We start from the raw sequence: 56637 nt of genomic DNA on the forward strand, positions 1-56637 counted from the left end.
TCGATGATCGACATCACCGAGAGGAAATCCGGCGTCCGCCAGCTGGAGATGGCCCGCGACTACGCCGAGGCCATCGTCGACACGGTCAACGATTCCCTCCTCATCCTGAACCGGAACCTGAAGGTCGTGCGCGCGAGCCGCTCCTATTACAGCCTGTTCTCCGCCACGCCCGCCGAGGTCGAGGGACGATCCGTCTACGAGCTGGGCCGGGGCCAGTGGAACCTGCCGGCGCTGCGCAAGAACCTCTCCGCGCTGGCCTCCGCCCGGACGCCCTTCTCGAACCTCGAGTTGGAATGCGTGGTCCCGAAGCTGCGTACGCGCATGCTCGCGATCAGCGGCCGCGTCGTCCCGTACGAGAGCGACAGCGGCATCAACATCGTGCTCGTCATCGAGGACGTGAGCCTGCGCAAGGAGGCCGCGGAGGCGGCGGCCCTGCGCAAGAGCGAGGCCCGCCAGCGGGACTTCGTCGCCAACGTGTCCCACGAGCTCCTCACGCCCATCACGGCGATCAAGGGCTACGCGGAATCCCTCGTCTCCGGCGCGCTCGACATCCCGCATCAGCGCGTCAAGTTCACGCAGATCATCGAGAAGCACGCCGACCGCCTGTCTCAGCTCGTCGAGGACCTGCTCCAGCTCTCCTCGCACGACGCGGGACGGGTGCGCACCGCGGCGGACACCGTGAACCTGCGCGCGAGCGTCGACCGGATGGTGCGCAGCCTGACCCCCGTGCGCCGCAAGCGCTCCGTGTCCATCATCGTGCGCGTGTCGAAGAACCTCCGCGTCGTCATGAACCGCGCCGAGCTGTCCCAGGTGATACAGAACCTGTGCGAGAACGCGATCAAGTACAACCGCAAGAACGGCCGCGTCTTCATCCAGGCCCGGGTGGTCGGCCGGAGGGCGGTCGTCTCGGTGCGCGACACCGGCATCGGCATACCGCGGGAGGACCTGCCGCGGATCTTCGACCGCTTCCACCGCGCGGAGAACGCGCGGCGCAACACCGAGAGGGGCACCGGCCTCGGGCTCTCCATCGTCCGGTCCATCCTCACCAACCGCGGCTGCCGGGTGTGGGCGGAGAGCGACCTGGGACGCGGCTCGATCATCTTCTTCACTTTGCCCCTCGCCGAGAAGCCGCGCCGCCGCGCCGCGCGGGGCCGTCACCGCAAGGCCGCAAATAAGTGACCGCCCGGCAGTAGGCTTGCCCCGCCCGCGCGCCCTATAATCATCCTCGACGGAGGGGGGCGCATGAACACCAAGATCCTGCTGATGCCGGCGGTCGCCGCGGCGCTGTGGTCCTGCGCCTCCTTGGGCGGAGGCCGTTCCCTGAGCCGCGGCCCCGAGCTGGCGGCGGCCGAGGGCGAGGTCAGCTTCACCCGGGTGCCGGGCAGCGGCACGGCCGTCGACCTCCGCGTCAAGCACCTGCGCGAGCCGGAGCGGCTGGAGCCGCCGGCCTACGCCTACGTCGCGTGGGCGCAGGCCCGGGGCGACGAGCCTCCGGTGAACCTCGGCCTCCTGAACGTGGCCCCGGACCTCAGCGGCGAGCTTCGCGTGCTCACGGCGACGGCCTGCGCCGGGCTGTTCGTCACCGCCGAGGCGTCCGGCGACGCGGAACGGCCGACCGGGCGGCGCCTGCTCTGGGCCGCGTGCGATTGACCGGGTCGAGAGGATGACGCAGAAGATACTGATCGTCGACGACGACGCGGACACCCGGCGCATCCTGCGCTACGTGCTCTCCCCGGTGGCCGCGGTGCTCGAGGCGGACGGCGGCGCGGAGGCGCTGCGGCTGATCGGCGCCGAGCGGCCGGCCCTGGTGCTCCTCGACCTGGTGATGCCGGGGGTCGGGGGCCTCGAGGTCCTGGAGGGGGGGCTGAAGCTGGTCCCGAGCATGGTCGTCGTGATGCTGACCGGCCAATCCGACATCGCGGTCGCGAAGTCCGCCCTGGACAAGGGCGCGCGGGCCTTCATCACCAAGCCCATCGACCCGCAGCGGCTGCGCGAGGTGGTCGAGGACATCCTGGGAACGGGCGCGCCGTCGGGCGGCAGCGACCGCACGAAGCCCTGGCGCGTGGTGGGCTGACGGCGTCAGCGGAGCGCGTGGCGGCGGCGCCGCGGGCCCGCGGGCCTCACGCGGCTGCCCTGCCTGATGATGCAGCGGTCGAAGTCGATCTTGAAGAACCGGACGACCACGGACCCCGTGTCGGGGCGCTCGAGCGTCTCGACCGCGGCGGGCGCGGGGGCTTCGGTCTTCGGGGCGCTCATGACGGACCTAGGCCGCCGCCCCGGCGAACGCCGGGACCGGAGCGGCGGGGAGCCCGCGGCCGAGCCTCCCCATCAGCTCCCGGATGCGGGCCGGCCGCCCGAGGTCGCTCCATTCGACGCCCGACATGGGGACGACCATGACCCGCTCCGGCACGCGCTCGACGATCTGGCTCGAGAAGTTGAAGCGGCCCAGGCGCCGGTAGGCCTCGTCGAGAGCCGCGGCTTCCCTCGCGGTTCCCAGAGCCGGGAGAAGCTCGTCGAAGTGCGTCATCATCTCCGGAAGGCAGGTCCGCCCCAGCTCCCACAAGGTCTCGATCTTGACGGCCATGACCATCGTGTTCCACAGGCAGCCCTGCTCGTACATCTCCGCCGCCTCGCGCGCGCCGGGCTTCTCCCGGAAGCGCGCCACCTGCATGGCGCCCGCGGGCCTCGGCCAGGAGCGGTCCGGCTCGATCCAGCCGTAGTCCTGCTCCGGCCCGTCCGGGATCGCGCCCAGGAGCACGATCTTGTCCGGGCGGCGCTCGGCCAGGGCGGCGGCCCGCTCGACGCACGCGCCGAAGGCCGGGCCGGAGGAGATGAAGTGGTCCGAGGGGAAGATCAGCGCCGTCGCCGACGGGTCGGCGCGCAGGATGTGGGCCGCCGGAAGGAATATCCCCGGCGCGGTCTCGCGGCCGGACGGCTGGGCGATGAGGAGGCCGGCGCGCGCGGCGCAGCCGTTCATGAACTTCGCGTGCTCTCGGCCGATGATCGTGACGAGGCGCTCCCGCGGGACCAGCGGCGCGACGCGGTCCAGGGTCTCCTCGAGCAAGGTCTTGTCGCTCGTCAGGGTGCAGAACTGCTTGGGCCTCTCGTGCCCCAGCCATTGCCGGATCAGCGGCTTGAGACGCTCGCCCTCCCCGCCCGCCAAGACGATCCCCCAACGCCCCGGCGTCCCGCCCTCGCTCTCATGCCTCATCTCGTGCCTCGTCCCTTTTAAAATCACGCGTGGACCAATATACGACGCGGGCGGAACCGATTCCTATTGAGGGCGCGTGACAGTATTGGTTCCTGATTGTGACGCCTCCGGCGCGTCATATCCTCGTTCCAACATCTCGACAAATCGTCCATCGCGCGGACGCGGGAATTCTTCTACGTTGATGACGGATGACGACGGGATCGAGGACGGAGGCCAGGACGACCGGGCCGGTCGCGGCGATCTGCCGCGACTGCCGGGAGGCGGCCGGCGCGGCGGCGGAGCTGCGCCGCGCCGGCGTCGACCTGCGCCGCATCGCGATCGTCGCCAACGAGCTCCCGACGGCCGAGGCCGCGGCCGCGATCGCGGACTGGCGCGCCCTCGCCCCCGTCTGGGTGACGGTCGGCTGCTTGAACGCGATCGGCGCCGGGCTCGAGAGCCTCGGCCTCTCCAAGGCGCTCATCGTCCGGTGCCGGCGCGCCCTGAGCGACGGCGGGATCATCGTCCTCGTCCTGGGCGCGGCGGAGGAGCGGACATGAACGGCGAGCGCGACGCCGCGGAGCTGGGCGCCCTCCTGGCCCGGGCGGGCGTCACCGTCGGCGGGAGCCGCCCCTGGGACATCCGGGTCCTCGCGCCCGGATTCTTCGCGCGCGTGCGCGCCGGCGGGAGCCTGGCGGCGGGCGAGGCTTACGCCGACGGCTGGTGGGAGTCGGACCGACTCGACGAGTTCTTCCACCGGGTCTTCAAGGCCGGCCTCGACGAAAGGCTCTCGCCCGCTCCCTGGTCCGGAGCGCGCAGGCTTCTGGGGCGTCTCCTCGGCCTCGGCTCGCGGGGCGCCGCCGGCCCGGACGGCTCCGCGGACGGGGCGGTCGGCGGCGACGTCTACCGCGCGATGCTGGGGCAAAGGATGTCCTTCACCAGCGGCTACTGGAAGGACGCGCGCGGCCTCGACGAGGCGGTGGACGGGGCCATGGAGCTCGCCTGCCGCAAGCTCGAGCTGAAGCCGGGCATGAGCGTCCTCGACCTCGGCTGCGGCTGGGGCGCCTTCGCGCGCCACGCGGCGCGGACGCGGGGCGTCAGCGTCGTCGGGGTCGACATCGCCTGCGAGCGGGTGGACGCCGGGCGGGAGCTCTGCAAGGGCCTGCCCGTCGCGCTCCGGGTCCAGGATTACGGCGAGGTCCGCGGCCGGTTCGACCGGGTGGTCTCCTTCGGTCTTCTGGAGCAGCTCGGCCCGGAGGGCTGCGGATCCGTCATGGCGGCCGCCTCCCGCTGCCTGAAGGCCGACGGCGTCGCCCTGATCCAGACCGCGGCGCGCAACGCGCCCGCCGCGCGCCGCGACCCGTGGCTCGAGCGGTGGAGCGTCGCCGGCGGCGCGGCGCCTTCCCTGTCGAGCCTGGTCCAGGCGATGGAAGGCCGCTTCGTCGTGGAGGACGCGCACAACCTCGGGCCGCATTACGACGCGACCTTGATGGCGTGGCACGACAACCTCTCGCGCCGGTGGCCCGGGGCCAGGGATGCGCGCGGGGAAAGGCTGTACCGGGCGCTGAAGTTCTCCTTGCTCTCGGCCGCGGGCGCCTTCCGGGCGCGCCGCGCCCAGCTGTTCCAGCTCGTGATGAGCCGGCCCGGGCGCGCCCAGCCGCGCTGCCGCCCGGAGCTCGCCGGGGAGAGCCGGATGACCGGCGGCGTCCGGCCGTGAGCCCGCCGGCCCGGCTGCGGTCGCTCGACGTCTTCCGCGGCTTGACCGTCGCGGCGATGATCGCCGTCAATTCTCCCGGCGGCGACGAGGTCTTCGCCCCGCTGCGGCACGCCGACTGGCACGGCTGCACGCCCGCCGACCTCATCTTCCCCGCGTTCCTCGTCATCATGGGCGTCTCCGCCGTGTTCGGCGACGCCGCCCGGCGCGAGCGGGGGGAGACGCCCGCGGAGACCGCGCGCCGCGTCCTGCGGCGCGCCGCCGTCCTGCTGGCGCTGGGCCTGCTCGTCAACTTCTTCCTTTATCACGGCCGGGACGGCCTGAGGCTGCCCGGCGTGCTTCAGCGCATCGCGCTGTGCGGGCTCGCCGTCGAGGCCTTCCTCCGTCTCGACCGTCCCGCCGCCGAGCCCGCCGCGGCCGCGGCCCTGCTGATCGGCTATCAGCTGCTGCTGGGCGAGGACCTGACGCCGGAGGGGAACCTCGCGTACCGGCTGGACGTCCGGCTCTTCGGCGGCCGCCTGCTCGACGACCCGTGGGGGGACCCCGAGGGCCTGACGAGCACCTTGGGCGCCCTGGCCACGTCGCTCCTCGGCCTCATGGCGGGGCGCCGCCTCGTGCGCGAGGGCCCGGCCGCCGCCGGAGCCCTCGGCGCGGCGGGCCTGGCGCTGGCCGCGCTCGGCGCCGCCTGGAGCGCGCGGCTGCCGCTCAACAAGCACCTCTGGACCAGCTCCTACGCCCTGTTCGCCGGCGGCCTGTCGCTGGCCGGGCTCGCCTTCTGCCTGCGCCTCGTCGAGGCTCGCCCCGCCCGCTGGGCCCGTCCGTTCGAGGCGCTCGGCCGGCGCGCGCTCGCCGCCTACGTCCTCGCGGGGCTGGCCTACGGGATACAGGAGTTCGTTCGGACGCCGCTCCCGGACGGCTCGCCGGGAAACCTGAAGCTCCTCGTCACCGTCTCCCTGTTCGGCTCATGGCTGCGCCCGAAGGCCGCCTCCCTCGCCTACGCCTTGGTCTTCACGGGCGCGGCGGCGGCGGCGGCGGCCGTCGCGGCGCGGCGCGAGCCGCGGGCCGCGGTGAGCCGCCTCTGACCTTCGCGCGAAAGGGCAGGACGGAGGCTGCGATCCGTCCTGCCTTCCGCACGGAGCGTCGCGCGGCGCCGATGCGGTCGGGGCCCTCGACGCTCCGGCCCTGTTCGGGCCCGCTCTCGCCGTGGGGCCCGTGCGGAGCCGCACGGCATAAACGCAGCCTCCTCGCGGCTCCATCCTCCACGTCGCAACCAACCGGCCAAGACGCGCTGGCCGGTTGGTTGCGACCTCCGAGGGCGGGCGTCAAGGAGGCACCATGATGCAGGCTCCCTTACAGATCGTCGCGCGAGGCTTCACGCTCAACAGCTGGTGGCGGGACAAGATGCTGCGAAGGTCGGAGAAGCTGCTGGAGTTCTGCGGCTGGATCACCCATTGCCGCGTCGTCGCCGAGTCGCGGCACAAGCATTCCCACAAGGACCGGGAGTACGCCGTCCGCATCGACATCTCGATCCCGCGGCGCGTGCTGGTGATCAATCGCGAGGCCGAGCCCACCCTCAACGCGGCCATCGACATGGCCTTCGACGCGGCCGAGCGGCGCCTCGAGGAGTCCGTGCGCCTGTCGCGGCATCACGTGAAGACCCACGCGCCGCCCGCCGAGGCGCGCGTCGTCGAGAAGTATCCGGACGCGGGCTACGGCTTCCTCGAGACCCCGGACGAGCGCCGGATCTATTTCCACCAGAACAGCGTGCTCAAGGGCCTGTTCCGGCGCCTGACGCCCGGCAGCCGCGTGCATTTCGTCGAGGAGCAGGGCGACAAGGGGCCCCAGGCTCGGACCGTCTCCGCCGTCAGGCTCGCGCCGCCGCCGGAGCGGCGCAAGCGGCGCCTCAAGGCGCGGAGCCGGGAGGCGCTTTCCCGTTGAACAGGGACAGGAAGCGGTCCTCGTACTGGCGGAACACGCCCTGCCGGTCGAGCTCCGTCTTCAGGGCGAAGGCCTTGGAGCGGTCCTTGGCCGCCTCGGCGAAGAGCGCCTCGATGCGGCCGACGTCCTTCGCCGCCGGGGCCTCGGCCGGCTCCGAGGGGCCTTCGTCCTCCTTCTCGCCCGCCTCGCCCTCGCCTTCGGCGAGGGACTTCAACGCCTGACGGTAGGCCGCGGTCAGCTGTTCCTGCGTCTGCCGGCCGTAGCTCTCGAGCTCTTCCAGGTCGAGCTTCATCCCGGCCATCGCGGTGAAGGTGCGCAGCACCGCGGCCGAGGCCGACGGATAGGGGAGCTGGTACGCCAGTCCGGGCATCTCTCCCAGGAGACCGACGCCCGGAAGGCCCTGCTCGGCCGCGGCGGCCAGCAGCACGCCGTTGAGCCCCGTGATGCGGCCGTTGTTCACCACCGCGACCCCTTGGCGGCGAAGGTCGCGCAGGCCCGCCTCGTCGGTCGAGACGCCGTGCACGAGAGAGGTCTGCTTCGGCTCCATGTCGGACACCCACCCGGCGAAGCAGAAGACCCGGGTGACGCCGAGGTCGCGGGCCGCGGCGAGCAGGCGCCGGGACAGCGCGAACTTCCCGGTCGGAGGCTGTGCCTCTCCGAGGAAGACGACGATGTCCAGGCCCGGCGCGGCGTCCTCGGCCAGGAACAGCCGGCTGCGCGGGAGACGGGCGGGATGGAGCAGGCCGCCTTCCACCTCCGCTTCCTCCACCTCGAAGAGCTCGTGCGCGTCGAACTCTCCGATCTGCCGCATCTTGAGCTTCGACAGGAGATAGACGACCGCCGTGACGGCCACGGTGCCCATGCCGGGCCACGCCGTCACCAGCCAGCGGTCCTTGCCCACGAGCTTCTTCCCGTTAGTCGCGCGCTCCATGACCTTCGCGGAGCAACGATAAGGCCGTTCGATCCTCTCCGGCCGACGCGTTGCGTCCTCTCGGGACATGGGCGTACACCTGCTGTACTTCCGCTACGCCGGGGCCGAGCGCTTCGGCTTGATCCACGGAGGGAAGGTCGCGCGCTTCGCGCTCGCGGACGTGGCGCGCCGCTTCGCCGCGGCGGCGCGCTCGCTGCTGCGCCAGCACGCGGTCCTGTCTCCGCTGGAGTCGCCTCGGCCGGGGGTCTGGGCGATCGCCTTCGAGTTGAAGCCCCTCGAGATCGAGGCGGACGAGCGGGAACAGCTGGAGTCGATCGCCGCCGCCGGCCGGGTGCTCGCGGTCGAGGCGCTGGCCGACGAGCTGGGCTCGGCCGTCGCGCTTCACGCCGGGCTCGAGGTCGGGACCGTCCCCGTCGAGAAGGAAGACTCCCGGGACCGGCGGACCGCGAAGCTGCTGGCCCGCCTTCGCCGCGCGGGGCCCGCGCGGGCCGGCGCCTCGACGGGGGAGCGCGCGCTCGTGCTCGGGATCGTGCGCGGTCCTCTGACGATCTACCGGCAGAGGATCGTCTCGCTCGCCAGCGGCGAGACCGCGGCGTACGAGGCGCTCCTTCGGGGGCCGCCCGGCGGGTCGCTGCGCCGTCCCGAGCTGCTGCTCGCGGAGGCCGCCCGCTTCGGACGACTCGAGGAGCTGGAGCTCGCCGCCCTCGACGCGGCGCTCGCGGCGGCGCGGCGCCTGCCGTTCCCGCTGCGGCTCGCGGTGAACCTGTCCCCGGGCCTGTTCGGGGGGCCCGCGCTGCGGCGGATCGCGGACGAGCCGGACCTGCCTGGGCGCCTCATCTTCGAGATCACGGAGCATCTCCCGATACCGTCTCCCGGGCGGCTGAACCGGGCCTTGAGGCTTCTCCGCGGGCGCGGGGCGCAGATCGCCCTCGACGACGCCGGCTGCGGCTACCTGAACATGGAGCTCGTTCGGGCGCTCCGGCCGGACATCGTCAAGCTGTGCATCACCCTCACGCGCCGGCTCGGGAAGGCCCCCGGCACCGTCCCCCTGGTGCGGCGGACCGTCGCCGCGCTCGGGGCGGCCGGGGCCCTGGCCCTCGCCGAGGGCGTCGAGACCGCCGAGCAGGCCCGTCTGGCGCTCGAGTGCGGCTGCGACCTGGCTCAGGGGTGGTATTTCGGCCGGCCCCGGCCGGCCTTCACGGCGCCGAGAAGATAATGTCACCCCGCCTCCGTGGCGCCGCGCCCGCGCGTTTTCTACAGTGCGCGTAGTAAAAACGATCAGCGGGAGGAACGACGACATGGCCGACAAGCACGTGACGGTGATGGAGAAGGAGGCGGGGCGAGAGCTCGAGAGGTACGATCCGTTCCAGGCGCTGGACCCGTTCCGGGAATTCCGCCTGCGGCCGTTCGGGGGGCTTTTCGAGGACGTGTTCGCGCCGCTGCGCGCCGACGTCCCCTCCATCCCCGCGGCCTGGATGCCTCGCGCGGACGTCCGCGAGACGGAGAAGGAGTACGTCATCGACCTCTCCTTGCCGGGGATCCGCAAGGAGGACGTGAAGGTCGAGGTCAAGGACGACGTCCTGACCGTGAGCGGCGAGCGCAGGACCGAGAAGGAGGAGAAGGGCAAGAGCTGGCTCCGCCGCGAATCCTCCTACGGCTCCTTCCTGCGCAGCTTCACCTTGCCCGAGGGACTGCACAGCGAGGACATCAAGGCGAACTACAAGGACGGCGTGCTGACCTTGTCGATGCGCAAGCCCGCGCAGGTCAAGAGCCGCGGCGTCAGCATCAAGGTCGACTGAGGCCGGGCCGGGGGGACGCCGGGCCGGAGGTGGGATCTTGGAGAACGGGACTGTCCGCCTGGAGCGGGCGGAGGCGGCGCGCATCCGCCGGGTCGCGCGCGAGCGCCTCCCGGAGGGCCTGCCGCTTCTGCTCCTCCGTCAGGCGTGGGCGGAGCTCGTCGTCACGATCGGAGGCCGCCTCCGGTTCCGCGAAGGCGTGAACACGCGCGCCGTCCGGGCGTACTGCGCCATGACCGTGGCGGAGTTCGAGGGGGTCAACGCGCGCCAGAGATGGGCGAACTGGAGGGTCATCCCGCGCAACCTTCACGGCCGCCTCCCCGGCCGCTCGTGCCGCGCCGTGGACCTGTGCGCGGGCGTCGGCGATTCGGCCGAGGTCCTGGCCTATTGGCTGCCCGAGGGCTCGGAGATCCTGGGGCTCGAGTACAACCCCGAGTTCGTCCGCCGAGCCCGGAGCCGGGTCTACCGCGACGCCGCGGGCCGCCCCGTCAAGACCGCCTTCCGCGCCCAGTCGGTCCTCGAGACCTTCCGCGACGCCGCGGGGGCGCGCGTCCCGGGGGGGAGCGTGGACCTGGTCAACTGCTGCGGGGCCCTCGCGCTGAACTTCAACGAGAGCGAGATCGACGCGCTCGCGGCGGAGATCGCCCGCGTGCTGCGCCCGGACGGCCTCGCCGCGATCGACGCGCCCGCCTCCGGCGAGGGCAAGGAGCGGATGATCCGCCTCTTCGCCCGGAGCCGTTTCGAGGCGCTGGGCAGCGTCCAAAGCTGCCTCTTCGACCGCTTCGCGCAGATATGCTTCCGCCGGGGAGGCCGGCCATGACGGGGGATCCTCCTCCCCGGCGCTTCCCCGCGGCCTACCTCGTGCTGGCCGTCTTCTCGGCGCTGGCCCTGCACGACGTCTGGAGGCAGGTGCGCGGCGTGCAGGTGCTGCCCTACAGCGAGTTCGAGAAGCTGCTTGACGCCAAGCGCATCAAGGAGGTCGTCGTCTCGCCGGACGCGATCTCGGGCCGCTTCAACGACCCGGCGCCCGGGGGCAAGCCCCTGTTCACGACCGTGCGCGTGGACCTGGACCTCGCGCGGCGATTGGAGCAGGCGGGCGTCGCGTACTCGAGCCGCCTCCCGAGCACCTTGCTGACCGCTCTCCTGTCCTGGGTCCTGCCCGCGGCGCTGTTCCTGGTGTTCTGGCTTTGGGTCATGAAGAGGATGGGGGCGAAGATGGACCCCGGCGGGCTCATGGGCATAGGCAAGAGCAAGGCCAAGGTCTACGTCGAGACCGACACGAAGACGACCTTCCGCGACGTCGCGGGGGTCGACGAGGCCGTCGACGAGCTCAAGGAGATCGTGGACTTCCTGAAGGACCCCAAGGCCTACGGACGCCTGGGCGGGCGGATGCCCAAGGGCGTCCTGCTCGTCGGCCCGCCCGGGACCGGGAAGACCCTCCTGGCCAAGGCCGTCGCCGGCGAGGCGGGCGTGCCGTTCTTCTCCATCAACGGCTCCGAGTTCGTGGAGATGTTCGTCGGCGTCGGCGCGGCCCGCGTGCGCGACCTGTTCGAGCAGGCGCGCAAGACCGCGCCGTGCATCCTCTTCATCGACGAGCTCGACGCCCTGGGCCGCGCCCGCGGCGCCTACCCGATGCTGGGAGGCCACGACGAGAAGGAGCAGACGCTCAACCAGCTCCTCGTCGAGCTCGACGGCTTCGACTCGAGCGCCGGCATCGTCATCCTGTCCGCCACCAACCGCCCGGAGATACTCGATCCCGCGCTCCTGCGCGCGGGGCGCTTCGACCGCCAGGTCCTCGTGGACCGCCCCGACAAGAACGGGCGGGCGGCGATCCTCGGCCTCTATCTCAAGAAGGTCTCCCTGCACCACGGCGTCGACCCGGAGAAGATCGCCGGGCTGACCCCGGGGTTCACGGGCGCCGACCTGGCCAACCTGGCCAACGAGGCCGCGCTCGTCGCCACCCGCCGCAAGGCGGCGCGCATCGCGATGGAGGACTTCACCGCCGCGGTCGAGCGCATCGTGGCCGGTCTCGAGAAGAAGAACCGCCTGCTCAACCCCAAGGAGCGCGAGATCGTCGCGCATCACGAGATGGGCCACGCCCTCGTCGCGGCCGCGCTGCCGGGGTCCGACCCGGTCCACAAGGTCTCCATCATCCCGCGCGGCGTCGCGGCGCTGGGCTACACGATCCAGCGGCCGACCGAGGACCGCTTCCTGATGACCATGGAGGAACTGGAGAACAAGATGGCGGTCCTGCTGGGGGGGCGCGCCGCCGAGCAGATCGTCTTCGGCCATCTCTCCACCGGGGCGCACGACGACCTGGGCAAGGTCACGCAGATCGCTCGGCACATGGCGGCCCGCTACGGGATGATCCCCGACCTCGGCCACGTGACCTACGACCGCGAGCCCTCGGCCTATCTCGGCGTCGCCGGCCCGGAGTTCCGCCAGTACAGCGAGGCGACGGCCGCCCGCATCGACGCGGCCGTCCAGGGCGTCGTCGACGCGGCCTATCGCTCGGCGGTCGCCGTCCTCGAGGAGAACAAGAAGGTCCTGCTCCAGTCGGCGGGCGCCTTGCTGGCCAAGGAGACGCTCTCCGAGGCGGAGCTCGCGCCGATCTTCAAGGCGGTCCGCTCGCCGAAGCTGGCTCCGGCGCCGCAGGCCTTGGGGCTGGCGTGAGCGCCCGCTATTTCTTCACGGCGCGGCGCAGGCGGAGGACGTCGATCGCCTCCTTGCCCTTGACCGAGTACTCGTAAGCGAGGGAGACCTCGTCGCCGATGCTGAGGTCGGCCAGGGCGATGGTCTTTCCCTCGATGGAATCGATCCGCGCCCTCTTCGCCGCGAAGGCGCGCACCTTCCCGTCGACGCACTTGACACGCAGCCTGCCCCTCGACGCGTCCACCGCCACGACGGTCCCGCTGTCGTACCAGGACGCGCTCGCGAGCTTCACCTGGGTCTTCTGCTGAGAAGGCCGCGCCGTCTGCGCCCATGCCGCGCCGCCCGCCAGGACGATCGACAACGCCAATGCCGCTGGAATGATCATGGGACCTCCGAAGACGCCGACCAGCTTCACCCGCAGTGTAGCGCCTTTGCGGGGACGAGCCCATGGAGCGGCGGTCACTCTATTTCGACGAAGAGGCGACGTCCTCTCCAAAAAAATGAACCACCAAGGCACGAAGACACAAAGAACGACGAGTAGAAGGTCGTTTCATCCATTTTCTTCGTGTCTTGGTGTCTTTGTGGTTGAATATTTTCTTGCGAAATCTCTTAAAGTGACCGGCATTGGCGCTAGTCGCCGCCGCCGACGTCGACGAGCTCGGGAAGCGCCGCGTCACGCCCGGCCGCGAGCCGCGCCTGAAGCCAGTCGCACGCCGCGGCGACGACCGCCGGGCGGTCGTTCTCGAACTCGTGGCCCTCCCCGGGAAGCTCGAGGAGCTCCTTCGGCCGGCCGGCCAGCGCCCACAGACGCCGCGCGGACGCCGGCGGCACCATGCGGTCCTGCAGGCCCTGCATCACGAGCAGCGGGGTCGGCGCGATGTCGCGGAGATAGATGTCCGGGCGTTCGTGACGGGCGATGCCGGCGTACTCCCGCCAGACCTCGCCGAAGTCGGGGATGTTGAGCACCTTCCCGTTCCGGCGGAGATAGGCGGCGTCGGCGGGCTCGTCCAGCCGCGGCAGGGCCGGGGCCATCACGACCGCGGCCGCCAGCCTCGTCTCCGCCGCCAGCTTCAGCGCGACCCAGCCTCCGATGCTGACGCCGAGCACCGCGACGCGCCCGGCGTCCACGTGATGGTACCGCGACAGGAGCCTGAGGGACGCCCGGGCGTCGTCGAGGAGACCGCGGAGGCTGTAGCGGCCGCCGCTGCCCCAGCAGCCCCGGAAGTGCGGCGTGAAGGCGGTCATGCCGCGGCGGCACAGCTCGGCGGCGACGTCGTCGTTCTTCTGGAGGCCGGGGAAGCCGTGCAGGAGGAGCACGGCGGGCGACTTCTCGGCTCGCGGGGACAGACGCAGCCCGCCCACCCGCCACTCGTGTCCGACGCGGAACTTCACCGCTCGAATCTCCATAGTCGCTCCTCCCGGGCCGGACGCGGCTTCATGGACGCAACGCTTCGGCTACGGGAGCAAGGCCCGTTTGTTGCGTCCGAAGACGACGGCGGGGGCACGGAGGAACCATGTTCCACGATCGGCATGACGCGGCGGTCCGTCTGGCTCGCGAGCTCCGGCGCTTCAAGGGGCGCGCCGACGCGCTGGTCCTGGCCGTCCCCCGCGGGGGGCTGCCGATCGGAGCCGTCCTTTCCGCCGAGCTGGGCCTGCCGCTCGACGTGATCCTGACCAAGAAGATCGGCCACCCCTACAATCCGGAGTTCGCGATCGGGGCGGTGAGCCTGACCGGCGAGACCTACGACGAGGAGCTCGTCCGGCGCGAGGGGATCCGCGCGGAGTGGCTCGCCGGCGAGATCGCGCGCGTCCGCGGGACGCTGCGCGAGCGCTACCGCCTGTACCACGGGTCCGCCGAGCCCCTGAGCGTCGCGGGGAAGACCGTGATCCTGACCGACGACGGGGCCGCGACGGGTCGGACTTTGATCGTCGCCGTCGACCTGCTCCGGGGCGCGGGCGCCGCGAAGGTCGTCGTCGCGATCCCGGTCGCCCCGCCCGACGCCGTCGAGCTGCTGGAGGCCGCGGCCGACGAGGTGGTCTGCCTCGAGGAGCCGCCGGGCTTCATGGCGATCGGCGAGCACTACGCGGACTTCTCCCAGGTCTCGGACGAGCAGGCGGTCGCGTGCCTGAAGACGGCGGGGGCGGCGGGGACGCGGCCGTGATGACCGGCGCCGCGAAGTTCGCCATGGCCGCGTTCAGCGCGGCGTTCCTCGCCGAGGGCTACTGGCTCGGCGCGCGCAGCGCCCGCTGGACGCCCGTGCCGGCCGCGGCGGAGGTCCGCGCGGCCGCGGGCATCCGCTCCATGCTCACCGCCACGGACAGCGAGATCATCGTGGCCGTCAGCATCCCCGGCCTCCTGGGCGACTCGCTGAGCGTCGCGGTCGCGGGCTCCTTGGTGACGATCAGCTGCATCGCCGAGCGCCCGCACGAGACGCGCCGCTACGAGATGATCATGCCCCTTCCCGCGAACGCCGACGCCGCGCGGCACCGGCTCGTGCGCGAGGGCGAGGCGTTCAAGCTCATCTTCGAGAAGCTAGACCGCCGGCCGATGAATTTTTGACGGCCGTCCCGAGGGCACGGCGAGCACCGGTATGCGCGAGTGGCGCATGGTCCGCTCGACCGCCGAGCCGAGGACCGCGTCCGAGGAGAACGGGCGGCGGTGCGCGGAGAGCACGACGAGTCCGTAGCGGCCCGAGTCGGCTTCCCTGACGATGTGCGCGCGGGCGTCCCCGACCCTGACGCGCAGGCTCCAGCGGCCGCGGCGCGCCGGGCCGAGGAGGCTCTCGAGCCGCCGGCCCAGGCCGGGGGCCTCGGCCAGGACGGAGCTCCCCTTCGGCACGACCCTCAGGACGCGCAGCTCCGCGTCCAGGCCGCGCGCCAGCGCCGCGGCGTAGCGCAGGGCGCGCGTCGCGTGGGGAAGGCCGTTCCACGGGGCGAGCACGCGGGTCACCCGGAGCGGGGACTTGGAGGCGTGGACCGTGAGCACGGGGACGGACGAGGCCCGCACGACGGCCTCGGCGACCGAGCCGAGCAGGAACCGGTCGATCCCCGCGTAGCCGTGCGTGCCGAGGACGAGCAGGTCCGCCGCGGCCGCGGCCCTCTCGAGCGCCGCTCCGATCGGCCAGCCGTGCAGGGTGCGCACGGTCAGCCGCTCGGGGGGGAAGCCCGACGCCGCGTCGCGCAGGCGCCGCTCGAGGCGGCGCTCATCCTCGGCGCTCGGCTCGGGGAGAGGGACCGGCAGGGACCCGGGGCCGATCACGGCCGCGGCGAGAGCCGGCGCCTGCACGCGGACGAGCTTGAGCGCCGAGCCCCAGCGCCGGGCCAGGGCCTTGGCGGCGTCGAGCGCCGCCAGGGACGGAGCGGAGAGATCGACCGCGACGACGATGCGCTTGGGCGGGAAGCCTTTCATGGCGTTTCTCCTCGAGCCGCTCGCGCAGCTCGGCGTAGGTCAGGCAGTTCAGGACGTCGCCGGGCTCGAGCCACGCCCGCCGGGCGATGACGACGGCGTCGTCGATGAAGGCGAGCTGGGACGCGGAGTGGGCGTCGGAGCCGAGCGCCAGCGCCGCCCCCAGCTCCTTGGCGCGGCGGGCGCCGGCGTCGTCGGCGTCCTGGCGCTCGGGCTGGCCGTTGAGCTCGATCGCGGTCCCGGCCCCCGCCGCGGCGCGCATCACCGCCTCGGAGTCGAAGTCGTACGGCGGCCGCCGTCCGAGCAGGCGTCCCGACGGATGGGCGAGGATGTCGGTCCGCGGGTTCGAGACTGCCCGGGCCAGGCGCGCCGTCATCTCCGCGGCGGAAAGGGAGAAGCCCGAGTGGACCGCCGCCACCACGACGTCGAGCTCGTCGAGGACCTCGTCCGGGTAGTCGAGGCTCCCGTCCTTGAGGACGTCGACCTCCATCGAGCGCAGCAGCTCGATGCCCTTCACCGCGCCGCGGACGCGCTCGAGCTCGGCGAGCGTGGCCCTCAGCTCGGGGATGCTCAGGCCCCGGGCGACGCGCAGCGAGCGGGAGTGGTCGCCGAGGGCGACCCACTCCCAGCCCCGCTCGCGGGCGGCGCGCGCCATCGCCTCGAGGCTGTGGAGCCCGTCGGTGTGCAGGGAGTGGTTGTGGAAGTCGCCCCGGACGTCCGACGCGCGGATCAGGCGCGGAAGGCGCCCCTTCGCGGCGGCCTCCAGCTCGCCGCGGTTCTCCCGGAGCTCCGGCTCGATGTAGGCCATGCCGAGCGCGGCGTACACCTCCTCCTCCGTGCGCCCGGCCAGCGGACGGCGCCGGGCCGCGTCGGAGAGGCGGAACACCCCGTATTCGCTGACGGTCAGGCCCCGGCGGCGCGCGAGCGCGCGCAGCGCGATGTTGTGCTCCTTGGAGCCCGTGAAGTACTGGAGGGCGGCGCCGAAGCACGAGGCCGGCACCACGCGCAGGTCGCACTGGAGCCCGCCGGACAGGCGCACCGAGGCCTTCTCGGGACCGCTGGACAGGACCGCGGCGACGCCGGGGAGCTTGAGGAACGCCGCGACGACCGCGGCCCCGTCCTCGGCGGCGGCGAGCAGGTCGGCGTCGGCGGCGGTCTCCCGGCCGCGGCGCGCCGAGCCCGCGAGCTCCGCGCGGGAGACGCCCCTCATGCCCCGGAGCCGGGCGAGCAGCGGCTCGGCCGCGAGACGGACCTCGCGCCGCGGGAGGCGCGCGGGCGCCGCCGCGAGACTCAGGCCGGCGGCGAGCTTGCGCGCGAGCGTCGGGCCGAAGCCCGGCAGCCCGCGGAGCCTGCCTTCGTCGAGCGCCCGCCGCAGGTCCTCGGGGCCCGTCACCCCGGCCGACTCGAACAGGCGCCGCGCGCGCGCGGGGCCCAGGCCCGGAACCCGCAGCAGCGCGCGCAGGCCCGCGGGGACGCGGCGGCGCAGCGCCTCGAGCCCCGGGAAGGTCCCGGCGCGGCACGCCTCGCGGATGTGCGCCGACAGGCTCTTGCCGACGCCGGGGATCTCCCGCAGCTCTTCCTCGGAGAGTCCTTCGAGCGGCGCGCCCCACTCGCCCGCCGCGCGCGCCGCGCGCTGGTAGGCGCGCGCGCGGAAGGAGGCTCCTCCCGACAGCTCGAGGAGCACGGACATCTCCGCCAGCAGCGCCTCGATCTCCGCGTTGGTCATCGCCCCTCCCACGCCCTTTCGCCCGCAACATCGCGGCCGGATGGTCCGATCGTTGCGGCGGGCAGGAAGAAGGGCTCACCGCCGTCGTCGCCGCGGAGGAGGTTCGCCATGAGAGCCGATATCGCCGTGCCGGCACGCAGCTCGCGCCTGGTGCACGATCGCGTCGCCGATCCGTACAAGAGGACGGCGAAGCCGGTCCAGCCCGCCGCCTGTCCCCGGTGCGGCGCGGTCTTCCTGAAGGGCCGCTGGCAATGGGCGTCCCGGAAGCCGGCGCGCGCGGCCCGCGAGGTGTGCCAGGCCTGCCGCCGCGTCGAGGACGACTATCCCGCGGGGATCATGACCTTGCGGGGGAGCTACGCCCGCTCGCACCTTCCGGAGATACTGGCCCTCGCGCGCAACGCGGAGAAGGCGGAGAACTCCTTCCGTCCGATGCACCGGATCATGGGGATCGAGGAGCGGCGGGACCGGGTCGTCATCAAGACGACGGACATCCACCTGCCGGGCCGCATCGGCCGCGCGCTCGTCCGGTCGTTCAAGGGCGAGCTCGCCCTGAAGTACGACCGCGGGGCCTATTTCGTGCGCGCCGACTGGAGCCGGGAGAGCTAGGGCTAGTAGCCGATCTCCCGGTTCCAGGGCGTCTCCGTCGTCGGCCGGTAGGGCTCGAACTGCAGCCTGTCCAGCTTCGGAGACGACTTCCCGGCCGCCGCCAGCTTCGCCGTCCGGACGTACAGCTCCGACGCCTCCTTCGCGCCGCGCCTCGCGGAGGCGATCTCATCGGCCATGTTGAGCGCGAGGATGTTCAGCGCCTCGGAGTTGCTCACCGCGGTCAGCTCGTCGTTGAAGCGGTCGAAGGTCAGGCCGTGCCCGAACTCGCGCAGCGCCGGGACGGCGTCGCCGGGGATGAAATAGCCCACCGTCTGCTCCAGGTAGTCGAAGTGCTCCCCGCCGCGGACGGTGATCCTCTTCCAGGGCCCGCGCTCGTACCAGGTCACGGTGCCCTCGCCCAGGGCGTTGGGGGAGCCGTAGCGCTCGATCATGACCTTGGCCGTGGCGCGGGGCCCGTCGAGCCAGGCGGCGGTGTGCGCGGCCACGCGCTCCTGCGAGGGGGCCCGATGGCGGTACGCGAAATAACCTCCCGCGGCGAGGGTGACCGCGAGGATGGTCGCGACGAAATAGAGCTCACGTTTCTCGGATTTCATGGCACGGTCCTCCCGGGAGGATCCGATCCCTGATATCTCCGCCGCAACGATGCGACCAGGCGCGGCTAGGAGGACCAGTAATCCTTCATGCGCTCGCTGTTCGAGGAGCCGCGCAGCTTGTTGATCGCCTGCAGCTGGATCTGGCGCGCCCGCTCGCGGGTCACGCGCATGGCCCGTCCGACCTCGTCCAGGGAACGCGGCGACGAGCCGTCCAGCCCGAAGCGCATCGTGATCACGCCCGCCTCGCGCTTGTCGAGGTGGGACATCCACTTCCAGATCTCGTCGCGGCGGATCGCGTCCGCGGCCGTCGCGTGCGGCGTCGGCAGCGTCGTGTCCTCGAGCAGCGCCTCCAGGGTGCCGTCGCCGTCCTCGCCGACCTGGTGGGCCAGCGAGACGGGCTCCTGCATGGCGGCCTGGATCTCCTGGATCCTGCGCGTCTCGGCGGCGCGCGGGTCGCGGCCGCCGTCGCGCAGGACCTTCTTGAGGCGCGAGTAATCCTCGCGGATGTGGACCGGGATGCGGATCGTCTTCTCCTTGTCCACGATGGCGCGCTGGATGGCCTGGCGGATCCACCAGGTGGCGTAGGTGGAGAACTTGTAGCCCATCGCCCAGCGGAACTTCTCCACCGCCCGGATCAGGCCGAGGCTTCCTTCCTGGATCAGGTCCGCCATCTCGAGCTTGTCCGAGTTGAACGTCTTGGCGATGGAGATCACCAGGCGCAGGTTGGCGCGGAGCAGGCCGGACTTGGCCGCCTCGACGCGGTCCTCGAGCGCGGCGATCCTCTCGTCGAGCTCGAGGAGGCTCGCGGGCGTCATCGGCAGCGGGTCGGTCGGCCGCCCGTCGCGCAGGCGGCGCGCCTGGTCGCGGACCCGGTTCGTCAGCCGCCGCACCTTCTCCTCGTGGAGCCCGAGGGCGTCGATCCGGTCGACGACCGTCGCGCCCTTCGCGCCGCGCCCGATGGCGCGCGCCACCAGCAGGACCTTGCGGCGCATCGCGCCGATCTGCGCCCGCGTGGGCGTGCCCCGCGGCATCAGCTCCTTGGCGTCCATGTGTCCGGCCTTGATGAGCTCGGCCCAGTTCCGGACCTGCCGCAGGGCGACCGGCGACCCGAGGACGAGGCGCCGCAGCTCCCCTCCGGCGGTCTCGATCTCGCGGGCGAGATGAGTCTCCTCCTGGCGGGTGAGCAGGGGCACCTTCCCCATCTCGGCGAGGTACTGACCGATGGCGTTGTTATCGATGGACTTGATCAATGCGTTGCGGCCTCCTGAGCCATAGGCGTGCGTCCGTGGGGGGATCCGGCAAGCGGCGCCCGTAGGCGCCGCGAGGAGGGAACGGCCTTGCCCGGCTGCGAAAACAGTATCGCCCGGATTTTGTTACGGAATTATTACGGGGCGGGAGCCGCCTTCTTCCGTCCGGCCGTGCGGAAGGCCAGGCCGTCCTTGCCCGCGTCGGCCTCGACCTGCTGGCCGTCCTTGATCTCGCCGGTCAGCAGCATGCGCGCTACCGGGTCGACGACGAGCCGGGAGATGGCGCGCTTGAGCGGGCGCGCGCCGTAGGCGGGGTCGTAGCCTTCCTTCGCCAGCGCGTCCTTCGCCGCGTCGGTGAGCGTCAGCTCGATGCGCCGCTCGGCGAGGCGCTTGCGCACCGACTCGAGCTGGACCTCGACGATGCGGCGCAGGTGCGCCTGGTCGAGGCTCGAGAACTCGAGGATGTCGTCGAGGCGATTCAGGAATTCCGGGCGGAAGCGGGATTTGAGCTCGTCCTTCGACGCGTTGGAGGTCATCATGACGACGGTATTCGTGAAGTTCACCGTCCGGCCTTGTCCGTCGGTGAGCCGCCCGTCGTCCATGACCTGCAGGAGCACGTTGAAGGCGTCGGGGTGGGCCTTCTCGATCTCGTCGAGGAGGACGACGGAGTACGGCTTGCGCCGCACGGCTTCCGTGAGCTGTCCTCCTTCTTCATAACCGACGTAGCCGGGGGGCGCCCCGATGAGCCGGGCGACGGCGTGCTTCTCCATGTACTCCGACATGTCGATGCGGATCATCGCCTTGTCCGAGTCGAACAGGAACTCGGCCAGGGCCCGCGCCAATTCCGTCTTGCCGACGCCGGTCGGCCCCATCAGCAGGAACACGCCGGTGGGCCGGTTTGGGTCCGAGAGACCCGATCTCGCGCGCCGCACGGCCTCGCAGACGGCCTTCACCGGCGCCTCCTGCCCGATGACCCGCTTGTGGAGCTGGTCCTCCATGCGCAGGAGCTTCGCCGCCTGCCCCTCGAGCAGGCGCTCGACCGGGACGCCCGTCCAGCGCGCGACGACGCCGGCGACGTCCTCCTCTCCGACTTCTTCCTTCAGAAGCGACCTCTCCTTCTGCAGGGCCGCGAGATCCTTGCGCAGCTTCTCGGCGCGCTTCTCGAGCTCCGGCACCTTGCCGAAGCGGACCTCGGCGGCGCGCGCGAGGTCCCCGCCGCGCTCCGCCTTCTGCTCGTCGGCCTTGAGCTCCTCGACCTGCTTTTGGAAGCCGCGCAGCTCCCCGATCAGGTCCTTCTCCTTCTTCCAATGCTCGCGCAGGTCGGCGGACTCCGCCTTCAGGCGCTTGAGCTCCTTCTCGATGGCCTTCAGCCGCTCGGCGGAGCCGGTGTCGGTCTCCTTCTTGAGGGCCGTGGCCTCGATCTCGAGGCGGCGGATGTCGCGCTCATTTTGGTCGAGTTCGGCCGGCAGCGAATCGATCTCCATGCGCAGCCGGCTTCCGGCCTCGTCGATGAGGTCGATGGCCTTGTCGGGGAGCTGGCGGTCGGGGATGTAGCGCGAGGACAAGGTAGCGGCGGCCACCAAGGCGGCGTCGCGGACGCGCACGCCGTGGTGCACCTCGTATTTTTCCTTCAAGCCGCGCAGGATCGCGATGGTGTCCTCGATGGACGGCTCGTCGACCAGGACGGTCTGGAAGCGCCGCTCGAGCGCCGCGTCCTTCTCGATCCCTTTTTTGTACTCGTCGAGCGTGGTCGCGCCCACGCAGCGCAGCTCGCCGCGGGCGAGCATCGGCTTGAGCAGGTTGGCCGCGTCCATGGCGCCCTCGGCGGCGCCCGCGCCGACGAGGGTGTGCAGCTCGTCGATGAAGAGGATGACGCGGCCCTCCTGGGCGGCGATCTCCTTGAGCACGGCCTTCAGCCGCTCCTCGAACTCGCCGCGGTACTTGGCTCCGGCGATCAGCGCGCCGAGGTCGAGGGAGATCACGGCCTTCTCCTTTATGCCCTCCGGCACGTCGCCGGAGGCCACGCGCTGGGCCAGCCCCTCGACGATGGCGGTCTTGCCCACGCCCGGCTCGCCGATCAGCACGGGGTTGTTCTTCGTGCGGCGGGAGAGCACCTGGATGACGCGGCGGATCTCGCCGTCGCGGCCGATCACCGGGTCGAGCTTGCCGCGGCGGGCGGCGGCGGTGAGGTCCCGCCCGTATTTCTCGAGGGCCTGATAGGTGGCCTCGGGTTCTTGGGACGTGACCCGCTGCGAGCCGCGGGTCTGGGTCAGCGCGGCGAGGAACTTGTCCGGCGTCAGGCCGAGCTTGGCGAGCAGGCGCGCGCCGTCGCTGCCGGCGTCGAGGATGCCGAGCAGGACGTGCTCGGCCGAGACGAACTCGTCCTTCAACAGCTTCATCCGCTCCTCGGCCTTGAGCAGGACGAGGTCGAGGGACGCGGAGGCGTGGAGCTTGCCGCCCTGGACCTGGGGCTTCCTCGATAAGAACCGCTCGACCTCGGCGGCGGCCGCGCGCGGGTCGATGCCCGCCTTCTTCAGGGTCTCCGGGACGACCCCGCCGTCCTGGGCGAGGAGTGCCGCGAGCAGGTGCTCGGGGGTCAGCTCGGGGTGGCCGCGGCGCTCCGCCGCCGACTGGGCGTCGCGGAAGGCTTCCTGGGTCTTATGCGTCCACTGATCGGGGTTCATAGGTATAGGGTAACCCTGCAACGGGACGACCGCCAGAGGCCCTGGCCCGAAGGAGCCGCGTTGAACTGTTTCCGGAAACAGTCGGCTGACGGCCCGTCGTTCGCGCTTTAGGCTTCTTTGCGGTGCTCGGCCCAGAAGCGCGGGGGCAGCGCGCCGAGGAGCATGAGGACGAGCTGAGACGCGCAGAACGCCGACAGCCACAGGAAGGCCGAGTCCATGAAGCCGTAGGAGTGCAGGCCGATGCCGAGCATGTTGACGCCGAACCAGGAGAGGCTGACTATGATGTTCCCGAAGATCGTCATCAGCATGATGCCGCGCTCGCGCGCGTAGCCGCCCCAGCGGGCGTGCAGGATGATGGCGTTCCAAAGCACGATCAGCAGGGCGCCGTTCTCCTTGGGGTCCCAGCCCCAGAACCGGCCCCAGCTCTGGTCGGCCCAGATGCCGCCGAGGACGGTGCCGACGAAGCTGAAGAACAGGCTGAAGGCGACGACGCCGTAGGCCAGGTCGGACAGGGCCTTGGAGGCCGCCGGGTCCGGCTTGGCGAGGAGATGGCGGCGCGCGACCCAGGCGATGCCGAGCATGCCCGCGAGGTAGGTCGAGCTGTAGCCGATCGTGATCGTGACGACGTGCGTCGCCAGCCAGAAGTTGGAGTCCAGGACCGCGCGCATCATCTCCATCGTGTCGCCGCTCGACTTCAGGTGATGGGCGATGATCAAGGTCGTGAAGCCGATGGCGCACGCGCCGGCGACGGCGAAGCCCTTCCGGTGGATGCGCTCGGCGAACAGCCCGAGCGCGGCGGCCGCCCAGCCCACGAACACCGCCGACGAGTAGAGGTTGGTGACCGGAGGGCGGCCCTGCAGGACGCTGTGCGCCAGCAGGCCCGCGGAGTGCACGGCGAAGGCGGCCAGGGCCAGCGCGCGCGCGGCGGCGGCGACGTCCTCGCGCCGGGTCGCCCAGGCGGCGAAGACCAGCAGGAGGGCCGTCAGGTACAGCGCCATGCCGGAGACGAAGGGGGAGGCTTTGTTGAAGAGCGTCTCGGCGCGGGCCGAGCGCGCGGCCTCGGGCCGGTAGCGGGCGACCCAGCCCGCATGTTCCATCAGCGCGGCGTTGAAGCCGGCGGCGTCTCCGGCGCGGTAGGCGCGGCCCATGAGGGCGAAGGACGCCAGGCTCGGATGGGGGTTCAGCCCGCGGGTCGGGTTGCCGAGGGCCTCGCCGGTGTTGGTCCAGTCGTCGGCGGGGGCGCCCTCCCTCGGGGGGATGGCCTTGAAGGCCGCCGACTGGGCGAGGAAGTTGTAGCGCTGGATCATCTCCGACAGCGCGGCCATGACGCGGCGGTCCTTGTCCGTGGGCTTCTTCCCGTGGAACGCCTTCATCGCGGCCGGGAGCAAAGAGCTGAACGCCGCCATCTCCATCACGGGGTCGCCCTGGCCGGAGACCATGAAGGTGTTCTTGACGCTCTCGTACAGGCTCAGCCGGCCGCTGAGGGCGAGCGCCGCCTTCTGGAAGCGCGTGCGCCGGCCGCTCTCGATCTTGTCGGCGGCCATCGCCTGGTTCGTGATCTCGTCGCGCTTGCCCTCGAGCTGCCAGTAGGCGAAATAGCGGGTCTTGCCCTGGTCGAGGCCGAGCAGGCCCAGGACCTCGGGGTCGTCGACGACGAAGGCGGGGTAGGTGTCGGCGGCCTCGGGCTTGAACATCGCGTCGAGGAGCCACCGCGCCGGGGGCAGGGACTTGCCGTCCACCCGCACCGTCTGCTTGCTCCTCATCGAGAGCATCGCGCTGCGCGCGAAGCTGTCCATCGGCTTGACCCGGCCGCCCTCGAGGACGGGCAGGCGGGAGAAGGCCGCGAGGTCGAAATCGGACTTCGGCGCGGGGGCCGCGAGCGGCCACGCGGCCAGCGCCAGGGCGCCGGCGAACACCGCCGTCTGCAGCCGGTTCAGCTTCATGCGCTCCTCGAGGACAGGGACTTCCTCAGCATCACGCCGAAGTGCCAGAGCAGGCCCAGCGACACCAGCACGCAGGACACGTAAGGAAGCGTCCACGCGGGGTTGCGCACGACCTGCAGGACCGAGAGCGTGTCGTCCTTGCCGAAGCTCGCCTGGTAGAAGGTCAGGCCGCCGTGCCTCAGGGGGGAGTTCATGTAGATCAGCACGTCGCGGTCGTCCCCGGCCGCCGGGTCCTTCAGGCGCACGAGGCTCGAGAAGTTCTTGGGGATGTTCGTCCCGGGATAACGGTCGTGCTTGAAGTCCTTGAGCGTCAGCGAGAACGGATGGCGGTACTGGCGCAGGCGCAGCGCCAGCTTCCAGCTCCGCCCCTCGTGGATGAAGCCCTGGGGCGCGCCGAGGCCGTTGGAGAGCAGGTACACGCCGAGGCTCTTCCCGTCCTTGAGCACGGGCTCGACTAGCGCCACGGCGGTGTTCTGCTCGCCGTCGGCCGTCACCGGGTGCTGCGGGGTGACGGACATGCCCGCGCCGACGCCCGCGGTGGCGCCCGACGGGGCGCCGCCCATCGACAGCGCGGCGTTCTCGTGGTAGGCGCGCACGACCAGCTTGAAGGGGAGCGCCGGGTCGGAGACCTCCCGCGCGGTCTCGAGCCGGGAGTCGGGGATGGCGGTCTCCTCGTCGAACTCCTTGTCGGTCGCGTCGGTGACGACGACCTCCATGCGGCGGTAGTCCTCGCTGAAGCTCTTCGTCTGACCCTCTTCGATCGCCATGTTGCTCTCGACCTGGAGCATCGCGGTCGCGAACTCCCCGATGAAGAGGAGCGCGAGGCCGACGTGCACGACCCACAGCCCGGCCTTGCGCCAGGACAGCTCCAGGCGCCGGAACTGCGCCAGGAGCAGGTTGATCAGGAGGAGGCCGCCGGCCAGGCCGCCGCCGGGGAAGATCGGGACGCGCAGGGACGAGCCTTCGGGCGACCACCAGACCAGGAAGGATCGGATGTAGCGCTCGACGGCGAGATGGATGCCGAGGTTGACCTGCGCCAAGGTGCAGGCGACGACGAGGACCATCAGCAAGGCGAGGCAGGCGAGCGTGAGCTTCAGCGAGCTGAGCGCGTCGACGAGACGGCTCAGCGCGTCGGTCCTGCGCATCAGGGGGTCAGGCTCTTGAGGGCGGCCAGGAACCCGGGCCGCGCGGACTCGGTCGCCGCGGCCTCGCCCATCAGCTTGAAGAACCACGTGGTGTCGCCCGTCTTGACGACGGCGGCGATCAGGCGGGTCTTGGACTCGCCCTCGCTCGTGAGGTCGTAGACGGCCACGGGGCCGGCCTTGGAGGAGACCGTCGCGCGGGCGGCCTTCATGCCCGCCTCGTCGGTCGGCGGCAGGCCGATCTGCCCGCGCCAGCGGTTGACGTTGGCCAGCTCGCCGCCCGAGTCGCCGGGCAGGGAGACGACGGTGCCCTCGGTCTTGAGCCCGCCCGGGGGAGTCCAGGTCGCCAGGCGCATGCCGGTGCCGGGGGTCTCCTTCCAGCCGGAGGGCAAGGTCCACTTCAGGCCCGGGGCGGCGGCGTGGTCGTGTCCGGCGTGGTCGCCGTGGTCGTGGCCGTCGCCGGGGCCGTGCGCCTCGGCGGCGGGGGCCGCTTCCTTGGGCACGCGCGCGCGGGTGATCGTCTCCTCGCCGCAGGCGGCGGTCAGGAAAACGGAGGACAGCACGACGAAGGAGGGGAGAAAAGTTCTCATGAGGCGATTATAACAAATTCCCGTCGACGCCATTTTTGGCCGGACTTTCAGACCCAGTGGCTCTTGAGGAACTGGATCAGCGAGGACGCGTAGAAGAACATCCCCAGGATCAGGACGGGGATCCCGGCGAAGAAGAACAGGGACATCGTCACGGGCGTGGTCTTGACCAGGCAGGGGACGGCGGTGGCCAGCATGAAGGCCACGCAGGCGATCGCGTACTTGGCTTGGCGGTTCATGACCCGTCTCCCTGCGGATGGACCGGCCCGTGGCAGTCGATGCACGAGGCCTCGTTGTTCTTCAGCTGCTCGAGCATCGGGACGTGCACCTCCTGCTCGAGGTACTTGAAGGTGTCGCCGTGGCACTGCAGGCAGTTGCCGTTGGGGAAGGGCTTGTACAGCTTCGGGCGCTCGTTCGTGCCGAGGGCGTTGGCGTAGAGGTGGCGCAGGCCGCGGATCTTCGCGGTCATCGGCCCCAGGAAGTCGTAGTCCGTGTGGCAGGTGTAGCAGGAGTTGTGGTTGATCCAGTGGCGCTGGAAGTGTTTCGCGGAGAGCAGCTCGCTCTTGGAGTTCTCCACGCCCTGCACGAAGGGCTCCATGATGTGGCAGGAGGAGCAGAACTGGACGGACTTGCTGCGGTGGAAGGCGACGGCTCCGGTCAGGCTCGCGAGCAGGACGGGCAAGGCGACGATGCCGAGGAAGAGGAGCGCCTGGAGCCACAGCTCCTGGGGGATGCGCGAGGACCGGACGCCGGGCTTTGCGCTCATGGGGGCGTATTGTACCACACAATCTTTTGAATGGCCGGATTGTTGCCCAACCGGAAACGTAAACCTTCTATGACCTGGGCCGCTGTTCCGCGATCATCGGATTTGAGATACTGCCGCATGCGCTTTTCCCTGCTGATGACGCTCGTCGCTTCCCTCGCGGTCCCGGCGGCCGCGGGAGAGGCCGCCCCCGTCGATATCGCGAAGACCCCCGCTTACGAGCTCCTCGGCGAGCTCGATCTGCTCCAGGTCGTCCCGCGCGAGGGCCTGCTCGTGCGGCCGAAGGTCGCCCGTCCCGACGGCTCGTACGTCGTGCCGATCGAGCTCGACTCGATCGCGCCTCCCGAGCCGTTCAGCGCGCGCGGCCTGAACATCCTGCAGGTCGAGATGGCGAACATCAAGGTCCTTCATCTTCGGCGCTTCGACCTTCTCTATAACGGCGGCGGGCGGCTCATCGCCGTGTTCCCGTCGTTCCCCGAGGACATCGTCGTCCAGGCGTCGAGGTCGCCGAAGAAATGGGAGGAGATCCAGCCGAGATATCTCGGATTGTTGCTAATTCAACGAGTCGTGCAGGCACGCCGACAGCCGCAGGCGCTCCTCGTTGAGGACGCGCACGCGGCGGCCGTCCACGGCGATGAGGCCTTTGGCGCAAAGCTTGGACAGGGAGCGGCTGACGGCCTCCGGGGTCGTCCCCAGGACCTGGGCCAGCTCGGTGCGGGTCTCGGTCAGGATGAACTCGCCCTTCGGGGCCCGCGCGAGGTCGGGGCGCCGGGACGCGTTGAGCAGGCGCGTGGCCATGCGCGCGTCGATCGTGCACACCGAGATGCAGTGCATGTAGTCCTCGGCGCGGCCGAGCTCCTCGGCGAAGCGCTGCGCGAGGAGGCGCAGCGTGTCCGGGTTCCGGCCGAAGATCGCCCAGAAATGGTGGGGCTGGAGGAAGCGGACCGTGGCGTCCTCCATGACCTCCCCGGTGCAGCGGTAGGGCTTCTCGGCGAAGAACGAGCGGTCGCCGAGCAGGTCGGGGCCCTGCACGAGGCGGACGATCTGGCGGCGCCCCGCGCGGTCTTCCTTGATGAGCTTGACCCGGCCGCTGCTGATGAAATGCAGGCCGAGCGGCTGGTTGCCCTGGTAGAAAAGGACGTTGCCCGGGCGGTAATCGTGCGCCGGGGCCAACTCCAGGAAGCGCCGCCACTCCTCGCGCGTCGCGTGGCGGAGGATGGGGATGGCCGGCGGCGCCTGGAGCAAGGTCTTCATGCGGCCTCCGCGGAGGCCGCCGTCTCCCGGGGCGCGGGAGCGGTTCGCGGCGGCTTGTCCATCTCGGCGCGGCAGTCGAGCGCGGCCGCGGCGGCCTGCGCCTCGGCGCGGTCCTTCTCGGCGAGCTTGCCCTCCATGCTGTCGGAGATCATGCGCTTGAGGTCGTCGAGGTCGTACAGGTAGACCGAGTCGAGCTTGGCGCAGGCGGGCTCGACGTTGCGCGGCACCCCGAGGTCGACGAGGAACAGGGGCTTGCGGCGCTTGGCGAGCACGCGGGCCATCAGGCCGGCGGTGAGCAGGTACTCGCTCACGGAGGCGGAGAAGACGGCGACCTCGACGCGCTCCAGCAGCTCGAGCCCGGCGTCGAGGGAGACGGCCTCGCCGCCGAGCTTGTCGGCGATGGCGCGCGCGTTCTCGACGGTGCGGTTGGCGACGACGATCTTGTCGAACTTCTTCGCGGCGAGGTGGCGGACCACGGCCTCGGCCGTCTGTCCCGCGCCGAACACGAGGATGCCGCCGCCCTCCTTGTCTCCGAAGATGCGCTTGGCCATCAGCGCGGTGGCGCCGCCGATGGAGTGGACGCCGTTCTGGATGCCGGTGGCGCTGCGCACGTCCTTGCCCGCCGCGATCGCCGACTGGAACGCGCGGTTGAGGACGCGGCGCGTGAAGCCGCGGGCGAGGGCGGACTGATAGGCCGTCTTGGTCTGGGCGAGGATCTCGGTCTCGCCGATGATCCAGGAGTCGAGGCCCGCGGCGACGCGGAAGAGGTGGAGGAGGGCGTCCTGGCCCTCGCGCTGATAAAGGGAGGGGACGATCTCGGCGCCGGCGCGCTGCATGAACCACTCGCGGACGAGGTCGCCGCCGCGGCGCGCGTCGTCGCACACCGCGAATACGTCCACGCGGCTGCAGGTGGAGAGCACGACGACCTCGTCCAAGGGAACGAGGGCCTTGAGCTCGGCGAGGATCTCCGGGAGGTTCTGAGAGGACACGACCGCCTTCTCGCGGGAGGAAACCGAGGCGTTCAGGTGGTTGAGCCCGACGACGAATATCCGTTGTGAAGATTCCATGACCACTGCCAAGCAACAGAACTGCCAACCCCATGTAATTTGTGTTCTTATTGACGGCACGGATGTCTTTGGCCGTTATGTTGCTAAAGAATGAGACATGACCAACATATCCCAGCACCCCGGGGCGCAGCCCGCTCCCTTCGACTTCTCCTCGGCCCCGCTCCTCGTCATCTGGGAATCGACCCGTTCCTGCGCCTTGGCCTGCGACCACTGCCGGGCGAACGCCGACACCACGGTCGATCCCAACGAGCTGACCACCGCCGAGGGCAAGAAGCTCATCGACTCGGTCAAGGCGATGGGGACCCCGATCATGATCCTGTCCGGCGGCGACCCGCTCAACCGCAAGGATCTAGAGGAGCTGATCCGCCACGGCAAGTCCGCGGGCCTGCGCATGGGCACCATCCCGGCCGCGACGCCCAACCTGACGCGCGAGCGCCTGGCGTCTCTAAAGGAAGCCGGCGTGGACCAGCTCGCCTTCAGCATCGACGGCGCCACCGTCGCCTCCCACGACGCCTTCCGCCGCACCCCCGGGGCCTTCGACACGGTCCTGCGCGCGGCCAAGCAGGCCCGCGAGCTCGACATCCCGATCCAGATCAACTCCTGCTTCGGCGCCTGGAACTGGCGCGAGTTCGACGCGGTCGCCGAGCTCGTCACCACGCTCGACATCGCCTTCTGGGAGGTGTTCTTCCTGATCCCCGTCGGGCGCGGCGCCAAGCTCGGCGGCCTGACCCCGGCGCAGTTCGAGGAGGGCTTCGCCAAGCTGCGCAAGATGACCCAGGAGCAGCCCTTCGTCGTCAAGCTCACGGAGGGGCAGCATTTCCGCCGCTACGCGCTGCAGCAGGAGGTCCACGCCGGCGAGGGCGCCGCCGCCCGCGTCGAGCGCACCGTCGCCCGCCCCGCCAGCCTGCGCGCGGGCCTGCGCCTGCCCAAGCGCGCGGTCAACGCCGCCGACGGCTTCATGTTCGTCGACCACCTCGGCGACATCTGCCCCTCGGGGTTCCTGCCGGTGCGCCGCGGCAACGTGCGCGTCGACGACCTGGCGACGGTGTACCGCCAGGACGAGATGTTCCGCGACCTGCGCGACCACGGCAAGCTGAAGGGGCGCTGCGGCGTCTGCGAGTACCGCGAGGTGTGCGGCGGCTCCCGCGCGCGCTCCTGGGCGATCACCGGGGACATCTTCGCCGAGGACCCGTCCTGCGGGCATCAGCCGAAGGGCTGGAAGCCCTGACGGGCCGGTGACCTTTTTTGAGTCGAAATGTTGCGTAGTTACAATCGAGGCGGACGGCTCCGCCCGGGAGGCTTTTATGCTCGCGAAGGACATCATGCATAAGAAGGTCGTCACGGTGGAGAGCTGGCTCACCGTCCCCGAGCTGACGAAGATCTTCGAGGAGAAGTCCATCAGCGGCGCGCCCGTCGTCGACGAGGTGGGCGCGATCCTCGGCGTGGTGTCCCAGACCGACCTCGTGCGCACGCGCCGGGAAGGGCCCGTCGGCGTTCCCTCCTATCACCGCGACCTCGACGACACCGCCCGCGCCGCCGGCCTGCACATCGAGGAGATGGACCGCACCCGCGTGGAGCAGATCATGACCCCGGGCGCGATCTCGCTCGACGAGAACACCCCGGTGGAGAAGTTGGCCAAGGTCATGATCGACAGCCACATCCATCGCGTCCTGATCACCCGCGGCGACAAGCTCGCGGGCATCGTGACGACGATGGACATGATGCGCGCCCTGATCACCTTGGCCAAGCGGCCCGCGCCCGCTCGCCGCAAGGCTCACGCCCGGTAGCAGGCCGCTGAAAAACCCATTGTGCGCATCAGCCGGGGGCGCGCAATTGCGTTTCCGTTAATTTTACTCCCATCGATGGGAGTGCGTGTTGACTTAGCTGGAAGCCAAGCCCGCGACGCCTCATCCGAACCCGCATCAGCGCTTCGCTCTCGTGAGCTTGAAGTCGAGGGCGCACAGCATCGCGGGCAGGGAGCGGGGCGCGCTCGCCATGCGGCCGGCGAAGCGCTCCAAAGTCTTCTCGGCCGCGGCGCCGAACTCCGGGCGGCCGGTGAGCGCGCGCAGGCGCAGGCCGTTCATCGCCGAGACGGATGCGGCGGCGGGAAGCGGGCCGTCCTCGGCGTCCAGGTCCGGGGCCGGGAGCTCGGGATCGCGCGCCGGCTCGGCCTGCGCCAGGCGCGCGGCCAGCGCGAGCCATTCGGGCTCCGAGGCCGCCTCGTGCAGGTCGAGCAGGCCCGCCGCCGTCAGCGCGTAGTCGTCGGCGAAGCCGGGGATCGCGCGCTCGCCCTCGCGCCAGCGGCGGTAGAGTCTGCCCTCCTTCGCGTCGTACAGCTCGTCGCGCAGGAAGCCGGCGGTCTTCCGCGCGGCTTTCAGGTAGCGCGGCTCGCGGAGGACGGCCGCGCCCTTGGCCAGCGCCGAGATCGCCAGGCCGTTGTGGCCGGCGATGACCTTGTCGTCCTTGGCCGGGCGGGGGCGCGCGGCCCGCGCCGCGGCGCTAGTCCGGGCGTAATACTCCTCGTCGGCGTCCTCGGCGGTGTGGAATCCGCCGTCGGGGCGCGCCATATCGCGCAGGAGGTAGTCGAGGGTCTCGCGGGCCGTCCGCGCGAACGCCGGGTCGCCCGTCGCGCGGTGCGCGTCGAGGAAGACGGAGGCGAGCTGGGCGTTGTCGCCGAGCATCTTCTCGTAGTGCGGCCTGGTCCACGCCGCGTCGCTCGCGTAGCGGTGGAAGCCGCCTCCGATCTTATCGTGGAGGCCGCCTTCTCCGATCGCGCGCAGGGTCTTCACGGCCATGGCCAGGGCTTCCTTGTTCCCGGTGCGCGCGTGATAGCGGAGCAGGAAGGACAGGGCGGACGGCATCGGGAACTTCGGCGCGGGGCCGAAGCCGCCGTGCTCCGCGTCGAAGGCGGAACGGTAGGCGCGGAAGGCCGCGTCGAGCGACGAGGCGTCGAGAGGGCCCGTGCTCGCCTCGACGCGCGTGTAGGCCTCGAGCGCGCGGCCGGCGTCCTCCGCGTCGCGCACGGCGTCCTCGCGCCGCGTGCGCCACAGCTCGGCGACGCGGGCGAGCAGAGGCCTGAGCCCGGGGAGATCGCCTTTCGCCTCGGGAGGGAAATACGAGCCGCCGAAGAAAGGCTTGCGCTCCGGGGTCAGCCACAGGTTCAGCGGCCATCCGGCGCTCCAGCCGGCGGCCTGGGCGGCGTTCATGTACACGCGGTCCACGTCGGGGCGCTCCTCTCGGTCGATGAGGACGGGGATGAAGCGTTCGTTGAGCAGGGCCGCGATCGCGGGGTCCCGGAACGACTCGCGCTGCATCACATGGCACCAGAGGCAGGTCGAGAAGCCGATGGACAGGAAGACCGGCTTGTCCGCGCGCTTCGCCTCGGCGAAGGCCTCCGGGCCCCAGGGCCGCCAGTCCACGGGATCGGAGGCGTGCTGGAGAAGGTACGGGCTCTTCTCCTCGGCGAGACGACTGGCGCGCGGCGCCTCGGCCGCGCGCGAGAGAGAGACGGAAAGGACGAACCACAAAGACACGAAGACACGAAGAACGGCAACAGAAAGAATGGTTAACGGCCGCGGCAGTACGCCGTTAACCTCCAAGCCGTTCGTTCTTCGTGTCTTTGTGACTTTGTGGTTCAATCCGTCGCCGTACGTCAGCCGTGGTGATGGAGGCTCTCGACGAGATAAGGGTCCTTTTCCGGGACGGCGGGCGCGGAGGCGAAGGCCCGGTCGAAGAGGAGGATGAAAACGCCCGCGAGTCCCAGGAAGATCGGGAGGTCGACCCAGTGGGGCCGGGCGGACGCGCCGCTCACCGAGGGCATGATCATCACGAACAGGTCGAGCCCCCGCCCGACGCACACCGAGGCGCAGGCCGCGAGCAGGACGCGGCCGTCCTTCTTGGCGCGTACGCGCAGCAGGAGGGCGCTGGGGACGAGGAAGTTGGCGAGCAGGCTCAGGGCCTGCACGGTCATCCAGCTCGGGGAGGAGCGCAGCGAGTAGTAGGCGGTCTCCTCCGGGATGTTCGCGTACCAGATGAGGAGGAACTGGCAGAACCAGAGGTAGGCCCAGAACACGCCGAAGCCGAACACGTACTTGCCCAAGTCGTGGCGGTGGTGCTCGTTGAGCTGAGGGAACAGGCCCGCGCGGTTCAGCAGGAGCGTCAGCAGGGCGATGACGGCCAGCGCGTGGAGGAAGGCGCCGCCGAACATGTACCACGGGAACATCGTGCTGTACCAGTGCGGCTCGAGCGACATGACCCAGTCGATGGAGGCGAGCGTGAAGGTCGCGCCGAAAACGACCAGGAAGGCGGCCGACAGGCGCTTGTTCTTGTGCGTGCGCTCGACGTCCCCGTCCGCGTCCTGCAGGCGCGAATTCATCAACAGCGCGCGCGAGAACACCCACCAAAGGACGAGGATCGCGACGGCGCGCAGCGACCAGAAGGACAGGTTCAGGTAGCCGGCCTTGGCGTGGAGCACCGGGTCGTGGACGGCGGCCGTCTCGTGCGCCCAGTGATAGAGCGAATGCGACCCGAGCAGCACGACCAGCATCCCCAGCGCGCCGGCGGGGAGGTAGGCGGTCATCGCCTCGGGAACGCGGCGGAACAGCGTCGGCCAGCCCGCCCCGACCAGGTTCTGGACGGCGATGAAGACGAGTGCGGTGATCGCCAGCATGAGGAAGTACGTGTTGCCGAGCAGGAAGCCGGCCAGGGCGCGCTGCGGGGCGAGCTTGAGGCCGGCGAGGAAGAACGCGGCCCCCAGCACGGCGAGCGCCGCGCACGCGGCCCGGGCCTCGGGGGGGAGTAGTCTTCGGCGGTTCATTTCGTGTTCTCCCAGGAGCGCATGTAGGCGACGATCTTGCGGATGTCGGCGGCGGACAGATCGGCCACGCCGCCGGCTCCCGCGCCGAAGGGGCGCATCGGCGTGTTCGGGCGCCCGATGGCGATGGTCGCCATCAGCAGGCCGTCGTCGGCCGCGCGCAGGAACTCCGGCGTGTTGAGCGAGGGCGCGTAGCCCTTGACGCCCGCCGACGCCTGGCCGCGGCCTTCGACGCCGTGGCAGGCGAGGCAGTACTTGTTGAAGAGCAGGCCGCCCTCGGCGGCCGCGCTGCCGGTGCGGTCGATCACGCGCACGACGGTCGGAGGATCCTTCTCCCATGACCGGATGAAGGCCACGAGGTCCATGACCTCCTTCTGGCTGAGGCTCACCACGTTCCCCTGCTGGGAGAACGAGCGCATCTCCGTGCCCTGCCGGCCCATCATGACGGTCGCGGCCAGGTAGCCGTTGGAGGCCGCCTTGAGGAAGCCGAGCGAGTTGAGGGAGGGGCCGCTGGAGCCCTCGCCCTCGAGGCCGTGGCACTTCGAGCAGCCGCCCTTGCCGAGGTAGAGCTCCCGGCCCACCTCGGCCGACGCGCCGGGGAACTCCCGGTCGAGGAGGTCGACGCGCGGCTTGGAGGCCAAAGTGCGCAGGTACGACACGACGTGGTCGATGTCCGAGGAGTTCAGCGACATCAAGGTCCCCAGGGCGCGGCCTTCCATGAAGCCGCGCATGCCGCTGCCCTGCTTGCCGTAGGCGACCGTCCGCCAGAGGAACTCGTCCTTGGCCGAGGCGAGAAAGACCGGGTTGCCGATCTGGCCGCCCACGCCGCCGCGGCCCTCGGGGCCGTGGCAGGAGACGCAGGCCTTGTCGTAGATGAGCTTGCCGAACTCAGGCTCGCCGCGGCGGGCGGGCCGGTCGAGCGCTAAGGGCGCGCTCTTCTGCCAGGAGCGGATGAACTTGAGCACGTCCGCCATGTCGCGCGAGGGCAGGAAGTACCAGGACGGCATCGCCGTGCCGGGGCGTCCCTCCGAGACGGCCCGGAACATGAACTCGTCGTCGGCCATGCTGAGGAAGGAATCGCTGTTCAGCCGCGAGCCGATGCCGCCCTCGCCCTTGGCGCCGTGGCACGAGGCGCAGCGGGCGTTGAAGACCTTCGCGCCCATCTCGGCCGAGGCCCCCGGGAGCAGCGCGCGGACCTCCGCCAGGGAGTGCTTCGGACGGGCCCAGCCGCGCAGGTAGGAGACGAGGTCGCCGATCTCCCCGGTCGTGAGGTTGTAAGACGCGGGCATGGCGGTGTGCTTGCGGCCGCTGATGACCATGTCGCGGAAGAACTGGGGCGACGCGATCGACAGGAAGGTGGGGCTGTTGAGCGTGTTGCCGATGCCGCCCTCGCCGCGGCGGCCGTGGCAGGCCGCGCAGCGGCCGCGGTAGATCGCCTCGCCGCGCTTGGGGTCGCTCGCGTGGGCCAGGACCATCGCGCGGTCGGGCGCGGCCGTGTCCCACGTGCGCAGGTGGCGGATGATGCTGAGCATCTGCGTGCGCGTCAGGCTCTTGTCCCACGCGGGCATCTGCGTGCCCTTGCGGCCGTGGGTGATGATGTCGATGTAGTAGCCGTCGTCGACCATGGAGAGCACCGACGGGAGATGCAGGGTCGGCACGCCGGGCTGGCTCGGCCGGCCGTCGGCGCCGTGGCAGGAGGCGCAGTTCGCGGCGAACAGCTCCTTGCCGTAGACCTCGGAGACGAGGTGCAGGCGGCGCGGGTCCTCGGGGATCTCCGCCAAGGGGCCGAGGCGGGCGATCTCGGTCTTCTGGAGCTCGCGCAGGTACTGCACGACGCGCCAGCGGTCGTCGGCGGGGATCTGGGCCGAGTGAGGCGGCATGTTGTTCCGGCCGAAGGCGATGATGTGGTACAGCTCGCCGTCGGGAAGGTCGAACGAGGACTTCCCGGCCAACGAGAAGGACATCGCGGGGAAGGCCTTGGCGACGCCGCCGTCTCCGCGGCCCTTGGCCCCGTGGCAATGGAGGCAATAGCTCTGGTAGGCCCGGCGGCCGCGCTCGAGGCCGGCGAGCGAGACGGGCAGGGGGTTCTTGAGCTCGCGCGCCGCGCGGGCGCGCTCCTCCGCCGAGGGTCCGAAGCCGAGGCGGGACCCTCCGCGGGCGAAGGTGCCGGCGGGGGCGGCCTGCTGGGTGAGGCCTCCCGGCATGCGCGCGTTGACGGTCTGCGTCTTCGCGGCGGGGGTCTTCACCATCTCGTCGAACAGGCGCAGATGCGGCTCGGCGAGGTCCCGGCGGGCGGCCAGGACGAGCGCCGACGCGGCGCCCAGCACCAGAGCGGCGGGGATGAGGAGGCGTTTCATCGCGCGCCTCCGTCGACCGCTTCGACGCGGACGGCGCCGTGCTCCCGGTAGAAGGAGCGCAGCGCCTCTTCGGCCGCGCCGTCGACGACGAGCAGGAACTTGTCGTCGGTGGCTCCGAGGCCCGCGAACGGCGCGGCCTTGCCGGGCAGCAGGCCGCGGAAGACCAGCAAAGTGACGACCGTGCCGACGCCGGCGACGAGCACCGTGATCTCGAAGGCGATCGGGATCAGCGCGGGGGACGCGTCGAAGGGCTTGCCGCCGATGTTCATCGGCCAGTCGAACAACGAGACCCAGTATTGGAAGCCGAGGGCGAAGGTCAGGCCCGCGGCGCCGAGGGCGAAGCAGGCGCGGCTCAGCCACGACGGCGGCAGGCCGAGGGCCTCGTCCATGCCGTGGACCGGGAACGGCGTGTAGGCGTCGCGGACGTCGAGCCCCTTCTCGCGGGCCGCGCGGGCGGCCGCGAGCACCGCGTGGTCCGAATCGAAGACGCCGACGAGAGTCTTAGCGGCCATGGTGGCTCTCCTTGTTCTCACCCGACCGGGCGTAGCTCAGCACGCCCTTGACCTCGCTGATGGCGATCATCGGCAGGACGCGGCAGAACAGCAGGAAGCAGGTGAAGAACAGCCCGAAGCTCCCGATGTAGGTCCCGATCTCGACGTAGGTCGGCGAGTAGTCCGTCCAGCTCGAGGGCAGGAAGTCCCGGTGCAGCGAGATCGTGATGATCACGAAGCGCTCGAGCCACATGCCGATGTTGATGAGGATCGAGATGACGAAGAGCACGCGCACGTCGCGACGGATCCTCTCGAACCACAGCGTCTGGGGCACGAGGACGTTGCAGAAGACCATCATCCAGTAGAACCCGGCGAACGGGCCCTTGATGCGGTTGAGGAAGGCGAAGCGCTCGTAGTGGTTGGAGCTGTAGTAGGAGATGATCAACTCCGTCGAGTAGGCGAGGCCGACGATCATCGAGGTCAGCAGGATCACCTTGCAGATGGCATCGATGTGGCGCAAGGTGATGTAGCCCTCGAAGTTCATGACCTTACGGGCGATGATCATCAAGGTCAGCACCATCGCGAAGCCGGAGAAGATGGCGCCGCAGACGAAGTAGGGCGGGAAGATCGTCGCGTGCCAGCCCGGGATCACCGAGGTGGCGAAGTCGAAGGAGACGATGGTGTGGACCGAGAACACCAGCGGCGTGGCCAGCCCCGCGAGCAGCAGGTAGACCATCTCGTAGTGGCTCCAGGTCCGGTGCGAGCCCGACCAGCCGAGGCTGGCGACGGCGAACAGCTTCTTGCGCCAGCCCGCGGGCAGGCGGTCGCGCAAGGTCGCCAGGTCGGGGATCAGCCCGACGAACCAGAAGGTCGCCGAGATGATGAAGTACGTGCTGATGGCGAACACGTCCCACAGCAGCGGCGAGCGGAAGTTCACCCACAGCGGGCCCATGGGGTTCGGGTAGGGCATGACCCAGTAGGCGAGCCACGGGCGGCCCATGTGGATGAGCGGGAAGATGCCCGCGCACATCACCGCGAAGATGGTCATCGCCTCCGCCGAGCGGTTGATCGAGGTCCGCCACTTCTGTCGGAACAGGAACAGGATCGCCGAGATCAAGGTCCCCGCGTGGCCGATGCCGACCCAGAACACGAAGTTCGTGATGTCCCAGGACCAGCCCACGGTCTTGTTGAGGCCCCAGGCGCCGATGCCGGTCCAGACCTGATGGATCACCATCACCGCGCCGAAGGAGAGGGCGGCCAGCGCGGCGGCGAAGGCGCCGTACCAGGCGGCCGTGGGGGCGGCGTCGAGCGGGTCGCAGACGTCGCGGGTGATCTGCCCGAGGTCCTTGACGCCGTCGACGAGCGGCTCACGAAGCGGAGAGACGCGGCTGATGGACATATATTAGACCCTCTTGTTGCGGACCTTCGTCAGGTAGTGGACCGAGGGCTGCACGCCCAGCTCGGCCAGCACGCGGTAGGAGCGCTCGCTCTTGGCGAGCTTGGCGGCCTTGCTCTTCGGGTCGTTGAGGTCCCCGAAGACGATCGCCTCCGCAGGGCAGCTCTGCGCGCAGGCCGGCTTGACGTCGCCGTCGCGCAGCACGCGCCCCTCCACCTTGGCGTCGGCCTTGGCGGTGTAGATGCGCTGCACGCAGAAGGAGCACTTCTCCATGACCCCGCGAGAGCGGACCGTCACGTCGGGGTTCAGCGCCAGGTTCGCGTTGAGGTCCTCGTGCGCGTAGTCGAACCAGTTGAAGCGCCGCGTCTTGAAGGGGCAGTTGTTGGCGCAGTAGCGGGTGCCGACGCAGCGGTTGTACACCTGCATGTTGAGGCCCTCGGTCGAGTGGACCGTGGCGAGCACCGGGCAGACCGTCTCGCACGGGGCGTTGCCGCAGTGCTGGCACAGCATCGGCTGGAAGGAGACGTCGGGGCTCCCGTCGACGGCGTCGGGCGGCCCGGAGTAGTACCGGTCCAGGCGCAGCCAGTGCATGTCGCGGCTCTTGGCCACCTCGGACTTGCCGACGACCGGCACGTTGTTCTCCAGGTTGCAGGACAGCACGCAGGCCGAGCAGCCGGTGCAGGAGTTGAGGTCGATGGCCATGCCCCACTTCGGGCCCGCGTACTCGTGCTCCTTCCAGAGGCTCTTGCCTTTCTCCTCCTCGGGGTTGCCGGCGCGCGGGTTCAGGAGGTAGTCCGCCAGCACGGTCTCGCGCACGTGGTCGCGGCGTTCGCCCAGCAGCGGATCGACCAGGTGGTCGTAGGTCTGGGTCTTGGCCAGGCGCTCGAAGCGAGGCAGCAAGGACACCGTCACGGCGGCCGCGCCCGACAGGGGCATGACGTCGGCGCCGCTCGCGGGCAGGAAGTCGATCGGGAGCATCTTCTCGACGGGGAAGTTCCCGGCCATCACGCCGATGCCGGAGCGGCCGTAGCCGAGGGCGGCGGCGACGGTCCCCGAGGCCTGGCCGGGCTGTATCTGGGCGGGCAGCTCCACGGAAACGCCGCCGGCGCTCAGCTTCACGACGCGCCCCTCGACGAGGCCGAGGGCCTTCGCGTCGGCGGGGGAGAAGGCGGCGAAGTTGCCCCACGTCGTCTTGGCGACGGGATCCGGGAGCTCCTGAAGCCAGGGGTTGTTGGCCTGGCGGCCGTCGCCGAGGGCGACGCTCTGGTAAGCGACGAGCTCGAAGCCGGCGCCCGGGGCCCTCGGCGCCTTCAGCGTCGACGGCGCCGACGGGACGAAGGCGCCTTTGCCGGCGCCGTCGTCGATGGCGACGGCGCCGGCGCGGACGGCGTCCTCCCAGAACGACTCGAACGAGCCGGTCTTCTTCCGGCGAGGGAAGACGGACGAACGGAAGTACGAGCGGATCGATTCGTGCGCCGTGGCCCGACGCCCGTCCCAGCGCGCGAGCGTCTCGAGCGCGTCGCGCGTGTCCCGCAGCGGAGAGAGCGCCGGCTGGGAAAGGCTGATCGTTCCTCCGTGCGCGTCGTGGTCCGCCCAGGCCTCGAGCGGGTGATGCTCCGGACAGACGATCCTCGCCAGCTTGCAGGTCTCGTTGGGCCGGCCCGCCAGGCTGACGAACAGGCCGACCTTGGCGGCGGCCTTGCGGAATTCCTCGGAGCGCGGGTGGTCCTGCGCGGGATTGCAGCCTCGCACGATCAGCACGGCGACCTCGCCGCGCCGCATCTCGCCCAGGAGCGCGTCGAAGGCCCCGATCTCGCCTTCGGCGACGCGGGAAGGGCGGCTCAGGTCGGCGATCTGCTCGTATGCGCCGAGCATCTGGTTGATCCAGTTGGCCGCGGCCTGCGAGGCGACGTCGTCGCCGCCGCACAGCACCACGGCCCGGCGGCGCTCGGAGAGGAGGGCGTCGGCGGTCTGGAGGAGCGTCGAGCGCGACACCGAGGTCGGCCCGGAGGCGGGCATCGGACCGCTCCAGCTTATTTTCTGGGAAATCAGGCGGCCGAGGGCGACGATGGTGCCGTAGCGCTCCGAGGGCTTGACCGGCACCCGCAGGTCGGCGTTGGCGCCCGTCGGGGACATCCGCGCCTCGAACTGGGCGTGCCAGGACATGAGGTTGGGCTCGGCGTCCGGCTTGCGCCGGGCCGCCCAGTCCTTCGTGTACTGGACCGGAGAGCCCCAGGTCCCGAGGAAGTCGGCGTCGAAGGAGACGATGGCCTTGGCCTTGTCGAGATGGTAGGTCGGCAGGACGGCGCGGCCGTGCGTGAGGCGATGCGCGGCGACCGACGCGAGCAAGGAGGGCTCGTCGTAGACGACGTGGCGCAGGGTCGGGAAGCGGGCGCGCAGGCGGGCGATCTCGGCGCGCGCCGTGGGGCTGGCCCAGGTCGCGCTGAGCAGGCGGACGGCCTTGCCCGACGAGCGCGCGCGCTCGAGGGCGCGGATGACCTCGAGGTCGGCGGTGTCCCAGTCCGTGGGCGCGCCCGCGAGGCGGGGGGACGCGTAGCGCTGGGAGTCGTAGAGATCGAGCAGAGAGGCCTGGCCGCGCGCGCACAGGCCGCCGCGCGAGACGGGATGCTCGGGGTTGCCCTCGAGCTTGATCGGCCGGCCGTCCCGCACCTTCGCCAGGGCGCCGCACGCGGCGGGGCAGGCCCCGCAGGTCGTCGCGTACCAGACCGCCTGACCGGGCGCGGCCTCCTCCGGAGCGACGAGGGCCGGCACGACCTTCTCCGCGGGCTTCTGGAACCGGCAGCCGCCGGCGGCCAGGGCCGCGAAGCTTCCCGCCATCAGCTGGAGGAAATCGCGGCGCTTGATGCCGTCGGCCGCGTCCTCGGCGTTCTGCTTCTTCGTCTCTTCTTCGTTCATGATATCGATCCTCACCAGTGGCAGGCCGCGCAGTCGAGCGGCCCCCCGGTGCGCTTCCAGTGCGTCGGCGCGGCGGCTTTCTGCTGGCGGTGGCAGTTGACGCACCAGCCCATCGAGAGCGACGACGCCTGGCGGACGCGGGCCATGTCCTGGACCGGCCCGTGGCACTCCTGGCAGCGGATGTCGTTGGCCACGTGGACGCGATGGGAGAAGTGGACGAAGTCGGGGAGGTCGTGGATCCTCGTCCACTCCACGGACCTCGGCGCGCTGCTCAGGCGCGTCTCCCAGGCGGCGACGATCCTCGCGATCCCGGGGTCGGGCTCGGCGGCGCCGGCGGTCTTGCGCACGGCGTTGTGGCAGTTCATGCACACCGAGACCGGCGGGACCCCGGCGACGTCGCTGCGCGCGGCGCCGTAGTGGCAGTACAGGCAGTCGATCTTGAGCTTGCCGGCGTGCGTCGCGTGCGAGTAGGCGATCGGCTGGACGGGGGCGAAGCCCTGCTGGTCGCCCAGCAGGCGGTGATACTGGCGGCCCCCCAGGCTCCAATAGCCGGCGCCCGCGGAGAAAGCGAGGAGGGCGGCGGCGGGCGCGGCGAAGCCGGCCTGCCAGGTCCCGACGGCCAGCGCCAGGAGCAGCAAGGCCAGCGCGATCCCCGGCAGCCAGGGGCCGCGTCCCTCGACGGGGATGCGCACCTTGGACGCCGGGTCCTCGACCGCGGGCTCCGGCTCCTCCTCCGGGCCGACGGGCCCCTTGGACGCCGCGTCGACGTAGCTCAGCAGGCCTTCGGCCTGGGCCGCGCTCATGCCGGTCGTCTCCATGCGCACGCCGTTGAACTTGGCCAGGAGCTTCTTGGCCTCCGCGTCGTTGTCGAGGTAGGTCGCCGTCTGGGTGATGAAGCCGACGAGCCACGCCTTCTCCCGGCGCTCGGTCACGCCCTTGAGGTCGGGCCCGACGCGGTCGCCGCGGCCGACGGTGTGGCACTTGGCGCACTTGGCCTGGAACAGGGCGGCGTCCTTCTGGAACTGGGTGGGGGCCTCGGCCGCGTGGGAGAAGAGCGCCGACAGGAGCAGGAGTTTGATCATCGCATGGCCTCGATTGAGATCGCGTTGGCGGGACAGATCTGGGCGCATTCGCCGCAGCCGGTGCAGAGCTCGGCGTTCACGCCGGCGGAAAGTCCCCGCGCCGTCACGGAGACGGCTTTGGGCTTCACGGGGCATTCCTTGACGCAGTAGTCGCAGGGCTGGCCCTGGCCCATGTAGCAGCGCGCGTTGTCGACGACGGCCAGGCCGACGCGGACGCTCGCGCCGGGGGCGGGCGCGACCAAAGCGCCGGTCTTGCACGCGACGGCGCAGGGAAGGCCGTCGCAGAACACGCAGGGGTTCTGCGCGGGCATCAGCATCGGGTAGCCTTCCAGGCGCGAGCCGAACTCCGGGCCGGTCTTGCGCACGACCCACTCCGGGCAGGCCTTGACGCAGTCGTCGCAGCGCGTGCAAAGGGAGAGGAACGCGGCCTCCGCGACGGCTCCGGGGGGGCGCACGAAGGGCTTGGCGGGGGCGGCGATCTTTTTCCCGCTCGTGTCATCGAGGAGGTCCAGCTTGTCGCCGAGGGACGAGGCCACCGTCCCGGCGGCGCCGGCCAATTCCTTAAACATGGCCGAGAAGAAGTCCCGTCGCGAGCAGGCGTTGTCGAGGTCGCTCATCACATTCCCGAGAGGCGCATCTCCATCGGCTGCTTGAGCAGCCACAGGCTGGCCCAGCTGAAGGCGACCATCGCGATGAGCATCGGGACCTGGACGGCGAGCGCGCCGCGCCCCGAGGCGAGGCGGCGCGCCGTGCGCGCGGTGATCCACAGGCTGTACAGGTGGCCGACGAGGACGAACAGGACCTGTATGCGCCACAGACCCTCGAGCGAGACCAGCGGCGGCGCGGCCCAGCGCGCGGTGCCGAAGACGTTCCAGCCCCAGCCGAACGGGTCGGAGACCAGGGCCATGAGCTTGGGGCCCTCCATCAGGAAGTGCTCGGCGTTGTGCGCGAGATGGTAGAAGAGGGCGATGGGGAGCAAAGCGTAGGCGAAGCGCAGGGCGACGTCGCGGTACGCGACGCGCGCCCAGGCCGCCGAGACGGCCGCCAGCGCGGCGTAGACGAGGATGGGCAGGATCAGGAAGACGGCCATCAGCAGGGAAAAGGCCCCCATGAAGGAGAGGCCGGTCGCCGCCTTCGTCGTCTCGAGGAGCGCGACCCAGGTCGGGGTCATGGTCAGGCCGTGGAAGGCGGTCATCGACAGCAGGATCAAGGCGAGCGCCGCCTCGTCCATGCGCGGCTTGCCTTCGACGACTAAGTCCGCCGCCCACGGCCGCAGGTTCAGCGCCATGCTCCCGGACGGGCACGTCTTGAAGCACTCCGCGCACATCGTGCAGTACGTGTTGAGCTTCATGGCCCGCGGGTACTCGAAGGTCGGGCAGGCGTCGCCGCGCGAGGTGCCCGTATAGCAGGAGGCCGTGCCGCAGCCGGCGCACGTGGGCTGCGTCGCGCGGATCTCCACGCTCGAGAACAGCGCGTACAGGCCGGAGACGCGGCCGACGAGGCAGGCGTAGCGGCAGAAGGACTTGCGCTCGAACAGGAAGGCGGACGCCATGGCCATGCCGAGCATGGCGAGCGCGACCCAGGCGGTGGCGCGAGGGATCAGGGTGATGCCCATGCCGAGTTCGACCCAGGTCAGGGCGAGGAAAAGCCCGACGGCGGGCCAGATGCCGCGCAGGGCCTTGGGCCAGGGGAGGTCCAGGCGCGCGTCGAGGCGCGCGGCCCAGCCGGCCAGCGCGTCCCACGGGCACACCGTGCACCAGCCCTTGCCGAGGTACAGCACCGCGAAGATCAGGCCCGTCCACCACACCGTCCAGGTGAGGAGGGGAGCGATGTTCATCGCCGGGTTCTGGTTTCCGAACAGGCCGGCGGCGATCACAAGTATGAAAAGGGTTGCCGTAAAGATCCTCGGCAGGAAGGGAAATAAGTTCGAGGCCAGGAGCCGTCGCAGGGGCGCCCAGGACGTTAGATTCCAACGCGCCGCCATCGGTCCCGTCCCTTCGCCGTTTCCGGTCAACAACTCGATCACTCCGAAGGACAGGATCAGGATCAGGATGAGGGCCCACTGGTACATCCGCGTGGGGATGCCCCGCATCGTGTGGCTGAGGCGCGGAACGAGGGCGGCCGCGGCGTAATCGGAGGGCTTGTCGAGGAACGTCGTTCGGCAGTAGGTGCTGCAGAAATGGAACACCTTGCCCTCGAAGACCGCCTTCTCGGCGCCGGCTCCGCGCACCGTCATGCCGCAGACGGGATCCACGGCGACGGAGTCCTCGGCGGGCTGAGTTATTCCCATTTTTCCACCGGTGGAATCTTGGGGATAAGTCCCCGAGGCCCGCGCGTCCGTCGCGGTGCGGGCCATCTCGTTGGCGTCCACGTAGACGGTCGAGCCCGTGCGGCCGAGGTCCGAGACGATGAGGCCGAGGACGAGGAGGCCGAGGGCGTAGGGCAGCAGGAGGGCCAGGCGTCCGCTCCAGCCGAACGTCTTCTTCGCCGGCTCGAGGGCGGCCTGGCGCGAGGGGGAGATGATCGGGTTCACGCGGCTTTCTCCCGCAAGGCGGCGCGCGCCCGCTTGATCTTCACGGCGCGGACCACGACGATCAAAGCCAGGAACCCGCCTCCGAACAGCGCGAGGTCCCGCCACGGCGAGCCGGGCTCGCCGACGACGAGGGGGAAGCGCAAGGTCGAGGAGCCGTCCAGGCCGGGCAGGACGAGGACGACCTCGTAGTTGGCCTCGAGGGGGTACACGACGTGGAACTTGTGCAGGCCCATCTCCACGAGGCCCTCGCGCGCGTCGGCGATCTTCTCCTGGAAGCCGAAGGCCTTCATCCGGTAGGCCTCCAGGAGGACCTGCTTCTCATAGGGAGTGTTCGTCGCGGGGTCGTTGACGTAGACGTGCAGCTCGGATTTTTCTCCGGCCTTGGGATTGCCCGGATAGCCGGTCAGGACGACCTCGTAGGGCCCGAGCTTCTCGCGCAGGCGCAGGACCGGCGCCTGGGGGAAGGACTTGTCGTAGGCGTAGTGCGGCAGGCCGATGATGTGGTGCGCGCGGGCCGGCGCGCTCAAGAAAAGCGCGAACAACGCCAGCAAGGCGGCGTCGGATCGCGAGAAGCGGAAGGACAGCGCCTTCGTCGGGCAGGCGTCGACGCAGACGCCGCAGGAGTCGCATTCGCCGCCCGTCTTGTCCGTCATCGGCTGAAGCTGCATCGGGCAGGCCTTGTCGCAGAGCACGCAGTCGATGCAGGCCGACTTCGTCCGCTTGACGCGGAGCAGCTTCCACCGGGAGAGCGCGCTGTACAGCGCGCCGCCGGGGCACAGGGAGGCGCACCAGAAGCCGGGCGCGACCGCGACCTCGACGAGCGCGACGAGGCCGAGGAAGATCATCCCGCCGGAGAAGAAGCCCCAGGGGAACCCGAAGCGGCCGGACTCGGCGCGGTCGAAGAGCACGGTGGCGAAGGAGTGCGCCTCGCGGCTGATGATCGCCGGGGGATAGATGTAGTGCAGCAGCGGCAGGCCGCCGATCAGGCCGATCAAGGCGGCGGCGCCGAGCAAGGCGTACTTGTTGCCCTTCCAGAAGCGGACGTCGTGGACGGGAAGCTCGAGGAAGGCGAGCACCGAGCGCAGGCGCCGGATCAGGGGCATCAGCAGGCCGACCGGGCATATCCAGCCGCAGTAGACGCGGCCGAGCAGCAAGGTGGCGAGGAGGGGCAGGACGGCGCCGGCGGCGAGCACCGACACCAGGCTGCGCGTGGCGAAGGCGCTCTCCGCCGCGGCGAGCAGGTCGGTCACGGACAGGCCGAACACGCGCGCCGACCAGGGGATCGAGCCGACGAACCGGTCCGCGCGGACGAGCAGGGCCTTGCGCGGGCGCCGCCCGACGACGCCCGACTCCTCCATCGGCAGGCCCGCGCGCATCAGCGTGTCGGTGGCGCGCAGGAGCAGGCCGGCCGTGCTGTTCCCCCAGAGCTCGAGCATCTTCTCGGTCTGCCGCGCCCATAGGTAATGCCCGTAGCGCGCGACGAAGGGGAATAGGAGGACGGAGGCCAGCACCAGGACCTGCACCGCGCGCCGGCGGGGCCAGATCAGGCCTCTCATGACCAGGCCCTCCCGCTCTGCACGCGGATCGCGCGGCCGTCGATCCTGTCCTTGACGATGCAGGCTTCCTCGCACAGGCCGCAGCCGACGCAGTGCTCGTCGACGACCGCGGGCGCGTTGTGCTTGCCCTGGGTGATGGCCTTGCCCTTGAGCGGGCAGATCGTGAAGCAGGCGCCGCACACGCCGGTCCCGTTGTGGCTGACGCACAGGCGCTTGTCGACGACCGCCACGCCCATGCGCGCGTCGGCCATATATCGAAGCGGTTTTAGTGCTCCTGTGGGACAGGCCTTGCCGCAGGCCAGGCACAGGTCGCAGGCCGAGTCCTCGGGGACGATGTACGGGGTGTGGGCCGCGCGCCCCGCCGCGCGCGGCGCGAACAGGATGGCGTCGGTCTCGCAGACCTCGGCGCAGCGCTGGCAGCGGATGCAGCGGGCGAGGAACTCTCCCTCCTCGACGGCGCCCGGCGGACGCAGCAGGCCGCGGCGCGCGAGGTCCGGGGGGACGTTCGACGCGGGCACGCTCTCGCCGCAGCGCATCAGGCTCAGCAGGAAGCCGCCTCCGGCGGCGGCGGCCGCGGAACGGATGAGCGCTTCCCGGCGAGTCATGGCTCTCTCAGACATGGGCGACCACCATGATGGCCTGCGGATAGCGGATGCAGGAGCGCTCGCACAGACCGCAGCCGACGCAGAAGTCCTCGTCGAAGATTGGGCGTTCGCCCTGGCCGGTCTTCATCGCCGTGCCCTGGAAGGGGCAGGCGCGTATGCAGACGCCGCAGGTCTTGTTGTTGTAGGAGTAGCACAGGTTCTTGTCGAGCTTCGCCGTGCCCATGCGCACCTTCGTCGTCACCTCGCTCTTCAGGAGCTTGGTCAGCGCTCCCGTCGGGCAGGCCTCGGTGCAGCGCAGGTACTCGCCGCCCACCTTCTGGCACAGGTTGCAGGCCTGCTGACGGGGGAAGACGATCGGCGTGCCGTCGTCCCCCGGCCCGGGCTTGAGCGAGTACTTCTCGCCGTTGGCCTCGGTGAACATCATGATCGCCTGGCTCGGGCACGCGTCCCCGCAGCGCCCGCACCGGATGCAGCGCGACAGGAACTCGTCCTTCTCCAAGGCGCCGGGCGGGCGGATGACGCCCGCCTCGGCCGCGGCGGGACGCAGCAGCACGGCCCCGGCGGCCAAGGCCGCTCCGGTCGCCGCCGCGTTCTTCAAAAACTCCCGCCTGCTGACTTCTTTCATATGAACGGATTTGAACCACAAAGACACAAAGCCACAAAGAACGAAAGGAAGGGATTTAACATCGACGTTAACCTTCCCGCCGTTGCCGTCCTTCGTGCCTTAGTGTCTTTGTGGTTCATTTGTTTCTCGACGGACTATCCTTGAGGATAGTCGTAGGTCTCTTAGGCGATCCTCTCCAGGCGCATGGCCAGCTTCTTGTAGTCGGCCTGGCCTGAGACGGGGTCCCAGGCGCGGTGGCTCGCGGCGTTGACCAGCCAGCGGTTCTTCGCGGGGTCGGAGCTGTCGGCCACCGAGAGGTTCCACGGGCTGAACATGTAGCCGGCGGGCACCTGCGAGCGCGCCGGCTTGACCATCGAGTCCGTGCCGACCGAGACGCGGCCCTCGTAGGAGCCGCGGCGCGTGACGATGCGGACCTTCTCGCCGTCCTCGAGGCCCCAGCGTTTGGCGTCCTCGGGGCTGACCTCGACGTACTGCTCGGGCACGAGCTTGAGCGTCGTCGGGCCCTGGATGGTCTTGGCGGAGTGGAAGTGCTCGTAGACGATGCCCAGCCCGAGCCAGAACGGGTACTTGTTCTCCTTGGCGGCGTCCTCGAGCGTCTTCGTCGCGTCGTCGTAGAAGTCGAGGTCGGGGATCTCCGGGGGCAGGGCGTTGTCGCGGGCCTTGATCAGGATGTCCATGTTGTCCGTGAAGAAGGTCTGCTTCTCCGCCGCCGCGAGCATCTCCGCGTTCGAAGCGCCCTCCCGCTTCTTGAGGCCGACGGCCTCGCCGAAGGTCATCATCTTGCCGCAGGTCTCCTTGAGGACCGAGTAGTCCTGCTCGCACAGCTTGAACTTCGCCTTGCCGCTGGCGTGGGCGAAGGCCCCGTACGGCTGGCCGGCCCAGCCTTCCTGGCCGATGTAGCGCCGCGGCGTGCCGCCCTTGCGCGCGATGTCGTAGGTCGGCGCGGGCCACTGGATGCCGCGCAGGCGGCGCATCTGCTCGTACAGGCCGATGCCGTCGCGCTTCTCGACCTCGAGCATGCCGGTCAGGTCCGCGTCCGAGCCTTTCGACGCCTTCACGATGTCCCGGAACACGTCCTCGGGGTCGTAGAACCTCTGGCCGTACTTGTTCTTGAGAGTTTTTTTGTATGGAAAAATCTTTTCCGCGTCGAGGCCCAGCGCCTTCGCCAGCGACTTCGACTTGTCGATGGCCAGGTCCATGTCGGGCAGTGCCTCCATCAGCGGCTGGCCCTTCTCGTTCTTGCCGACCATGACGCCGTCGCAAACGTAGAGGCGCCGCTCGCTCTGGATGTAGGTGCCTCCGGTCCACTCGCCCCAGGTGATTGCCGGGAACACGACGTCGGCGTACAGCAGGTTCGGCGCGTGGCGGTAGATGTCCTGCACGACGACGAACATCTTGGTCAGCGCCGGCCGCACCAAGGTGTTCAGGTCGGGCATGTGCACGTGGGTCGTGTACATCCAGAACATCGCCTTGAGGTCGCCCTTGAGCGCGCGCTCCATCATCGGGATGACCATCGTCGGCTTCTGCTTGAAGGTCAGGTCCAGGCGCCCTTCCGGCAGGCGCCAGGCCTTGTTCATGTGCGTGCGCCAGCCCTCGTTGTCGAGGCCCTTGTTGAACGGCAGGCGCCCGGTCAGGCCGCCCATCAGGCGCTCGCTCATCGCGTTCGGCTGGCCGGTCTGCGAGTGGGAGCCGCAGCCCGGGCGACCGAGGTTGCCGGTGAGCAGGTGCAGGTTGATGATCGAGATGGTGTTGTGCTGCCCGTGGATGTGCTGGTTGTAGCCGATGCCCCAGAACGTGAGGCAGCCGCCCTTGCCGCGCTTGCGGCCCTTGATCGAGGCCTCGGCGAACAGCTTGCCGATGTTCTCGATCTGCTCGACGGTGACCCGGCCACGGTCGATGGGCTTGAGGTTGGCGACGACCTGCTGGGGGGAGTAGCGCTCCTTGATCCCCGCGACGTACTCGCGCCAGCCGTCGACGTGCTTCTCGAGCCACGCCTCGGGCATTACGGCTTCGGGGTACTTGGTGATGATCACGTGGGCGATGGCGTTGAGGTACGAGATGTCGCCGTTGATGGTCTGGAAGTGGAAGGACGTGCGCGGGTCGATCTCCTCCAGGCCCTGCACGGTGCCGGTGCGGCGCGGATCGGAGACCAAGGTCGGGATGCCCTTGTCGCGCTTGTGGTCGGCGACGCGCCAGAACAGGATCGGGTGCGCCTCGCGGGCGTTGTGGCCCCAGAACGAGATGAAGTCGGCCTGCTCGATGTCGTCGTAGGAGGTGGGCGGGGCGTCGGAGCCGTAGGAGGCGAAGTAGCCCGTGGCGGCCGAGGTCATGCACATGCGGGCGTTGGCCTCGATGGAGTTGGAGCCGATGACGCCCTTCATCAGGACGTTCTCGATCCACTGCGCCTCCATGGTCAGCTGGCCGGAGCCGTTGAGGCCGACCGCGCCGCCGCCCTCGGCCTTGATGATCTCGGCCATGCGCTTGGTGACGAGCTCCTCGGCTTCCTCGTAGGACGCCTCCCGGTAGACCGACTCGTCGAAGCGGCCCTTGCTCTCGGAGACGTGGCCGCGCAGGGGATCGCTCATGTCCTTGCGGATCAGGCACTTCTCGAGGCGGTCGCGGTAGATCGGCTCCTGCGCGTTGAGCCCCTTGATGCACATGACGCCCTTGTTGGTGGGGTGGAGCTTGTCGGGGACCATGCCGACGATGGTGTCGCCCTCGACCTGGATAAGGGTGCCGCAGCCGACGCCGCAGTAGGGGCACTGAGACTGGAGCTCCTTGCGGAACTTGCCGCCCATGACCTTGGAGACGTCGGCCGCGCCGGCCAGCTCGCCCGGCAGCTGAGAGACGCCCAACGCCGCGGCGGCGGCGCCGCTCGCCTTGAGGAAGTCGCGCCGCGTCAGGTCCGTCTGCTCTTCGTTTTTCTTGTCCATGAAGCCTCCAGATCTGTTTGTTGAAGCGCGCCCATCCTCTTAAAACGTCACGACCTTGTCGGATTCCCGGATGAGGGCGTGGAGATCCGCCATCGTCGACAGAGGGCAGAGTTCCGATCCCTCCGAATGCCGAAGCTTCAGGCATGTTCCGCAGGCGAGAATCTTCCCGCCGTTATCCGCGAACGCCTGCATCTGCTCCTTGACCTTGAACTGCTCCGATTCCAGTTTCTCGCACTCCACGCCCTTGGCCACCAGGAACGCTTTCACCTGGTCGCCCTGTTTCAGCGAGAAGACGCCCAGGCGAAATCCGTTCCATACCGTCTCCGCGTCGGTCGAGAGGATGATGATGCCGAGCTTCATCGTTCGTTCCTCATCTAGAAGTTGAACGCCGCCTGGAAGAAGCCCCAGTCGCGGTCGCCGCGCGTCGTCGTCGCCTTCACGTAGGAGCCCGCGAAGAAGCGCGAATAGCCGAACCAGAGGGTGATGACCTCGCGGAACTTGCCCTTCACGTGCAGGTCGAGCTCGTTGCCGATGTCCTTGCCCGGGGCGCCGGTGGCCGAGCGCGCGATGATCGCCGTCCCGGTCGAGTCGTACCAGGCGTCGAAGGCGTGGTGCAGGCGGAAGTGGTGGTAGTCGGCCTGCACGCGCCAGTCGGGCTTCGGGTCGACCGACACGCTGCCCTTGAAGTCGTGGCCGTTCTTCCAAGAGAAGACGTCCTGGTAGCCCTGGTAGGCGTGGCCGAAGGGGTAGAGCGGGTCGAAGGTCTGCACCTTGTTGTCCGTGGGGTTGGAGTCGCCGCTGGCGAAGTCGTACTCGACGCCGACGCGGGGCTTGAGCGCGTGGTCGAAGGTGTAGCCGCCGGTCAAAGCCGTCGCCCAGGCGCGCACCCGCTGGCCGGCCTTGCGGCCGAACTGCCAGTCCGCCTCCGCGGTGTAGTCGAAGCGGTCCGGAGTCCCCTTGACCCGGGCGCCGACGGTGCGGTCGCTGAGGTTGCCGAGGGTGCCGTGCTCGTTGGTGAACGTCCCGTCGCGCTGATCGCGTCCGAAGAGGAAAGCGTCGAACTCGTGCTTCGGCACCGCCTTGCAGGACGCGTACAGGCCCCAGAAGTTGCCGTTGCGCTTGGCGATGTTGACGTCCTTCACGACGGTCTCGAACAGGTCCACGGTGTAATTCGAGCCGCGCCAGCGCAGGCGCGCTCCGTCCCACGCCCGGCCGACGTTGCTCCAGTCGAGGGGGCTGACGAGGCGCTGGTCGCCGTACTGCATCTCCATCCGGCCGACGCGCAGGTCGAGGGGCTCGGCGAACAGGTCGAGGACGTCGACGTAGCCTTGGTGGAGGTCGACGAGGGCCATGTTCGTCGCCACGGTGGTCTCCGAGCCCCAGTTGCGGGAGTCCTGGATCTGGATGAAGCCGTTGACCTTCTGGTTCGTCTCGACGGCGACGCCGAGGCGGGTGCGCAGGGTGGTCAGGTCGTAGCCCCGGCGCTTGAGCGGCGTCGAGTAGGCCTCGACGTTCGTGGTCTCCGCGCGGGCGCGGACCTGGCCGCTGAACGCGAGCTTCGGCGGCTCGATCGCGGCCGAGGCGGAGGTTGCGACAATAAGGAACAGCGCGGCGAGTTTGATCATGGCGTCTCCCTGGTCGTGAGGCGGGATTTGAATGCAGCGAGAGTGGTCCGGGTCAGGCGGCGCAACATCGCTTCCTCGGTCTCCGCGACGAACTCATGCATCGCGCACGGGGCGGCGCAGTCGCAGTCCCGGGCCTCGATCATGCACGGCATCGCGTCGCCGTCCACGCGGCGGGAGGCGGCGATGATCTCGGACAGGGAGATCGCTTCGGCCGGCCGGCCGAGGCGGTAGCCGCCCTTCGCGCCGCGGCGGCTGTCGAGGATCTTGTGCTGGGCGAGGCGCTGGAGGATCTTGGACAGGTAGCTCGGCGACAGCGCGTTGATCCGGGCGATCTCCCCGACCATGTGATAGGCGCCGTCCGTCCTGGAGGCCAGGTAGAACATCGCCGTGACCGCGTACCGCGACGATTGGGGGAGGTGAAGGAGCCGCGAATCCGGATTCATATGTCCGTTATCGTGTAGCAACGAAACGTCCACATATTTCCGCTTGGAGTGGGTGACAAATATTCGTAAACCTGGCGTTGTTGTTGCAGGATTGCCCCCGGCGTTAAATTCCAGACTTTATTTTCGTTCAATTCACCGCGCGCGGACGGACATCTAACGTTGGGGGATAGCCATGGGCGAGTTCGATAAGAAGCAGGTCAGCCGCAGGGAGTTCATGAAGCGCTCCGGAGCCGGCGCGCTGATGCTGCTGGCCGCCGAGCCGTTGTTCGCCTTGCTCAAGCCCACCGAGACCGCGGGAAATCCCCTCGACCGCTATCCCGACCGGGGGTGGGAAAAGCTCTACCGCGACCTCGTCGCCACCGACGGCTCCTTCTGCTTCCTGTGCGCGCCCAACGACACGCACAACTGCCTGCTCAAGGCGCACACCAAGAACGGCGTGGCCATGTTCTTCGGCCCGAGCTACGGCTACGGCAAGGCCAAGGACCTTTACGGCAACCAGGCTTCGCATCGCTGGGACCCGCGCCTCTGCCAGAAGGGCCTGGCGCTCATCCGCAAGGTGTACGGGCCGCGCCGGCTCAAATACCCCTCGGTGCGCGTGGGTTGGAAGGCCTGGGCCGACGCCGGCTTCCCGCGCGAGGCCGACGGGCGCATGCCGGCGTTCAAGTACGCGGCGACGACTTTGGACCAGACCGCGCGATTCTACGACGGCGACAAGGGCAAGGCCCGCCTCGCCAAGCAGGGCTACGACAAGGACATGCTCGAGGCGATGAAGGGCGCGGGCGTGCAGACGTTGAAGTTCCGCGGCGGCATGCCCCTGCTGGGCGCTACGCGCATCTTCGGCATGAACCGCTTCACGAACATGCTGGCTTTGCTCGACCGTAAGATCCGCGGCACCGATGCCGACACCGCGATCGGCGCGCGCATCTGGGACAGCTACTCGTGGCACACCGACCTGCCTCCGGGGCATACCATGGCCTGCGGGCATCAGACCATCGACTTCGACCTGGTGACGGCCGAGAACGCGAGCCTCATCGTCTGCATCGGCATGAACTGGATATCGACGAAGATGCCCGACGCCCATTGGCTCACCGAGGCGCGCCTGCACGGCACGAAGATCGTCACGATCGCGCCGGAGTACCAGTCCACCTCGAACAAGGCCGACAAGGTCATCCTCGCGCGCCCGGGAACCGATCCGGCCTTCGCCCTGGGCATGGTCAACGTGATCATCAGCGAGAAGCTCTACGACGAGAAGTACATCACGGGCCACACCGACCTGCCTTTGCTGGTCCGCATGGACACGCTGAAGAACCTCAAGGCGGCCGACTTCATCCCCGGCTATAAGAACGCCGTGCTCAAGAACACGGTCATGCTGCAGAAGGGCGAGAAGGCGCCGTCGGCCTACCTTCAGGACAACCAGATCGTCGCGCAGGAGTTGCGCGAGGAGTGGGGGGACTTCGTCGCCTGGGACGCGGGCAAGAACGCCCCCGTCGCCATCACGCGCGACGAGGCGGCCAAGGCCGGGAACTACGCGCTCGAGGGCAAGTTCAAGATCAAGCTCGTCGACGGCAAGACCGTCGAGGTACGCCCGGTCTTCGACATGATCAAAGAGGAGACCTCGCACTACACCCCCGAGGCGACCGGCGCCATCTGCCACACGGCGCCCGAGAACGTGGTCTGGCTGGCCCGCGAGATCGCCAAGAACTCCGGCAAGACCTTGCTCGTCTACGGCATGGGTCCGAACCACTTCTTCAACAACGACCAGAAGGACCGGACCGGCTTCCTGCTCGCTTCCTTGACCCGGAACATCGGCACGCACAGCGGCAACATCGGCTCCTACGCGGGAAACTACCGCGGCGCCTACTTCAACGGCCTGCCGTACTACATCGCCGAGGACCCGTTCCACATCGCCACCGACGAGCACGCGCACGCGGTGTACAAGCCCTACTACCGCTACGAGTCGGCGCACTACTACAACTACGGCGACCGCCCCTTGCGCGTGGGCAATAAGAACTTCACGGGCAAGACGCACATGCCCACGCCCACGAAGTTCATGTGGTTCTCCAACGGCAACTCGATCCTGGGCAACATCAAGTGGCACCACGACGTGGTGGGGTGGTCAACACCTTGCCCAAGATCGAGACGATCTGCGTCAGCGAGTGGTGGTGGACGGCCTCCTGCGAGTACGCCGACATCGTCTTCCCGGTGGACTCCTGGGCCGAGGTCAAGATGCCGGACATGACGGCGGCCATCAGCAACCCTTTCGTGCAGATGTTCCCCAAGACGCCGCTCAAGCGCCTGCACGACTCCAAGCCCGACATCGCGGTGCTGGCCGGCGTGGCCAAGGCGTTGGCCGACATCACCGGCGAGAAGGGCTTCATCGACTACTGGAAGTGGGTGCATGAGGACAAGGTCGAGGTGTATCTGCAGCGCATCCTCGACAACTCCAGCACCACCAAGGGCTACGACGTCGAGAAGCTGCACGCCGACGCCAAGAAGGGCATCCCGGCGCTCATCATGACCCGCACCTACCCCAAGATCATGGGCTGGGAGCAGAGCGTGGAGGGCAGGCCCCACTACACGAAGTCGGGGCGCATCGAGATGTACCGCGACGAGCCCGAGTTCATCGAGCACGGCGAGAACCTGCCCGTGCACCGCGAGCCGGTGGACGCGACCCCGTACGAGCCCAACGTGATCGTCACCGGGGCGCCGAACCTCATCCGGCCCACGGGGCCCGAGGGCTACGGCATCAAGCGCGACGACCTCTCCTGCGAAGTCCGGCAGATCCGCAACGTGGTCGTCTCGCCGGCGGACCTGACGAAGACGGCGCATCCGGGCAAGAAGATCGGGATGACCCTGTCGTACATCACTCCCAAGTTCCGCCACGGCGCGCACACGACGCCGGTGGACGTGGACATCATCTCGGCCTGGTTCGGCCCTTTCGGCGATATGCACCGCCGCGACAAGCGCATGCCCTGGGTCGGCGAGGGCTACGTGGACATCAACCCGGTCGACGCGAAGGAGCTCGGCATCGAGGACGGAGACTACGTCTGGATCGACGCCGATCCCGAGGACCGTCCCTTCCGCGGCTGGAAGGACAAGCCCGCGGACTACAAGGTGCACCGCGCGAAGATGCGCGCCCGGTACTACTGGGGCCTGCAGCGCGGCGTGGCGCGGTCCTGGTTCCACATGTACGTGGCGACCTACGGCTCGGTGGAGGGCCACGAGACCAATCCCGACAAGCTGGCGAACAATCCCCGGACGGGCTACCAGGCGATGTTCCGCTCCGGCAGCCACCAGTCCGGCACCCGGGCCTGGCTGCGCCCGACCTGCCAGACCGACTCGATGGCCCGCAAAGAGTACTTCGGCCAGGTGATCGGCAAGGGCTTCGCCGCCGACATCCACTGCACCGTCGGCGCGCCGAAGGAGTCCTTCGTCAAGATCTCCAAGGCCGAGGACGGCGGGACGGAGGGCGTGGCGCTGTGGAAGCCGGCCAAGCAGGGCTACCGCCCGGGCTACGAGAAGGAAGCCATGGAGACCTACCTGAAGGGCGGATTCATCGAGAAGAAGAAGGCCTGACGCACGACGCGGATTAGGGGGATATGATGCCGAAGGTCAAGAACTGGCAGCTCAAGCGCGAGATGGCGTACAAGTACGAGGCGGCGCCGCCGAAACGGCAGATCGCCTACGTCTTCGACACGAACAAATGCATCGCCTGTCAGACCTGCACGGTCGCCTGCAAGACGACCTGGACGTCGGGCGAAGGCGAGGAGCACATGTTCTGGAACAACGTGGAGAGCAAGCCCTTCGGCTTCTACCCGCTGGCCTGGGACGTGAAGATCCTCGAGAAGCTCAAGCGCCAGAGCTGGAGCGCCGAGGGCGCCTATGTCGGCGAGACGATCTTCGAGGCCGCGCCCGAGGGCGAGGAAGTCCTGGGGTACATGCCCGCCAAGGAAGACTGGTCCCACCCGAACCTCGGCGAGGACGAGGTCAACGCGCCCATCGGCGACATCACGAGCATGAGCGTCG

50 protein-coding genes and 1 pseudogene (2 of these 51 cut by a window edge) are annotated in these 56637 nt (G+C 69.8%); 18 read left to right on the forward strand and 33 right to left on the reverse strand.

Annotated features, from left to right (window positions below):
• The 3 genes from HYV14_02035 to HYV14_02045 all read left to right on the forward strand — a co-directional run.
• Positions 1–1179, forward strand: partial view of a PAS domain-containing protein gene (locus tag HYV14_02035; protein MBI2384771.1) — the 3' portion only. 1038 nt of this gene lie to the left of the window's left edge; 1179 of the gene's 2217 nt are visible here — the last part of the coding sequence; the start codon falls outside the window, past its left edge; the stop codon is at positions 1177–1179.
• 63 nt (positions 1180–1242) lie between these two features.
• Positions 1243–1650 (forward strand): hypothetical protein, encoded by a 408-nt coding sequence (locus HYV14_02040; protein MBI2384772.1) that lies wholly within the window; start codon positions 1243–1245, stop codon positions 1648–1650.
• 13 nt (positions 1651–1663) lie between these two features.
• Positions 1664–2074 carry a response regulator gene (locus HYV14_02045; GenBank protein ID MBI2384773.1) on the forward strand — a complete coding sequence of 137 codons (411 nt, stop codon included), beginning with the start codon at positions 1664–1666 and terminating at the stop codon, positions 2072–2074.
• A gap of 5 nt (positions 2075–2079) precedes the next feature.
• Here HYV14_02045 and HYV14_02050 read toward each other — a convergent pair whose 3' ends face one another.
• Both HYV14_02050 and HYV14_02055 read right to left on the reverse strand, forming a co-directional pair.
• Entirely contained in the window at positions 2080–2256 is a 177-nt protein-coding gene (locus tag HYV14_02050; GenBank protein MBI2384774.1) for a hypothetical protein, read from the reverse strand.
• Positions 2257–2263: 7 nt separating this feature from the next.
• Entirely contained in the window at positions 2264–3211 is a 948-nt protein-coding gene (locus tag HYV14_02055) for a hypothetical protein (GenBank protein ID MBI2384775.1), read from the reverse strand.
• Positions 3212–3399: 188 nt separating this feature from the next.
• Here HYV14_02055 and HYV14_02060 point away from each other — a divergent pair, with 188 nt between their 5' ends.
• From HYV14_02060 to HYV14_02075, 4 genes are all read left to right on the forward strand, one after another.
• On the forward strand, positions 3400–3747 hold the full coding sequence (locus HYV14_02060; protein MBI2384776.1) for a hypothetical protein: 348 nt from the start codon (positions 3400–3402) through the stop codon (positions 3745–3747).
• Positions 3744–4904: a class I SAM-dependent methyltransferase gene (locus HYV14_02065; GenBank protein ID MBI2384777.1), complete on the forward strand. Its 1161-nt coding sequence runs from the start codon at positions 3744–3746 to the stop codon at positions 4902–4904. The genes HYV14_02060 and HYV14_02065 overlap by 4 nt, the downstream gene beginning before the upstream one ends.
• Positions 4901–5983, forward strand: a complete 1083-nt coding sequence (locus HYV14_02070) for a DUF1624 domain-containing protein (GenBank protein ID MBI2384778.1) — start codon at positions 4901–4903, stop codon at positions 5981–5983. The genes HYV14_02065 and HYV14_02070 overlap by 4 nt, the downstream gene beginning before the upstream one ends.
• A 253-nt stretch (positions 5984–6236) precedes the next feature.
• On the forward strand, positions 6237–6839 hold the full coding sequence (locus HYV14_02075) for an HPF/RaiA family ribosome-associated protein (protein MBI2384779.1): 603 nt from the start codon (positions 6237–6239) through the stop codon (positions 6837–6839).
• On the opposite strand, the gene HYV14_02080 is transcribed toward HYV14_02075, so the two are convergent.
• Positions 6805–7770, reverse strand: coding sequence for a PAC2 family protein (locus HYV14_02080; protein MBI2384780.1), 966 nt, complete (start codon positions 7768–7770; stop codon positions 6805–6807). The two genes, HYV14_02075 and HYV14_02080, sit on opposite strands and share 35 nt — an antisense overlap.
• A 67-nt stretch (positions 7771–7837) precedes the next feature.
• On the opposite strand from HYV14_02080, the gene HYV14_02085 reads away from it, so the two are divergent.
• From HYV14_02085 to hflB, 4 genes are all read left to right on the forward strand, one after another.
• Positions 7838–8986, forward strand: coding sequence for an EAL domain-containing protein (locus tag HYV14_02085; protein ID MBI2384781.1), 1149 nt, complete (start codon positions 7838–7840; stop codon positions 8984–8986).
• An 82-nt stretch (positions 8987–9068) separates the two neighbouring features.
• Positions 9069–9569, forward strand: coding sequence for an Hsp20/alpha crystallin family protein (locus tag HYV14_02090; protein MBI2384782.1), 501 nt, complete (start codon positions 9069–9071; stop codon positions 9567–9569).
• A 37-nt stretch (positions 9570–9606) separates the two neighbouring features.
• The gene (locus tag HYV14_02095; protein MBI2384783.1) at positions 9607–10386 is read left to right on the forward strand and encodes a class I SAM-dependent methyltransferase; all 780 of its coding nucleotides are present in this window, start codon (positions 9607–9609) and stop codon (positions 10384–10386) included.
• Positions 10383–12239: an ATP-dependent zinc metalloprotease FtsH gene (hflB, locus tag HYV14_02100; GenBank protein ID MBI2384784.1), complete on the forward strand. Its 1857-nt coding sequence runs from the start codon at positions 10383–10385 to the stop codon at positions 12237–12239. Before HYV14_02095 ends, hflB begins: the two co-directional genes overlap by 4 nt.
• 7 nt (positions 12240–12246) lie before the next feature.
• On the opposite strand, the gene HYV14_02105 is transcribed toward hflB, so the two are convergent.
• On the reverse strand, positions 12247–12603 hold the full coding sequence (locus HYV14_02105; GenBank protein ID MBI2384785.1) for a FecR domain-containing protein: 357 nt from the start codon (positions 12601–12603) through the stop codon (positions 12247–12249).
• A gap of 245 nt (positions 12604–12848) precedes the next feature.
• A complete protein-coding gene (locus tag HYV14_02110) occupies positions 12849–13625 on the reverse strand; it encodes an alpha/beta fold hydrolase (GenBank protein MBI2384786.1) in 777 nt (258 codons plus the stop codon).
• Between the two features lie 107 nt (positions 13626–13732).
• Here HYV14_02110 and HYV14_02115 point away from each other — a divergent pair, with 107 nt between their 5' ends.
• Entirely contained in the window at positions 13733–14380 is a 648-nt protein-coding gene (locus HYV14_02115) for a phosphoribosyltransferase (protein MBI2384787.1), read from the forward strand.
• Complete coding sequence (locus HYV14_02120) at positions 14341–14778, forward strand: hypothetical protein (protein ID MBI2384788.1); 438 nt, start codon at positions 14341–14343, stop codon at positions 14776–14778. The genes HYV14_02115 and HYV14_02120 overlap by 40 nt, the downstream gene beginning before the upstream one ends.
• Here the strand turns inward: HYV14_02120 and HYV14_02125 are convergent.
• Positions 14752–15627, reverse strand: coding sequence for a universal stress protein (locus HYV14_02125; protein ID MBI2384789.1), 876 nt, complete (start codon positions 15625–15627; stop codon positions 14752–14754). The genes HYV14_02120 and HYV14_02125 overlap by 27 nt on opposite strands.
• A gap of 1831 nt (positions 15628–17458) precedes the next feature.
• Here HYV14_02125 and HYV14_02130 point away from each other — a divergent pair.
• On the forward strand, positions 17459–17956 hold the full coding sequence (locus HYV14_02130) for an ATPase (protein MBI2384790.1): 498 nt from the start codon (positions 17459–17461) through the stop codon (positions 17954–17956).
• Positions 17957–17958: 2 nt separating this feature from the next.
• Here HYV14_02130 and HYV14_02135 read toward each other — a convergent pair whose 3' ends face one another.
• The 11 genes from HYV14_02135 to hemA all read right to left on the reverse strand — a co-directional run bounded on the left by HYV14_02135 (position 17959) and on the right by hemA (position 29236).
• The gene (locus HYV14_02135; GenBank protein ID MBI2384791.1) at positions 17959–18549 is read right to left on the reverse strand and encodes a hypothetical protein; all 591 of its coding nucleotides are present in this window, start codon (positions 18547–18549) and stop codon (positions 17959–17961) included.
• Between the two features lie 65 nt (positions 18550–18614).
• Positions 18615–19799 carry a sigma-70 family RNA polymerase sigma factor gene (locus HYV14_02140; protein MBI2384792.1) on the reverse strand — a complete coding sequence of 395 codons (1185 nt, stop codon included), beginning with the start codon at positions 19797–19799 and terminating at the stop codon, positions 18615–18617.
• 134 nt (positions 19800–19933) lie between these two features.
• Positions 19934–22480, reverse strand: coding sequence for an ATP-dependent chaperone ClpB (gene clpB / locus HYV14_02145; GenBank protein MBI2384793.1), 2547 nt, complete (start codon positions 22478–22480; stop codon positions 19934–19936).
• Positions 22481–22587: 107 nt separating this feature from the next.
• Complete coding sequence (ccsA, locus tag HYV14_02150) at positions 22588–24423, reverse strand: cytochrome c biogenesis protein CcsA (GenBank protein MBI2384794.1); 1836 nt, start codon at positions 24421–24423, stop codon at positions 22588–22590.
• Entirely contained in the window at positions 24420–25568 is a 1149-nt protein-coding gene (locus HYV14_02155; protein ID MBI2384795.1) for a cytochrome c biogenesis protein ResB, read from the reverse strand. Before HYV14_02155 ends, ccsA begins: the two co-directional genes overlap by 4 nt.
• Positions 25568–26155, reverse strand: a complete 588-nt coding sequence (locus HYV14_02160; GenBank protein MBI2384796.1) for a hypothetical protein — start codon at positions 26153–26155, stop codon at positions 25568–25570. Before HYV14_02160 ends, HYV14_02155 begins: the two co-directional genes overlap by 1 nt.
• Before the next feature lie 47 nt (positions 26156–26202).
• Positions 26203–26391, reverse strand: a complete 189-nt coding sequence (locus tag HYV14_02165) for a hypothetical protein (GenBank protein ID MBI2384797.1) — start codon at positions 26389–26391, stop codon at positions 26203–26205.
• On the reverse strand, positions 26388–26918 hold the full coding sequence (locus tag HYV14_02170) for a NapC/NirT family cytochrome c (GenBank protein MBI2384798.1): 531 nt from the start codon (positions 26916–26918) through the stop codon (positions 26388–26390). Before HYV14_02170 ends, HYV14_02165 begins: the two co-directional genes overlap by 4 nt.
• A 212-nt stretch (positions 26919–27130) precedes the next feature.
• Positions 27131–27313, reverse strand: coding sequence for a hypothetical protein (locus HYV14_02175; protein MBI2384799.1), 183 nt, complete (start codon positions 27311–27313; stop codon positions 27131–27133).
• 154 nt (positions 27314–27467) lie between these two features.
• The gene (locus HYV14_02180) at positions 27468–28169 is read right to left on the reverse strand and encodes a Crp/Fnr family transcriptional regulator (protein ID MBI2384800.1); all 702 of its coding nucleotides are present in this window, start codon (positions 28167–28169) and stop codon (positions 27468–27470) included.
• Positions 28166–29236, reverse strand: a complete 1071-nt coding sequence (gene hemA, locus HYV14_02185; GenBank protein MBI2384801.1) for a glutamyl-tRNA reductase — start codon at positions 29234–29236, stop codon at positions 28166–28168. Before hemA ends, HYV14_02180 begins: the two co-directional genes overlap by 4 nt.
• 97 nt (positions 29237–29333) lie before the next feature.
• Here hemA and HYV14_02190 point away from each other — a divergent pair, with 97 nt between their 5' ends.
• Positions 29334–30464 (forward strand): TIGR04053 family radical SAM/SPASM domain-containing protein, encoded by a 1131-nt coding sequence (locus tag HYV14_02190; protein MBI2384802.1) that lies wholly within the window; start codon positions 29334–29336, stop codon positions 30462–30464.
• A 76-nt stretch (positions 30465–30540) separates the two neighbouring features.
• Positions 30541–31023, forward strand: coding sequence for a CBS domain-containing protein (locus HYV14_02195; GenBank protein ID MBI2384803.1), 483 nt, complete (start codon positions 30541–30543; stop codon positions 31021–31023).
• A gap of 135 nt (positions 31024–31158) precedes the next feature.
• Here the strand turns inward: HYV14_02195 and HYV14_02200 are convergent, their stop codons facing one another.
• The 16 genes from HYV14_02200 to HYV14_02275 form a co-directional block, all read right to left on the reverse strand.
• Positions 31159–32769 (reverse strand): thioredoxin domain-containing protein, encoded by a 1611-nt coding sequence (locus tag HYV14_02200; GenBank protein MBI2384804.1) that lies wholly within the window; start codon positions 32767–32769, stop codon positions 31159–31161.
• 119 nt (positions 32770–32888) lie between these two features.
• Positions 32889–34052 (reverse strand): hypothetical protein, encoded by a 1164-nt coding sequence (locus tag HYV14_02205; protein ID MBI2384805.1) that lies wholly within the window; start codon positions 34050–34052, stop codon positions 32889–32891.
• Positions 34049–36406: a c-type cytochrome gene (locus HYV14_02210; protein ID MBI2384806.1), complete on the reverse strand. Its 2358-nt coding sequence runs from the start codon at positions 36404–36406 to the stop codon at positions 34049–34051. The genes HYV14_02205 and HYV14_02210 overlap by 4 nt, the downstream gene beginning before the upstream one ends.
• Positions 36403–36918: a DUF3341 domain-containing protein gene (locus tag HYV14_02215; protein ID MBI2384807.1), complete on the reverse strand. Its 516-nt coding sequence runs from the start codon at positions 36916–36918 to the stop codon at positions 36403–36405. Before HYV14_02215 ends, HYV14_02210 begins: the two co-directional genes overlap by 4 nt.
• Positions 36908–38296 (reverse strand): polysulfide reductase NrfD, encoded by a 1389-nt coding sequence (gene nrfD / locus HYV14_02220; GenBank protein MBI2384808.1) that lies wholly within the window; start codon positions 38294–38296, stop codon positions 36908–36910. The genes HYV14_02215 and nrfD overlap by 11 nt, the downstream gene beginning before the upstream one ends.
• A 3-nt stretch (positions 38297–38299) precedes the next feature.
• Positions 38300–41209, reverse strand: a complete 2910-nt coding sequence (locus tag HYV14_02225) for a 4Fe-4S dicluster domain-containing protein (protein ID MBI2384809.1) — start codon at positions 41207–41209, stop codon at positions 38300–38302.
• Between the two features lie 11 nt (positions 41210–41220).
• On the reverse strand, positions 41221–42291 hold the full coding sequence (locus HYV14_02230; GenBank protein ID MBI2384810.1) for a c-type cytochrome: 1071 nt from the start codon (positions 42289–42291) through the stop codon (positions 41221–41223).
• A complete protein-coding gene (locus HYV14_02235; protein MBI2384811.1) occupies positions 42288–42908 on the reverse strand; it encodes a 4Fe-4S binding protein in 621 nt (206 codons plus the stop codon). The genes HYV14_02230 and HYV14_02235 overlap by 4 nt, the downstream gene beginning before the upstream one ends.
• Positions 42908–44824 (reverse strand): YHS domain-containing protein, encoded by a 1917-nt coding sequence (locus HYV14_02240; GenBank protein MBI2384812.1) that lies wholly within the window; start codon positions 44822–44824, stop codon positions 42908–42910. The genes HYV14_02235 and HYV14_02240 overlap by 1 nt, the downstream gene beginning before the upstream one ends.
• Entirely contained in the window at positions 44821–46380 is a 1560-nt protein-coding gene (locus tag HYV14_02245) for a 4Fe-4S binding protein (protein ID MBI2384813.1), read from the reverse strand. The genes HYV14_02240 and HYV14_02245 overlap by 4 nt, the downstream gene beginning before the upstream one ends.
• Positions 46377–46916 (reverse strand): 4Fe-4S dicluster domain-containing protein, encoded by a 540-nt coding sequence (locus HYV14_02250; GenBank protein MBI2384814.1) that lies wholly within the window; start codon positions 46914–46916, stop codon positions 46377–46379. Before HYV14_02250 ends, HYV14_02245 begins: the two co-directional genes overlap by 4 nt.
• A gap of 76 nt (positions 46917–46992) precedes the next feature.
• The gene (locus HYV14_02255; GenBank protein MBI2384815.1) at positions 46993–47610 is read right to left on the reverse strand and encodes a 4Fe-4S dicluster domain-containing protein; all 618 of its coding nucleotides are present in this window, start codon (positions 47608–47610) and stop codon (positions 46993–46995) included.
• A 161-nt stretch (positions 47611–47771) separates the two neighbouring features.
• A complete protein-coding gene (locus HYV14_02260) occupies positions 47772–50543 on the reverse strand; it encodes a molybdopterin-dependent oxidoreductase (protein ID MBI2384816.1) in 2772 nt (923 codons plus the stop codon).
• A 39-nt stretch (positions 50544–50582) separates the two neighbouring features.
• A complete protein-coding gene (locus HYV14_02265; protein ID MBI2384817.1) occupies positions 50583–50903 on the reverse strand; it encodes a DsrE family protein in 321 nt (106 codons plus the stop codon).
• A gap of 14 nt (positions 50904–50917) precedes the next feature.
• A complete protein-coding gene (locus HYV14_02270; protein ID MBI2384818.1) occupies positions 50918–52168 on the reverse strand; it encodes an alginate export family protein in 1251 nt (416 codons plus the stop codon).
• A complete protein-coding gene (locus HYV14_02275) occupies positions 52165–52611 on the reverse strand; it encodes an Rrf2 family transcriptional regulator (GenBank protein MBI2384819.1) in 447 nt (148 codons plus the stop codon). Before HYV14_02275 ends, HYV14_02270 begins: the two co-directional genes overlap by 4 nt.
• 172 nt (positions 52612–52783) lie before the next feature.
• Here HYV14_02275 and HYV14_02280 point away from each other — a divergent pair.
• A pseudogene (locus tag HYV14_02280) lies at positions 52784–56187 on the forward strand (molybdopterin-dependent oxidoreductase).
• A gap of 26 nt (positions 56188–56213) precedes the next feature.
• Positions 56214–56637, forward strand: the 5' end (the start) of a protein-coding gene (locus HYV14_02285) for a dehydrogenase (GenBank protein MBI2384820.1). Its footprint extends 713 nt past the window's final position; only the first 424 of its 1137 coding nucleotides appear in the window; it begins with the start codon at positions 56214–56216; the stop codon falls past the right edge of the window.

Source organism: Elusimicrobiota bacterium (assembly GCA_016182905.1).
Lineage (GTDB): Bacteria > Elusimicrobiota > Elusimicrobia > UBA1565 > UBA9628 > GWA2-66-18.

Bases quoted from the DNA above. Each gene is read 5' to 3' on its own strand.
- HYV14_02055 (MBI2384775.1), bottom strand. From the start codon at position 3,211: ATGAGGCATGAGAGCGAGGGCGGGACGCCGGGGCGTTGGGGGATCGTC.
- HYV14_02195 (MBI2384803.1), top strand. From the start codon at position 30,541: ATGCTCGCGAAGGACATCATGCATAAGAAGGTCGTCACGGTGGAGAGC.
- hflB (MBI2384784.1), top strand. From the start codon at position 10,383: ATGACGGGGGATCCTCCTCCCCGGCGCTTCCCCGCGGCCTACCTCGTG.
- HYV14_02225 (MBI2384809.1), bottom strand. From the start codon at position 41,209: ATGAACGAAGAAGAGACGAAGAAGCAGAACGCCGAGGACGCGGCCGAC.
- HYV14_02175 (MBI2384799.1), bottom strand. From the start codon at position 27,313: ATGTTCGCCATCTCGACCTGCAGGATGTTCAGGCCGCGCGCGCTGAAC.
- HYV14_02275 (MBI2384819.1), bottom strand. From the start codon at position 52,611: ATGAATCCGGATTCGCGGCTCCTTCACCTCCCCCAATCGTCGCGGTAC.
- HYV14_02265 (MBI2384817.1), bottom strand. From the start codon at position 50,903: ATGAAGCTCGGCATCATCATCCTCTCGACCGACGCGGAGACGGTATGG.
- HYV14_02165 (MBI2384797.1), bottom strand. From the start codon at position 26,391: ATGAACCGCCAAGCCAAGTACGCGATCGCCTGCGTGGCCTTCATGCTG.
- HYV14_02160 (MBI2384796.1), bottom strand. From the start codon at position 26,155: ATGAGAACTTTTCTCCCCTCCTTCGTCGTGCTGTCCTCCGTTTTCCTG.
- HYV14_02210 (MBI2384806.1), bottom strand. From the start codon at position 36,406: ATGAAACGCCTCCTCATCCCCGCCGCTCTGGTGCTGGGCGCCGCGTCG.
- HYV14_02115 (MBI2384787.1), top strand. From the start codon at position 13,733: ATGTTCCACGATCGGCATGACGCGGCGGTCCGTCTGGCTCGCGAGCTC.
- HYV14_02065 (MBI2384777.1), top strand. From the start codon at position 3,744: ATGAACGGCGAGCGCGACGCCGCGGAGCTGGGCGCCCTCCTGGCCCGG.
- HYV14_02215 (MBI2384807.1), bottom strand. From the start codon at position 36,918: ATGGCCGCTAAGACTCTCGTCGGCGTCTTCGATTCGGACCACGCGGTG.
- HYV14_02045 (MBI2384773.1), top strand. From the start codon at position 1,664: ATGACGCAGAAGATACTGATCGTCGACGACGACGCGGACACCCGGCGC.
- HYV14_02040 (MBI2384772.1), top strand. From the start codon at position 1,243: ATGAACACCAAGATCCTGCTGATGCCGGCGGTCGCCGCGGCGCTGTGG.
- HYV14_02050 (MBI2384774.1), bottom strand. From the start codon at position 2,256: ATGAGCGCCCCGAAGACCGAAGCCCCCGCGCCCGCCGCGGTCGAGACG.
- clpB (MBI2384793.1), bottom strand. From the start codon at position 22,480: ATGAACCCCGATCAGTGGACGCATAAGACCCAGGAAGCCTTCCGCGAC.
- HYV14_02245 (MBI2384813.1), bottom strand. From the start codon at position 46,380: ATGAGAGGCCTGATCTGGCCCCGCCGGCGCGCGGTGCAGGTCCTGGTG.
- HYV14_02190 (MBI2384802.1), top strand. From the start codon at position 29,334: ATGACCAACATATCCCAGCACCCCGGGGCGCAGCCCGCTCCCTTCGAC.
- HYV14_02255 (MBI2384815.1), bottom strand. From the start codon at position 47,610: ATGAAAGAAGTCAGCAGGCGGGAGTTTTTGAAGAACGCGGCGGCGACC.
- HYV14_02180 (MBI2384800.1), bottom strand. From the start codon at position 28,169: ATGAAGACCTTGCTCCAGGCGCCGCCGGCCATCCCCATCCTCCGCCAC.
- HYV14_02130 (MBI2384790.1), top strand. From the start codon at position 17,459: ATGAGAGCCGATATCGCCGTGCCGGCACGCAGCTCGCGCCTGGTGCAC.
- ccsA (MBI2384794.1), bottom strand. From the start codon at position 24,423: ATGAAGCTGAACCGGCTGCAGACGGCGGTGTTCGCCGGCGCCCTGGCG.
- HYV14_02170 (MBI2384798.1), bottom strand. From the start codon at position 26,918: ATGAGCGCAAAGCCCGGCGTCCGGTCCTCGCGCATCCCCCAGGAGCTG.
- HYV14_02230 (MBI2384810.1), bottom strand. From the start codon at position 42,291: ATGATCAAACTCCTGCTCCTGTCGGCGCTCTTCTCCCACGCGGCCGAG.
- HYV14_02085 (MBI2384781.1), top strand. From the start codon at position 7,838: ATGGGCGTACACCTGCTGTACTTCCGCTACGCCGGGGCCGAGCGCTTC.
- HYV14_02250 (MBI2384814.1), bottom strand. From the start codon at position 46,916: ATGCGCTGCGGCGAGAGCGTGCCCGCGTCGAACGTCCCCCCGGACCTC.
- HYV14_02260 (MBI2384816.1), bottom strand. From the start codon at position 50,543: ATGGACAAGAAAAACGAAGAGCAGACGGACCTGACGCGGCGCGACTTC.
- hemA (MBI2384801.1), bottom strand. From the start codon at position 29,236: ATGGAATCTTCACAACGGATATTCGTCGTCGGGCTCAACCACCTGAAC.
- HYV14_02270 (MBI2384818.1), bottom strand. From the start codon at position 52,168: ATGATCAAACTCGCCGCGCTGTTCCTTATTGTCGCAACCTCCGCCTCG.
- HYV14_02205 (MBI2384805.1), bottom strand. From the start codon at position 34,052: ATGAACCGCCGAAGACTACTCCCCCCCGAGGCCCGGGCCGCGTGCGCG.
- HYV14_02125 (MBI2384789.1), bottom strand. From the start codon at position 15,627: ATGAAAGGCTTCCCGCCCAAGCGCATCGTCGTCGCGGTCGATCTCTCC.
- HYV14_02105 (MBI2384785.1), bottom strand. From the start codon at position 12,603: ATGATCATTCCAGCGGCATTGGCGTTGTCGATCGTCCTGGCGGGCGGC.
- HYV14_02080 (MBI2384780.1), bottom strand. From the start codon at position 7,770: ATGGAGCGCGCGACTAACGGGAAGAAGCTCGTGGGCAAGGACCGCTGG.
- HYV14_02060 (MBI2384776.1), top strand. From the start codon at position 3,400: ATGACGACGGGATCGAGGACGGAGGCCAGGACGACCGGGCCGGTCGCG.
- HYV14_02235 (MBI2384811.1), bottom strand. From the start codon at position 42,908: ATGAGCGACCTCGACAACGCCTGCTCGCGACGGGACTTCTTCTCGGCC.
- HYV14_02135 (MBI2384791.1), bottom strand. From the start codon at position 18,549: ATGAAATCCGAGAAACGTGAGCTCTATTTCGTCGCGACCATCCTCGCG.
- HYV14_02110 (MBI2384786.1), bottom strand. From the start codon at position 13,625: ATGGAGATTCGAGCGGTGAAGTTCCGCGTCGGACACGAGTGGCGGGTG.
- HYV14_02075 (MBI2384779.1), top strand. From the start codon at position 6,237: ATGATGCAGGCTCCCTTACAGATCGTCGCGCGAGGCTTCACGCTCAAC.
- HYV14_02090 (MBI2384782.1), top strand. From the start codon at position 9,069: ATGGCCGACAAGCACGTGACGGTGATGGAGAAGGAGGCGGGGCGAGAG.
- nrfD (MBI2384808.1), bottom strand. From the start codon at position 38,296: ATGTCCATCAGCCGCGTCTCTCCGCTTCGTGAGCCGCTCGTCGACGGC.
- HYV14_02155 (MBI2384795.1), bottom strand. From the start codon at position 25,568: ATGCGCAGGACCGACGCGCTGAGCCGTCTCGTCGACGCGCTCAGCTCG.